The organism is Campylobacter peloridis LMG 23910, from assembly GCF_000816785.1.
GTDB lineage: Bacteria > Campylobacterota > Campylobacteria > Campylobacterales > Campylobacteraceae > Campylobacter_D > Campylobacter_D peloridis.
In genome coordinates this window covers 1,497,566-1,554,350 of record NZ_CP007766.1, presented here as the reverse complement: position 1 = coordinate 1,554,350, position 56,785 = coordinate 1,497,566, and the positions used below count along the sequence as shown (strand labels likewise).

Here is a 56,785-nt window from a genome sequence, read left to right as displayed (position 1 = left end):
ACATTTTATTGAGGTTAAAAGCACTCAAGGAAATTATGAAGTAGCGTATCGACTGGATTTTAAAAAATACAATAAAATTATAAAAGCTATAGAATATTACTTTATGAAACATAGTAATGAAAAAAATTTTCAATTAGATTTACTTTGTGTGTATAAAGATGATATAAAGCTTGTAGAAAATATTAGTTATTAAGACAATGTTTATTCTATTTCAATAAAATTTAAAAAAATAAAGGAGAAAAAATGGGAAAATATATTGATTTAACTGCAGAAAATTTTGCACAAGCAAAAGAAGGTGTAGCTTTAGTTGATTTTTGGGCTCCATGGTGTGGACCTTGTAGAATGCTTGCTCCAGTTATTGATGAGCTTGCTAATGATTTTGATGGCAAGGCTAAAATTTGTAAAGTAAATACAGACGAACAAGGTGATTTAGCAGCGCAATTTGGTGTTAGATCTATACCAACTATTATCTTTTTTAAAGATGGTGAAGTAGTTGATCAATTAGTTGGTGCTCAATCTAAACAAGCTTTATCAGATAAATTAAACTCACTTTTATAATTTAAAGCCACTTAAGTGGCTTTCTACTATATTTTTTACTATTTAATAATTTTTATTATTTATAATTAAAGAAAAATTTGTATAATACTTCAAAATAAAAATCACAAGGAAAATATGATGTTAGATTTAGCTATTATAGGTGGTGGTCCTGCAGGATTGAGTGCGGGTTTGTATGCTACTAGAGGCGGATTAAAAAATGTTGTAATGTTTGAAAAAGGTATGCCAGGTGGGCAAATTACTTCAAGTTCTGAAATAGAAAATTATCCAGGCGTAGCACAAATTTTAGATGGAATTTCTTTTATGGCACCTTGGAATGAACAATGCATGCGTTTTGGCTTAAAGCATGAAATGATAGGTGTAGAGCAAGTAAGTAAAAATGCTGATGGTAGTTTTAATATAAAGCTTGAAGGCGGAAAAAACGCGCAAGCTAAGGCTGTGATTGTTTGTACAGGTTCTACTCCGCGTCGTGCAGGTTTTAAAGGCGAGGATGAATTTTTTGGAAAAGGAGTTAGCACTTGTGCAACTTGTGATGGCTTTTTTTATAAAAATAAAGAAGTAGCAGTTTTGGGTGGAGGCGATACTGCATTAGAAGAGGCTTTATATCTTGCAAATATATGCTCAAAAGTTTATCTTATCCACAGACGCGATGAATTTAGAGCAGCTCCTTCAACGGTTGAAAAAGTTAAAAATAATGAAAAAATAGAATTAATCACCAATGCTATTATAGATGAGGTTTGTGGTGATAATATGGGTGTGAATAAAATCAAAATAGGCCTTAATGATGGTTCTAAAAGAGAACTTGATGTGCCAGGAATTTTTACCTTTGTAGGTTTAGATGTAAGAAATGAGATTTTAAAGCAAGATAATGGGGAATTTTTATGTGCTATGGAAGATGGTGGTCAGGTAAGCGTTGATCTTAAAATGCAAACTAATGTAGCAGGTTTATTTGCTGCAGGAGATTTAAGAAAAGATGCTCCAAAACAAGTTGTATGTGCTGCAGCAGATGGAGCAGTTGCTGCACTTAGTGCTTTAGCTTATGTAGAAAGTCTGCACTAATATTCACATAAATTTCACACAAACTTTATAAGATTCTTCTATTAATTATTATCAAGGAGAATCTTATGAAAAAAATACTAATTTTAGGTGTAACTTTAGTGGCAATAGCTAGTGCAAATATTACACAGCAAAATATTAACCCATATCAAGAAAATATACCACAACATTATCCTTATACACAAAATTATTATGGACTTTCAAAGCCTATAATGGATAAAATTCAAAATTCCTTTCCTGGTGCTTTTATTGTAGATGTGGACTGGGAAGAATACGGATATGAAGTAAAACTAAGCAACAATATGGAGATGTTTTTTGATAGAAATGGAAATTTTTTAGGCCAAAAATGGGATGATTAAAAAAAGTGTTATTTGCTTTTAAATAAATAAACGCTACAATTTTCCAAATTCTAAAAAGGTAGATTTAAAATGATAAATATTGGAATTCATGGAAGTAATGGGCGTATGGGAACTCAAATAAGACTTTGTTTGCAAGAGGATGATCAAGCAAAGGAAAGTGCTTTGTTTGATCAAGGTTCAAATTATGAAGAATTTTTTGCAAAATGTGATGTAATTATAGACTTTTCTACTCCTAAAGGATGCGAAGATTTGCTTTTGTATGCAAGAAGCAATCCAAAACCTTTGGTAATAGGAACTACAGGTTTGAATAATAAGCAACAAGAATTAATGCAAAGTGCGAGTATTATTATGCCTATTCTTTATGCAACTAATATGTCTTTAGGTGTGGCCATATTAAAAAAACTTTCATATTTAGCAAGTGAAGCTTTAAAAGATTTTGATATAGAAATATTAGAAATGCATCATAATAAGAAAAAAGATGCACCAAGTGGCACCGCAATGACTTTAGCGCAAAATGTTGCTAAAGCTAGAAATTTGGACTTAGAAAAAGTAAGAATTAGCGGAAGAGATGGGATAATTGGTCAAAGAAGTAAAGATGAAATTGCGGTTATGAGTTTAAGAGGTGGTGATATAGTAGGTTCTCATAGAGTTGGCTTTTATAATGAAGGTGAATTTATAGAATTAAATCATACAGCCACTTCAAGAGCAACTTTTGCAAAGGGTGCTATAAAGTGTGCAAAATGGTTAGTTTCTCAAGAAAATGGCTTGTATGATATAGATGATTGTTTAGGAATTTAAATGTGTGCAGTAGTTGGAGTAATTAATTCAAAAAATGCAAGTACGATTGCTTATTATGCTTTGTTTGCTATGCAACATCGTGGGCAAGAAGCAAGTGGAATTAGTGTAAGCGATGGTTTAAATATAAAAACACATAAAGCCAAAGGTGAAGTAGGACAAATTTTTAATACTCAAATTTTAGCAGATTTAAAAGGCGAGATAGCCATTGGGCATAATCGTTATTCTACAGCAGGAAATTCTTCTTTACATGATGCACAGCCTGTTGCAGCAACTTGTTCTTTAGGTGATATTTCTTTAGTGCATAATGGAAATTTGATTAATAAAGAAGAAATTAGAAAAGAACTTATTGAAAATGGTGCAATTTTTCATTCTAATATGGACACAGAAAATGTAGTGCATTTGATAGCTAAAAGTAAAAAAGGAACTTTAAAAGATAGATTTATAGAAAGCCTAAGCCAAAGCAAGGGTGCGTATTGTTTTATGCTTGCTAGTAAAAACCAGCTTTTTGTTGTAAGAGATCCTTACGGGGTTAGACCTTTATCTTTAGGAAGATTGAAAGATGGAGGGTATATTATTGCAAGTGAAACTTGTGCTTTTGATTTAATAGAAGCTGAATTTATCCGTGATGTAAAACCAGGTGAAATGCTAATTTTTACACAAGGTAATGATGAATTTGAAAGTGTTCAAGTCTTTGATAAAACAGATCCAAGAATTTGTGCATTTGAATATATATATTTTGCTAGACCTGATAGTATTTTAGAGGGTAAAAGTGTATATGAAGTGCGTAAAAAAATGGGAGAAACCTTGGCTAAAAAATTTAAAGAAAAGGTAGATTTTGTAGTACCAGTTCCTGATAGTGGAGTAAGTGCTGCAATAGGTTTTGCACAATATTTAAAAATTCCACTTGAAATGGCAATAGTTAGAAACCACTATGTAGGTAGAACCTTTATAGAGCCAACTCAAGAAATGAGAAATTTAAAAGTAAAACTTAAACTAAATCCTATGAAAAAAGTTTTAGAAGGTAAAGATATAGTTGTAATTGATGATAGTGTTGTAAGAGGAACAACTTCTAAAAAAATAATTTCTCTTTTAAAACAAGCAGGTGCAAGAAAAATTCATTTAGCTATAGCTTGTCCTGAAATAAAATTTCCTGATATTTATGGTATAGATACACCTACTTTTGAAGAACTAATCTCAGCTAACAAAAGCGTTGAAGAGGTTAGAGAATACACAGGTGCAGATAGTTTGACTTTTTTGGATATTAATGAGCTAGTTTCAAGTATAGGCGATGAAAGAAAATACTCTTTAATAAGTTTTGATGGAGATTATTTTATAAAATAAAATTATTTGCATTTTAATTGCTTGAAAATTTTATAACTTTGATAATGAGGTGGTAAAGCCACCTCAAATGAAAAATCTTTATATGTATGACCTAAAAGGTTATTTGCTATGTTGATATTGTAAGATACATCTCTTTGTTGTTTATTGGCTTGTTTTATACTATCGAAATTGTTTTGATTGAAAATTTCGCCACTGATTTCATGTTTTTTATTATCATCGATTATTCTTAGCTCTAAAAAACATTTGGAAATTTTAAAATTTGTATCATTGGTTACTCTTCCTTTAATGATAATGCTTTCAGTTGCTAATCTTCTATAAGTTGAAAAATTACTTAGACTTGCTTTTTTAGTGTATTGATCAATTGTTTGTAATAATGATATAGTTAAAATAATAGCTAGAACTAAACTAATACCACAAAAAATAAACATATTTTTTTTATTAGATATTTTTAAAAAAAGTAAAAGCCAAATTAATGCCGTAGATATTAGCATTATAATGATTATTAAAATATGAAAAAGAGTAAAATATCCCATTAAAAACACTTTGAATTTATTTTAATCTCAAATTTTTCTTCACTTTTAAAATCGGAAATTTTTGTCCTAAGATTTATAGTTTGATCAGGTTTTATAGTTTTTTCTAAAATAATTGATTTGCTTCTTATGGGTTTTATGCTATATAAAAATTTTTGAATTTTACTATCGTCTGTTGGTTTTTTATGAACGCTAATAGAAATTTTGCAATATTGAAAATTATTTTTAGAAGTATTTTTTAGACTATATTCAATGCTTAAAGAGTTATCATAAGTGAAATATTTGTAATAATCAATATTAACAATTCTTGATCTTACTACAGTATCTATTAAAAAATATCCAAGATATGCCATAGAAATGGAACATAAAATTCCTAGAAAAATCACAATAAAGGCAAAATTTGCCTTATGTCTTATAAAAAGTGCTATAAATAAAGTAGCAACGAAAAAAAACACAACTAATACAATGACTAAAAAGTCAATCAGCTGCAAATGAGAAATATAAAAAAGTATTTGCTCTCGTATTTTTTGTGCATCCATTGCTACTCTTTGTTTTTAATTTGTTATTGATGAAGCTCTTTTGTTGTCTTTACTATCAACCCAAATATTTGGTACAGCTCCTCCTGGAGTTAAAAATATTTTTGCATCTTTATTAACTTTCAAGGCTTCATTAAATTGTTTTTGAGTTTCTATTTGTTTTAAATCAAGCAAAGGATTATTTAAGCTTTTTGCTATTTCTCTATTTGAATAAGCTTGTGCATCAGCTTCTATTTTAACTGCACTTGCTCTACCTTTGGCACTAATAATAGTCGCATTTGCTTCCCCTTCAGCTAAAGCTGCTTTTTTTAATGCTTCTTGATTAGCTCTTTCAACTTCATATTTTGTTCTTTCTGCTTCTTGTTTTGCTATTTGAACCCTTTCTATTTGTTCTTTTACTTTTGAAGGCAAGATGATTTCTCTAAGCTGAACAGCTTGCAGTTCCGCTGGTTCGTTTGGTTGACTCTCTATCGTTTTTCTAATGCCTTGATCAATTTGAACTGCTATAGTGTTACGATTAGTTGGAAGTTCTTCTGCTGTATATTGTCCTACAACATTTCTTACAACATCTCTTACAACTGGATCTATGATTTTATTTTCCCAGTTTAATCCCCAAGTTGCTATGGTTTGTGGAACTTGTAAAGGATTTAGTCTGTATTGAACAGTTACATCAATAGAAACAGGCAATCCTCTTGAATCAAGCACTGAAATGCTATTTTTATTAACTACACCTGATCCTATATGTAAATTTTCATTTACACCTTCGACAGAAGCATAGTTAATTTGCCTTACTCTTGTATCTACTATGGTAATTTTTTGCAATACTGGCATAAAAAAATGAAGTCCTGGTTCTAAAGGAGTTGGGCTATATTTACCTGTGGTGGATTTAATTCCCATTTCCCCTGAGTTAACAATAGCAAAAGGTTTAAATAATGCAAAAACCAAAATAATAGCAATTGCACTATAAATTAGTGGAGAAAATTTCCCAAAACCTTTAAAATTAAATTCCGGAGTTTTGAAATTCAAATTTTGTTTGTTATTGTTTTGATTGTTTTTTTTATTAAAATAATCATTTAAGTCAGCTGGCATTTATTTCCTTTAAATATAAGTTAGCATAGAAGCGTATTTTTCGTTACGCCCATAAACTATATCAAAATAAGCATTTTGAAGCTTTTTAGTAAGCTCACCTCTTTTTCCATTTCCTATAATTCTTGCATCTATATTATTTATAGGAGTTATTTCTGCAGCAGTTCCTGTAAAAAATGCTTCATCTGCTACATAAACTTCATCTCTTGAAATTCTTTGACGCACAACGCTTATGCCTAAATCATGAGCGATTTTTAAAACCGTATCTTGAGTAATGCTTTTTAATGAAAAATCATTTGGAGGTGTGATTAATTTATCATCTTTAACCATAAAAAAACACTCTCCCGTTCCCTCAGCGATAAATCCTTCCTCATCAAGCATTAATGCTTCTTCATATCCTGCTTCAATAGCTTCAAATTTAGCCATTTGGGAGTTTAAATAATTCGCACTTGCTTTTGCCTTGCCTAGGCTTGATTTTACACTATTTCTTGCAAAAGATGCGATTTTTACTTTTATGCCTTTTTCTAAACCCTCATCACCCAAATACGCACCCCATTCCCAAGCAGCAATAGCTACTCTAACTGGTGCTTTAGCATGATAAAGCCCCATAATGCCATCACCTAAAAAGATAATAGGACGAATGTAAGTGTTATTTTGAAAATCATTTACTCTTAAAAGTTCTATTTGTGCTTTTTCAAGCTCTTCTTGAGAAAAAGATGGATTGATTAAAGTAATTTTAGCTGATTCTAAAAGTCTTTTAGTATGCTCTTTTAATCTAAAAATAGCTAAACCATTTTGTGTTTTATAAGCTCTTGTACCTTCAAATACAGCATTTGCATAATGCAAAGAATGTGTTAAAACATGAATTTTTGCATCATCAAAATCAACAATTTTTCCATCCATCCAAATTTTTTTTGCCCTAATCATAAACAAACCTTTTTAAAATAAGGGTAATTTTATCAAAAATATGTTTAATAATTAGCGAAACTTTAAAAAATGTTTGTATCTTGGTATTTTTTTGGTAATTTTTTGATAGTATTTTATTTTTGGAGGGAATTATGCCTATAGTAAATATTAAATTAGCAAAGCCAGAATTTAGCAAAGAACAAAAGCAAAATTTAATACACGATATAACCAAGCTTTTGCATGAAAAATATAATAAACCAAAGCAAAATATAGTAGTTATTTTAGAAGATATAGAACCATTTAATATAGGTTTTAGTGGTGAAAGTGTAGAAAATTTAAGATTAAAGGCAAAAAAATGAAAGAATTGCAAATAGGCGATAAAGCTCCTGTTTTTGAGCTTTTAAATCAAGATGGAATTAATGTATCTTTAAAAGATTTTTTTGGTAAAAAAATAATTTTGTATTTTTATCCAAAAGATAATACTCCAGGTTGCACTTTAGAAGCTTGTGATTTTACTAAATTTTATGATGATTTTTTAGATAAAAATGCTGTTATAATAGGTATTAGTCCAGATAGTGTTAAATCTCATGTAAATTTTATTCAAAAGCATAATTTAAAACATATATTATTAAGCGATAGTCAAAAAGAAGTTTGCAAGCTTTATGGAGCTTGGGGAATTAAAAAAAATTATGGTAAAGAATATGAAGGCTTGATAAGATCTACTTTTGTCATAGATGAAAATGGAAAAATAGAAAAAATTTATAAAAATGTCAAAACAAAAGATCACGCACTAAAGGTTCTAAACGATTTATGTTAGTGCATATTTGCTGTAGTGTTGATTCTCACTATTTTATACAAGAATTAAAAAAAGCTTATCCAAATGAAAATATTATAGGCTTTTTTTACGATCCAAATATTCATCCATATAGCGAATATGAACTTAGATTTTTAGATGTAAAAAGAAGTTGCAAAAAAATAGGTATAAAGCTATTTAAGGGAGAATATGATTATGAAAAATGGCTAAATATAGTAAAAGGTTATGAAAATGAGCCAGAAAAAGGTGCAAGATGTCAAATTTGTTTTGATTTTAGAATGCAAAAAAGCGTAGAATTTGCTAAAAAAATTGGTGAAAACAAATTAACTACTACTCTTTTAACTTCTCCAAAAAAAGATTTAGAGCAATTAAAAAATGCCTTACAAAAAGAATGTGATAAATTTGATATAGAATTTTTAGCACCTGATTTTAGAAAAAATGGCGGCACTCAGATGCAATTTGCTTTAGCAAAAAAAGATATGCTTTATCATCAAAATTATTGCGGTTGTATTTATGCACTTGCTAAACAAAAACAAAATAAAAATTTTATAGATGAGCTAATGTGTCCTATAAATAAGCAAATTCTACCATCAAGTATAGAAGAAAAAATTAAATTTTATAAGCAAATAAAAAATTTAGAAAAAAAGGGCATTAAATTTGAAATTCAAAGAGAGAAATTTTTAAATTATCGTTTATTAAGTGCTTTAGTAAAACACAATAAAAAAGCGATAAAAGCTTATATTTTGTTTTATTCTCATTTTAAAAATTCTTATACAAAATTTAGTATAAATGAAGAGAGTTTGAAATTTTATAAAAGCTTTAAAGATGAGATAAATATATGGAGTTTTGATTATTTTAATGTTTTGCTTAAAAATAAATTTAAAAATTTTGATGATTTTTTTAAAAATCCTTTAAAAATAAATCAAGAGCTTAAAATAAGGCAAAAAAAATTTGGTTTTTATGATCTTTCACCTGTGATTATTGTAGAAAATATTACTCAAGGAAGTTATGAATTTATGGCAAAAAGCGAAATTTATTTTGATACTAAAGAAAAAATTATTAAGTTGTTAAATTAACCATTTTATTAGTAATTTTTTTGTAAAATCTGAATTTTGAATATATTTTAAGGTTTAATTTATGATAGATGTTATGCAAATTCAAAAAATTTTACCACATAGGTATCCATTTTTGCTTGTAGATAAAATCGTAGAATTAAAAAATAAAGAAATTGTTAGAGGTTATAAAAATATTAGCATAAGCGATCATGTTTTTATGGGACATTTTCCTGATCATCCTATATATCCTGGTGTTTTGATACTAGAAGGTATGGCTCAAACAGGCGGGGTTTTGGCTTTTGAAAGTATGGATGAAAAAGTAGATCCATCATCTAAGGTGGTGTATTTTACAGGTATTGATAATGCTAAATTTAGAAACCCAGTGCGTCCAGGGGATAGACTTGATTATGAAATGAGTGTGGTTAAAAATCGCGGTAATATGTGGATTTTTGAAGGTAAAGCTTTTGTTGATGGACAATTAGTCGCACAAGCAGAACTTAAAGCAATGATAGTAGATAAATAATGAAAAATATTCATCCAAGTGCAGTTATAGAAGATGGAGCTATTATCGCAGATGGTGTTGTGATAGAAGCTTATGCTTATGTTGGAAAAAATGCCAAAATAGATACAAATTGTGTTATCAAGCAGGGTGCAAGAATTTTACCAAATGTTAGCATAGGTGAAAATTCTAAAGTTTTTTCTTATGCCATAGTTGGGGATATCCCGCAAGATATTTCTTATAAAGATGAGATAAATTCAGGCGTGATAATAGGCAAAAATGCAGTTATTAGAGAATTTGTTACTATAAATTCAGGAACAGCTAAAGGCGATGGATACACTAGAATAGGTGATAATGCTTTTATTATGGCATATTCTCATATAGCACATGATTGTATTTTAGGAAATAATATTATATTAGCCAATAATGCTACTTTAGCAGGGCATGTAGAGCTTGGGGATTACACCGTTGTAGGTGGTTTAACTCCAATTCATCAATTTGTTAAAGTGGGTGAGGGTTGTATGATAGCAGGAGCTAGTGCACTTTCTCAAGATATAGTGCCTTTTTGTTTGGCTGAAGGAAATCGTGCTAGTATAAGAAGTTTAAATTTAGTAGGTATTAGAAGGCGTTTTGATAAAGAAGAAGTAGAAAATTTAAGCAAGGCTTTTAAATTTTTGTTTAGGCAAGGAAATTTAAAAGATAATGCTATAAAATTACTCCAAGAAACAAAAAGTGAAAATGTTAAAAAAATGTGTTCTTTTATCTTAGAAACAAAAAGAGGAATTCCTATTTATAAAGGAAAAAACAATGGTTAAAAGGTGTAGTTTTTGCAATGAGCTTGAAACAAGCGAAAGAAGAATTTTGGTAAATGATTATAACAATGCATTTATTTGTGAGTATTGTGCTGAAAGTGCTTGCAGTATATTCTTTGGAGAAGAAAAAGAATTAAAAAATAAAGAACTTGATACAGAAAATTTTAAAGATATTACTCCTAAGGAATTAAAAGCATATTTAGATAAATATGTTATAGGACAAGATAGAGCAAAAAAGATATTTAGTGTAGGTGTTTATAATCATTACAAAAGGCTTTTTAGAGCGGATTTAGAAGATGATGATACAGAATTAGCAAAATCAAACATTTTACTTGTAGGGCCAACTGGTAGTGGAAAAACCTTATTAGCACAAACTTTAGCAAGATTTTTAGATGTGCCAATAGCCATTTGTGATGCAACTTCTTTAACTGAAGCTGGTTATGTGGGAGAAGATGTTGAAAATATTCTTACTCGTCTTTTACAAGCTGCAGATGGAGATGTTCAAAGAGCGCAAAAAGGGATAGTTTTTATTGACGAGATTGATAAAATTGCTAGAATGAGTGAAAATAGATCAATTACAAGAGATGTAAGTGGTGAAGGCGTGCAACAAGCCTTGCTTAAAATCATAGAAGGATCTTTAGTAAATATCCCACCAAAAGGGGGTAGAAAGCATCCTAATCAAGATTTTATTCAAATAGATACAACTAATATTTTATTTGTTTGTGGTGGAGCTTTTGATGGTATTAGTGATATTATCAAAAGAAAACTGGGTGATAATGTTATGGGTTTTTTTACTGATGAAAAGCAAAATGAAAAAGAAGCATTACTTCAAAAATTAGAACCTGATGATTTAGTTCATTTTGGTTTGATACCTGAGCTTATAGGAAGATTGCATGTGATTGCATCGCTTGAAGAACTCGATGAAGAAAGCATGGTGCGAATTTTAACTGAGCCAAAAAATGCTATCATAAAGCAATATCAAAAACTTTTTGCCATTGATGATGTTGAGTTAAAATTTGAAGATGAAGCATTAAGGGAAATTGCTAAGCTTTCATTAGAACGCAAAACAGGAGCTAGGGGTTTAAGAAGTATTATTGAAGAGATGATGGTAGATTTAATGTTTGATTTACCAGAGTATAAGGGTTATAGCATAGTAATTACTAAAGAAGTAATTAAAGAAGGTGCAAAACCTTTGTTTATTAAAAATAAAAAAAATAAAGGCTGAAAATGATTTTAGATCAAATAATTGGATTTTTTTCAAGTGATATGGGTATAGATTTAGGAACTGCAAATACTTTAGTTTTAGTAAAAGATAAAGGTATAGTAATAGATGAGCCTTCAGTAGTTGCAGTGGAGCGTGAAAGATATGGAAGGGTTAAAATTTTAGCAGTTGGTAAAGAAGCTAAAGAAATGGTAGGAAAAACCCCTGGTAATATAGAAGCAATCCGTCCTATGAAAGATGGAGTTATAGCTGATTTTGATATGACTGAAAAAATGATTCGTTATTTTATAGAAAAAACCCATAGAAGAAAAACTTTTTTAAGACCTAGAATTATCATTTCTGTGCCTTATGGTTTAACTCAAGTTGAAAGAAAGGCCGTTAGAGAGAGTGCATTAAGTGCTGGAGCTAGAGAGGTATTTTTGATAGAAGAGCCTATGGCAGCAGCTATTGGTGCAAATTTGCCAATTAGAGAGCCTCAAGGAAGTTTAGTAGTTGATATAGGTGGAGGAACAACTGAAATTGGTGTTACTTCTTTGGGTGGACTTGTGATTTCAAAATCCATCCGCACAGCAGGCGATAAACTTGATACTAGTATAGTAAATTATGTAAAAGAAAAATATAATCTTGTTATAGGTGAGAGAACAGGCGAGGAAATTAAAATCGCTATAGGTTCAGCAGTGCAGCTTCCAAAAGAACTTTCTATGGTGGTTAAAGGGCGTGATCAAGTTACAGGATTATTAAACAGGATTGAACTTACAAGTGAAGATGTAAGAGAGGCTATGCGTGAACATTTAAAAGAAATTGCAGATGCATTAAAGATTGTTCTTGAAATGATGCCACCTGATCTTGCTGCAGATATAGTAGAAAATGGTGTTGTTTTAACAGGAGGCGGAGCTTTAATACGCGGGCTTGATAAGTATTTATCAGAGATTGTAAAACTTCCTGTTTATGTGGCAGATGAACCACTTTTAGCAGTGGCAAAGGGAACAGGAAAAGCCTTAGAAGAAATTGCACTATTACATCAGCTAACCAATGAAGAGTAAGATTTTTAGCATACTTGTTTTATCTTTTTTAGTCTTTGTTTCGTTTTATTATGGAGATGTAATAAAACGAAATATCTTAAATTTAAATACCATAATTATTAGTAAATTTTATTATGGTATTGATTTTTTTAAAAATAAACTTAATGAACATTTTAATCAAGTCCAAGAAATTCATAATTTACGAGAGAGAAATTTAGAGCTTGAAAAAAATACCATTTTAATGAAAAATTTTGCTAATGAGTTAAATAACATACTAAGTGATAGAAATTCTAGCTTTTATTATCCTAGTGTGAGTTTGGTTAAAGCAATTTCGTATGTTCAAATTAGTGATTATCATAAAGTGTGGCTTGATATATTAGATTATAAAGGAAAAGTTAAAGGTTTAATTTATAATGGCTATACAGCTGGAATTGTAGTGGAAAAAAATGGTAAAGCTTTAGGACTTTTGCAAGGTGATGAAGAGTGTATTTTTTCTGTATATATAGGTAAAGAACAAGCTCCAGGTATTGCTCATGGAAGAAATGATTATGTTTTGGTAAAATATATTCCAAAATGGCTTGAACTTAAAATGGGTGATAAAGTATATACAAGTGGTTTAGATGAGATATTTTTTTCAGGAATTCCTGTGGGAGAAATTTTCAAAATAGAAGAAGAAGGTGCTTATCAAAACGCTTATGTTAAACCTTATGTAAAAATGAAAGTTCCTAGTTATCTTTATATGGTAGAAAATTAAATATTTTCATTTTTCAACTTTTAAAAAACTAAACTTTGTTATAATTTGGCTTAAAATTTTAGCTTAGGAAAATTCATGCCAAAAAGAACAGATATAAAAAATATTTTATTAATAGGCAGTGGGCCTATAATTATAGGTCAAGCTTGTGAATTTGATTATTCTGGAACTCAAGCAGCAAAAACTTTAAAAGAATTAGGTTATAGAGTGGTTTTAATCAATTCAAACCCCGCTACGATAATGACAGATCCTGAATTTGCTGATGCAACTTATATAGAGCCAATTACCAAAGAAAGCATTTTAAGCATAATAAAAAAAGAAAAAATTGACGCGATTTTGCCTACTATGGGCGGACAAGTAGCGCTTAATGTGGCTATGGAAGTTTATAAAAGCAATGAGCTTAAAGATGTTAAATTCTTAGGGGCTAATCCAAAGGCTATTGAAAAAGGCGAGGATAGACAAGTTTTTAAAGAATGTATGAAAAAAATCGGTATGGATTTACCAAAGTCAATGTATGCGTATAATTACGAAGAAGCCTTAAAAGCAGTAGATGAAATAGGTTTTCCTTTGATGATTAGAGCTTCTTTTACCTTAGGGGGTGCTGGAAGTGGCGTGGTATATAATATGGATGAGTTTAGAGAACTTGCAAATTCAGCACTAGCCTTAAGTCCAATCCATGAAATTTTAATCGAAGAAAGTTTGCTTGGTTGGAAAGAATATGAAATGGAAGTTATCCGCGATAAAAACGATAATTGCATTATAGTTTGTTCTATAGAAAATGTTGATCCTATGGGCGTGCATACAGGTGATAGCATAACCATAGCACCCGCTTTAACTCTAACTGATAAAGAATACCAAGCTATGCGTAATGCTTCTTTTGCGATTTTGCGTGAAATAGGTGTGGATACTGGCGGTTCTAATGTGCAATTTGCGATTAATCCTGTTAATGGTAGAATGATAGTGATTGAAATGAATCCTAGGGTTTCAAGATCTTCAGCACTTGCTAGTAAAGCAACAGGCTATCCTATCGCTAAAGTTGCCACACTTTTGGCAGTGGGTTTTAGTTTAGATGAGATTAAAAATGATATCACAGGTACCCCTGCTTCTTTTGAGCCAGCTATTGATTATATAGTAACTAAAATTCCGCGTTTTACCTTTGAAAAATTTCCAAGCGCAAGCACTGAGCTTGGTACTGCTATGAAAAGCGTGGGTGAAGTTATGGCAATAGGACGCACTTTTAAAGAAAGTATGCAAAAGGCTTTATGCTCGCTTGAAAGAAATTTAAGTGGTTTTGATGTGATAAATTGTGATAAAAACACGCTTATAACAAAAATACGCCATGCTAATGAAAAACGCTTACTTTATATAGCACAAGCTTTTAGAGAAGGCTTTAGCACTCAAGAACTTTATGAGCTTTGTAAGATTGATACTTGGTTTTTAAATCAAATCAAAGAAATAGTTGATTTTGAAGAAAAAATTGATATGGATATTTTAAGCGATAAAAATTTACTTAGAAAAGCAAAAACTATGGGCTTTTCTGATAAAAAAATTGCCAGCTTGATTAATCAAAAAGACAATCTTGAACTCAGCCAAAATGATATTTATTATGCAAGGATTAAGCATAAAATTATCGCTCAATATAGCGAAGTTGATACTTGTGCGGGAGAATTTGAAGCATTAACGCCGTATTTATACTCAAGCATTAATGCTAGTGAATTAACCCAAATTAAAGAAAGCAAAGACAAAAAAGAAAAAAAAGTGATGATTATAGGCGGGGGGCCAAACCGCATAGGACAAGGTATAGAATTTGACTATGCTTGCGTGCATGCTTCTTTTGCGCTTAAAGATATGGGCGTAAAGACTATAATGTATAATTGCAATCCAGAAACCGTTTCTACTGATTATGATACAAGCGATGTGCTTTATTTTGAACCTATTGATTTTGAGCATTTAAGAGCAGTGATTGATAAAGAAAAACCTGATGGGGTGATAGTGCATTTTGGAGGCCAAACTCCGCTTAAATTTGCTAAACGCCTTAGTGTTTTTGGTGCAAAGATTATAGGCACAAATGCAAGGGTGATAGATTTAGCCGAGGATAGAAAGAAATTTGCTAAATTTGTTGAAGATCTAGGCATTAATCAGCCAAAAAATAGCACAGCAACGAGTGTTGAAGAAGCAGTTTTAAAGGCAAATGAGATTAATTATCCCGTGCTTGTTAGGCCAAGTTATGTTTTAGGTGGGCGTGCAATGCGTGTGGTGCATGATGAGAATGAACTTAGGCTTTATATGCAAGAAGCAGTAGATGTAAGCGATAAATCCCCAGTGCTTATAGATCAGTTTTTAGACAATGCAACCGAGCTTGATGTTGATGCAATTAGCGATGGTAAAGATGTGTATATTGGGGGTATAATGGAGCATATTGAAGAAGCAGGAATTCACTCAGGTGATAGTGCTTGTTCTTTGCCTACTATAAATATCAGTGAAAATATGCTTGAATTAATAGAGCAAAAAACTAAGGATATTGCTTTAAATTTAGGTGTTATAGGGCTTTTAAATATACAATTTGCTATACATGATAATAAACTTTATATGATAGAAGTAAATCCAAGAGCAAGTAGAACCGTACCTTTTGTGAGTAAAGCAACGGGTATTCCTTTGGCTAAGGTTGCAACGCGTGTGATGTGGCAAGGGAATTTACGCGAGAGCTTGAGTTTTTATGATAGCTTTAAAATGGTAGAAGAAAAAAACGGGATTTTAAGGGCTAAAAAGCCAAAGCATATTAGCGTAAAATCAGTGGTTTTTCCTTTTGCTAAGCTTAGTGGAAGCGATCTTGAGCTTGGGCCTGAGATGCGTTCAACGGGTGAAGTTATGGGAGTGAGTAAGGATTTTGCAAATTCATACGCAAAAAGCCAGCTTGCTTCGTCTAATTTTTTACCAGAAAGTGGCAATGTCTTTTTATCGTTAAGAGAACAAGATAAAAAATACGCAGTAGATTTAGCAAGTGAATATATCAAACTTGGCTTTAAAATCATAGCAACAAGTGGAACTTATAAGATTTTGCAAGAAGCAGGTTTAGAGTGTGAGTTTGTACATAAAATTTCAGAAGGGCGTCCAAATGTAGAGGATAAGCTTAAAAATTCACAAATTCAACTTGCTATAAATACTAGTGATGAGCATAGTTTTAAAGGCGATACGAAAAAAATAAGAGCTAATATCTTGCGTTTTAAAACACCTTATTTTACTAATTTAAGAGCAGCTTATGCAGGCGCTAAAGCCATTAAGGCTATACAAGATCAATCTTATCTTGAAGTAAAAAGCTTGCAAGAGTATTTAAAGGCATGATTTATCTAGCGCAAACTGATACAACAGCAGGGTTTTTAAGCAAGGACTTAAAAGCCCTAAATTCATTAAAACAAAGAGATATAAACAAAGCTTGTCTTATCACAACGGCTAAATTTAGTGAGCTTAAAAAACTTACAAGAGTGCCAAATAAATTCAAAAACACTATAAGAAAAGCCAAAAAAACCACTTTTTTATACCCAAATGCCAAAGCAATTCGCGTTGTAAAAGATTGTACTCATGAAAAATTTTTGAAAGAATTTGATTGGCTTTATTCTACTTCTGCAAACTTACATGAAAAAAAATTTGATGAAAAATGGGCTATACAAAGAGCTGATATAGTGGTTGATAAGGTTTTTTTTGAAAGCAGTGCCTCAAAAATTTTTAAATTAAGAGGCACTAGAAAAATTAAATTACGCTAGTTATTTCCAAGAGGCCAAAATACTTTTGGTTCTTCGCCAATTCTTGCTTGACCATGATACATTCCAAGCTTATCTTTTGTCCAAGCATAACCAACATTACCTTTTTTATCTATTGAGATAATTCCACCAGTTCCACCAAGCTCAGCAACTTGTTTGATTGTTTCTTGTGCAGCTTTAGTAATAGGAAGTTTTTTATACTCATATAAAGAAGCTACTTCATGAGCTGCTGCAACTCTTATATAAATATCACCAGTGCCTGTGCAAGATACTGCAACTGAGTCATTATTTGCATAATTTCCTGCTCCTATGATAGGAGAATCCCCTATACGACCAGTCATTTTATTAGTCGTGCCACCTGTGCTTGTTCCTGCTGCTAAATTCCCATTTTTGTCTAAAGCTATAGCACCAACAGTTCCTAAATAAGGTTCTGTGCTTACTCCAAGATGTGCTTTTGCTTTATCACTATCTAATAAAACTTCTTTGCTTTTTTTAGCTTCTTGAAGTTGTTTGTATCTGTGTTCTGTAAAGAAGTATTTTTGGCCTACTATTTCTAAGCCATGTTTTTTTGCTAGTTTATCAGCACCTTCACCTGCTATTAAAGTATGAGGTGTTTTTTCCATAACAATCCTTGCTGCTTCTATAGGATTTTTAATTGTTCTTGCCATAGCAACAGCACCTGCTTTTAAATTCTTTCCATCCATTAAAGATGCATCAAGTTCGTTGTATCCATCAGAGGTAAAAACAGCACCTTTGCCAGCATTAAATTCAGGACTATCTTCCATAACTTTAATAGCTGCAATTACTGCATCAACTGAGCTACCACCATTTTCGAGTATTTTTTGACCCGCTTTTAAAGATTCTTTCATAACCTTTTCTCTTTTGGCAAATTCCTCTTTTGTAAGTCCTAAGCCACTTGTTCCTCCATGGATTACAATCACAGGGGTGAAATCTTTTGCCAAAGTGCTTGTGCTTGATAAAAGCGCTAAACTTGCTAAAACAAGTAAAGCCTTTTTGCTACCTGCTAAAAATTTCATTTTAATTCTCCTTTTTGATTTGTTTATGAAGTATTATTCTATAAAAATAAAATTTAAATAATAATTAATTTTATTTTTGAAAATATTTTATAATTTTAGTTATAATTCCCAATTTTAAAAAGGCAAATGATGATAGAAAAAACAAGAATAAGTTCTAATTTTGGTTGGTTTATGGTTATTTTGGGTGGTTTGGTTGAGTGTTTTTGGGTGAGTGGTTTAAAATACTCTACTGAAATTTGGCATTATGCTTTAACAGCCATTGGGGTTTGTATATCTTTTACATGTTTTTTAAAAGCTTGCGAAAGACTTGAAGTAAGCATTGCTTATAGTGTTTTTGTAGGTATTGGCACGATTGGAGTGGTGCTTAATGAGATGTTTATTTTCAATGAGCCAAGTTCTATTACCAAGCTTACTTTAATAGCTATTTTACTTTTAAGTATCATAGGCCTTAAAATCATTAGCAAGGAAGCTAAGTAATGGAATGGTTTTTTTTATTCTTAGCGACTGCTTTTGAAATTTTTGGTGTGATTATCATGAAGCAACTTGTAAGCACTAAAAATAAGCTTTATCTTTTAGCTTTGATAGTGTGTTTTGGTTTTTCTTTTGGATTTTTAAGTCTTAGTATGCAAAGCATTGCTATGAGTGTGGCTTATTCTATATGGACAGGAGCTGGAACTGCAGGTGGGGTTATCGTAGGGGTGCTTTTTTATAAAGAAAGCAAAAGCTTTTTAAAGCTTTTTTTGATTGCTCTTATCATTGCTTGTACCGTGGGTTTAAAAATACTTTCATAGGTTTAAAATGAAAATATACATTAGCGGTATAGACACAGATGTTGGTAAAACTTATCTAAGTGCTAGAATTTGCAAGGAATTAGGATTTGATTATTTTAAGCTTATCCAAGCAGGCACGCCAAAAGATAGCGAGATGGTAGCTGAGTTTAGTCCAAAAACTAAGATTTTTAAAGAAGGCGTGTTTTTAAAAACCCCTGCTTCACCACACAAAGGCAGGATTTTAGAGAATTTAAACTATAAAGCTTTTGATATACAAATTCCACAAAGTGAAAAACTCATTATCGAGCTAGCTGGTGGGCTTTTTTCGCCCCTTGATGATGAAAAAACAATGATTGATTATATGAGTGCGTTTAAACATCCTACGATTTTAGTAGCAAAAGACTATCTAGGAAGTATCAATCACACGCTTTTAAGCATAGAAGCACTAAAACAAAGAGATATTAAAATCCTTGCTTTAATCTTAGAAACCCAAGATACTTTTAGCAAGGATTTTATAAGCAATTACGCTAAAATTCCCATCATAGAATTTGATGATAAAGTGTGCGAAAAACTTTCAAAAATCCTTGAAAATCTCTCTTAAAGACTGCACTACATAAGCAATCTCATCTTCATTTATAACATATGGCGGCATGAAATAAATTGTATTTCCAAGTGGTCTTAAAAGCAAGCCTTTTTCTAAGGCTCTTTGAAAGACTTCAAGTCCTGCTCTTTGGTATTTGCTTTTTTGTATATCAAATGCACTTACCATGCCTAAATTTCTAAAATTTCCTAAAAAATCAAATTCTTTTAAACTCTCCCATTGAGTTTTCATAAAAGCACTTTTGATTTTATTTTTTGCGATGATATTTTCTTTTTCAAAAATATCCAAAGTCGCATTAGCTGCTACACAAGCTAGGGCATTACCCGTGTAAGAATGAGAGTGTAAAAAGGCTTTTTGGCTCTCATAGCTATCATAAAATTTCTCATAAATTTCATCTTTAGTAAGCACCACTGAAAGTGGTAAATACCCACCCGTGATAGCTTTAGAAAGACATATATAATCAATGCTTTGTGAGCAATAATCTAGCGCAAACATTTCCCCTGTGCGTCCAAAACCTGTGGCTATTTCATCAAATATCACTTGCACGCCATAATTTTTAGCAAGTTTAACCGCTTCATTTAAATACCCAAGCTCATACATATGCATATTGCCCGCACATTGAAGTAAAGGCTCAAGTATAAAAGCACAAATTTCATGATGATGATTTTTTAAAATGCTTTCTAAAATTTCAAGTTCTTTTGTATAGTCCTTGCTTGTTGGCACAGGTGTTGTGATACTTTTTAAAAGTAAAGGCTCATAGGTTTTTTTATAAAGTGCTACATCGCCAACGCTTAATGCACCTAAGGTTTCTCCGTGGTAAGAATTGCTAAGTGATAGAAATTTATCCTTTTTAGAGCCATTGTTTAAGTGGTATTGAAAACTCATTTTTAAAGCCACTTCTATGGCTGAACTACCATTATCTGCAAAAAAGCATTTATCAAAAGGTAAAAGCTTACAAAGTCTTTGCGAAAGCTTTATGATAGGCTCATGTGAAAAACCAGCAAGTATAACATGCTCTAAATTTTGAAGTTGATCTTTGATTTTTTCATTGATATACTCATTACAATGGCCAAAGATATTTACCCACCAAGAGCTAATGCAGTCTATGTAGGATCTTTCATCAAAATCATACAAATACACTCCCTTAGCCTTTTTTATGGGTATTAAAGGTAAAAACTCATGATCGCTCATTTGTGTGCAAGGGTGCCAAATGTGTTTTAAGTCTAGTTCTTTTAAATTCATTTTTACTTCTTTGATTTTTATTACTAATGATACTACAATTTTTACTCAAATTTATGCTTTAAAATGAAAAAGGATTATTTAGAAAATATTTATATAATTAGCTTTTTTATTTTAAAATTTCAAAAGGAAAAATAATGAAAAAAATATTAGTTGTTCTAACAATTTTATTTTTAAATTTTGCATACTCACAAGAGGATTTGGTTGAAAAAGGGATTAAAGCCTATGAAAGTGGTGATTATATAAATGCTATGAAGTATTACAAACAAGCTTGTGATTTAAATATTGGAATCGGTTGTTTTGGTATTGGAGCTTTGTATGAAAGAGGGGAAGGTGTTAAAAAAAATAATTTTAAAGCAGTTGAGTTTTATAAAAAATCTTGTGATTTAAATATTGGAATCGGTTGTTTTGGTATTGGAGCTATGTATGAAAATGGAAAAGGTGTAAGAAAAGATAATTTCAAAGCAGTAGAATTATATCAAAAAGCATGTGACTTAGAAAATGGTTTAGGTTGTTCTAATCTTGGTTTCATGTATGAAAATGGACAAGGTGTAAAAAAGGATAATTTGAAAGCAGTTGAGTTTCATCAAAAAGCTTGCGATTTGAATAATGGAAGTAGTTGCAATAATCTCGGGATTATGTATGTAAATGGATCTGGTGTTAGAAAGGATCTTTCTAAAGCTTTAGAATATTTTGGCAAGGCTTGTGATTTAAAAAGCGATGAGGGTTGTGAAAACTATGCAAGGCTTAAACAATAATGCAAATTGCACAAATTTTAGATGAGTTAAAGCAACAAAATAATTTTAGAATTCTACGCTCATTAAAACATGAGGGAAAATATGTTATTTATAATGAGCAAAAATTGCTGAATTTAGCAAGCAATGATTATTTAAATTTAAGTAATGAAAAATCATTGAAGCAAGATTTTTTAACACATTTAAAAGAATTTGAATTTTCTAGTTCAAGCTCAAGAAGCTTGAGTGGAAATTATGCGATTTTTGATGAATTTGAAAGCTTTTTAGAAGCTAAATTAGGCAGAAAAATCTTGCATTTTAACAACGGCTATGCCTTAAATGTTAGCTGTTTGCAAGCTTTAGCAAGCATTAAAAATACTTTGTTTTTAGCAGATAAGCAAGTGCATGCAAGTATTATTGATGGTTTAAGGCTTGGCGGGGCTAAATTTATAAGATTTAAGCACAATAATATAAAGCATTTGCAAAGCTTAGTGCAAAAGCATTATAAAGAATTTGAAAATATCATCATCGTAAGTGAAGCACTATTTAGTATGGATGGAGATTTTGCACCTATAAAAGAATTCATAAATTTAAAAAAAGAATTTAAAAATATCAAAATTTATATTGATGAAGCTCATAGCATAGGGTGTTTCGGAGATGATGGTTTGGGTTATGTGAAATTTTTAGGCTTAGAAAAGGAAGTGGATTTTTTAGTTTTTACCTTTGGTAAGGCTATAGCTTCCATGGGAGCTTGCATGATAAGCGATGAAAAAGATTTTTTTATCAACAAAGCAAGAGCTTTTATATACTCAACTGCTATTGCGCCTATCAATGTAGCTTGGACTTTGCATGTTTTTAAGCATTTGTATGAATTTAGCACTCAAAGAAAAAGGCTTTTAGAGTTAAGCACTTGGTTTAAAAATGCTTTAGCAAGTAAAGGTGTGGTTTTAGGTGATGCTTATGTGATATCTTTTATTTTAGGACAAAATGCACTAGCTAGTGAAATTTCTAAAAAGCTTTTAGAAAATGGTATTTTTGCACCTGCTATTAAAGAGCCAACTGTGGCTAAAAATACAGCTAGAATTCGCTTTTCTTTGCATGCTGGTTTAGTGAAAAAAGACTTAGAAAAGGTTTTGGAGGTACTTTGAAAACTCATTTTTTACATGAAAATGCAAATTCATCTGAGTTGATTTTATTTTTTTCAGGGTTTTGTTCGCATTTTAGCCATTTTACGCACTTAAAAAGCGATGTAAATGTTTTAATGGTGTATGATTATACGAGTTTTGATTGGGAAATTAATCTTCATAAATTTGAAAAAATCACTCTTGTTGGCTTTTCTATGGGAGTTTGCATAGCGAGTAAAATTTTAAAAGATATAAAATTTGATAAAAAAATAGCCATAAATGGCACAAATTTACCTATAAATGATGAATTTGGGATTAAAAAAGCCATTTTTAAACTTACGATGAAAAGATTTGCTTTAGAGGATTTTAAAGCAAATTTGCTTGAAAAAAGAATGAGTTTAAGTGATGAATTTTACTTTGAAAAAAATGAGTATTTAAAAGAAGAACTTTTAAGCTTATATGAGTTTTGCACTAAGGATTTAAATGAAAATTTCACTTGGGATAAAGCTATAATTAGCAAAGAGGATAAAATCTTTCCATCAAAGCATGCTTTAAATTTTTTCAAAGAAAAGGCAATGTTTGTTGATGAGCCACATTTTACATTTTTTAAATACCACACTTGGGAAGCACTTTGCAAACTTTCATAAGAGCAAAAAACACATATAGTGCTAACTCGCCCGTGCAAAAAGCCATGGCTAAAGAGCTTTGTAAAATGCTTAGTGAGAATGATTTGAGCGATTTTGAAGCAGTGTTTGAATTTGGCTGTGGGGTAGGGGTTTTTAGCAAGGCTTTGCAAGAGTGTATTAAATTTAAGCATTATTTTTTAAATGATATTTATGCTTTTGAAAATCCTTGTAAGTTTGATGAATTTGGTATTTTTGATATGAATGAGCTTAAAAATCATCATTTTTATACGAAAAAATTTGATCTTATAGCTTCCAATGCTTGTATGCAGTGGCTAAAGATAGATGAGCTTTTAGAAAATCTTGCAAATATGCTAAATAAAAATGGGATTTTGCTTTTTTCTACTTTTGGAGAAAAAAATTTCACTCAAATAAAACAAAGCGCTAATTTATCACTTGAGTATTTAACTTTAGAGCAAATTAAGCAAAAGCTTTCTAAAAATTTTAAGATTATCAAGGCAAAAGAAGAGTTAAAAGAGTTAAAATTTGATCATACTTTAGAGCTTTTTAGGCATTTGAAATTAAGCGGGGTAAATGCTTTGGGTGATAAATTTTTTATAAGCAAGGCATTTTTAAAAAACTATGAAAAAGAATTTCAAAATACCTTAACTTATCATCCTTTATTTTTTATGTGTCAAATTTGATTTATTTAATTTTTTCATTTTATTTCCTTTTTCATTAAAAAATTTTTCAATTCTTGTTGATTTTTTAAAACTATATTTTCTTTTATGATTTCGAAATTATTTTTTAAAAAGAAATTTTTAGCACTAAGACTAGCAAAAGTATAAATTTCATTATAAGGGTAGTTTTTAAGAGCAAATTCTAATAAAGCTTTGCCATAACCTTGATGAGCATAGTTTGCATGAGTAAAGTAAAGATCGAGAGTTTTTTCTTCTAAATTTATACTTATAAAAGATATGATTTGGCCTTTTTCTTCATAGGCAAAGCCTAGTTGATTTTGAAATTTTTCCTCCCAAGCTTTTTGGTCTATATTAATCCAAGCATGAATTTGTTCTTTTGTGTAATCATTTTTACAAAGAGTGGATACGCTTTGCTTAAAAAGCTTGATATAAGAAGCTAAGTCTTTTATATCAAGCTTTCTTATCAAGCACTTTCCTTAAAGCCAAAGAAGCTAAAGCAAGTCCAAAAGAAGCTGTCACACCCATAAATGAGCCAAGATCTTTACAATGAGCTTGCTCATCTGAAAATACCACATCAAAATCCCCTTTAAAGCCTGATTTTCTAAGCTCATAACGGAATTTTTTAGCTAGGGCATCACCATGAGTTTTAAATATACTTGTTGTTTTAATACGCGTTGGATCAAGCTTTCTAGCACCACCGGTTGATGAGATAAAAATTTGCTTTTTTAAATCAAGTAAATTAGCCAAAGCAACTTTAGCAGGTATATCATCAATCGCATCAATGATTAAATCAAATTCGCTCAAATCAAAACTTTTTAAAAACTCATCATCAATTTTACTAACTATGCCTTTAGCATTGTAAATGCGTTCAAAAACCTTAGCTTTTTCTTCGCCTATATTTTCACTATGGAGTTGGCGGTTTTGATTAGTAATTTCAAATTTATCCGCATCGATTAAGGTTAGATTGCTAAAGCCACTTCTAAAAAGCGTATCAACACAAATCCCACCAACTCCGCCTAAACCACAAACTAAAACTTTGGTATTTTGAAATTTAATAAAATTTTCTTCATTAACAAGCCATTTTATACGCGTGTATCTATCCATTTTTCATCCATTTTTTGAGATTTTTTATTTGCTTATAAGCTGTTAGATCAAGCATTATAGGGGTTATCGTGGCATAACCTTGTTTTAAAAGTGCTATGTCTGAGTTTTTTTCATTTTCATGATCAAGATTAGCAGCAGCTAGCCAGTAGTATTCTACACCTCTTGGATTTGTATTTGAATGTGCTTCATAGCTGTAAATTCTTTTACCTGCTTTGCAAATTTTTAAGCCCTGAAAGGCTGTTTTGTTAGAAGGAAAATTGATATTTAAAAATTCTTTTTCACCCAAAGGAAAACCATTTTCAAAGATATTTTTGACTATTTTTTTAGTAAGTTTTAAAGCAAGTTTGTAATCAAGCTCTTTTTGGTTATCTTTATAAAATTGTGATAAAGCTATGGCAGGAATTTTATGAAGCACTGCTTCCATAGCACCTGCACAAGTGCCTGAGTAAGTTATATCCTCGCCTACATTAGCGCCTTTATTAATCCCACTTATGACAAGATCAGGTAAACGCTTTTTATATAAAGCATGCAAAGCAAGATATACACAATCTGCAGGCGTGCCATCATCAAGTTTATAAAATCTTCTTCCAACCTTGTGAAATCTTAAAGGTTTAGTTAGGGTTATAGAGTGTGAGCATGCTGATTTTTCAGTTGCTGGAGCTACTATGGTGATTTTGGCTTTAAATTCTTTTCTTAGCATTTTTATGAGTTTTTTTAAGCCCTCGCTCTCATAACCATCATCATTAGTGATTAAAATTTCTTTCATAATTCTTCCTTTGTATGAATTTTAACACAAGTAATAAAATATTTTTTCTTTAATAAATTGTTTTTTCATTTTTTAAATATTAAAATTATAATTTTAATTCATATCCAAGGAAAAATAATGCCAAAACTTTTGCTTTTTAGTGCTTCAGGTTATAAAGATAGTGCTTATTTAAGCCATACTAGAGAATTTATGGATGATTTTTTGAAAGAAAATTCCATGATAGATGAAGAAATTCTTTTTATACCTTATGCAGGAGTTAGAAGGACTTATGATGAATATGAAGCTAGGGTGAAAGAAGGATTAAAAAAAGATAATATTAAGTCTTTGCACCATTTTCATGATAAAAAAGAAGCGATTTTAAATTCCAAAGTTTTTTTAGTGGGTGGTGGCAATAGTTTTATGCTTTTACATAAATTATATGAAAATGATTTGCTTGAAATCTTAAAGGAGCGTGTTAAAAATGGAGCTTGTTATATAGGATGGAGTGCAGGTTCAAATATAGCCGGTCTTAGTATAAAAACAACCAATGATATGCCTATAATTATGCCAAAAAGTTTTGATAGCTTGGGTGTTTTTCCTTATCAGATTAATCCTCATTTTATCAGTGGTAAAATTGCCGGACATAATGGCGAAAGTAGAGAAGAGCGTTTGGAGGAGTTTTTACTAACTAACCCAAAAGACATTGTTTATGCTATACCAGAGGGTTCAGCATTAAAAGTGCAAGATGATAACTTGAAAATAATTGGTTATCATGATGTATTAAAACTAACTTATCCTTTTAATGTTAAATATTTAAAAACTAATCAAGAATGTAAAATTTAAAGGAGAAAAATGCAAACTTTTTATCTTTTAACTGCTATTTTAGGAGTAATAGCTGTTGTTTATTTGCTTATTAAAAAGGTAGAAACAAAAACTGCTTTAATTAGTGTTGGTTTCATTTTATGTTTAGTTTCATTTAAACCTATTGAAGCTTTGAGTGCTTTTACGCATGCTATGGTGCAGCCTGCTTTGATAAAAGCAATTTGTGCTAGTATGGGTTTTGCTTTTGTTATGAAGGTTACTAAGTGTGATAAACATTTGGTTAAATTATTAACTGCTCCTTTGAAGAATGTAGGATTTTTCTTAATTCCTCTTGCTTTTATGGTAACTTTTTTCATCGCTATAGCTATACCTTCAGCTGCTGGTTGTTCAGCCGCGGTTGGTGCTACTTTGATACCACTTTTAATGGCTTCTGGAATCAAACCTGCCATGGCAGCAGCAACGGTGCTTTGTGGAACTATAGGGGGAATTTTAAGTCCAGGTGTTTCTCATACGGCTTTGATTTCAGAAATTTCAGGAAAAAATATACAAGAAATTGTCTTAACTCAAACTCCAAATGCATTAACTGCAGGGGTGATAGTAATGATTTCTTTGATGATAATGGCAGTGGTTTTTAAAGATTATCAAAAAGGACAAGTTTTTGAAGTAGCAAGTCAAGGCAAAAGTGAAGATGATATTGAAAAAGTGAATATTTTTTATGCTTTAATGCCTTTGGTTCCTTTGCTTGTACTAATTATAGGAGCAAGTCCTTTAAATGATTATGAGTTTTTAACATGGACAAAACAAGTTGGGGTTGCAGAAGCTATGCTTTTAGGAGCGATTATAGCTTTAGTGGTAACTATGAGTAGGCCTGATAGCATTTTTAAAGAATTTTTTAATGGTATGGGAAAATCTTATGCAGAGATTATAGGTATTATCATAGCTGCTAGTGTTTTTGTTGCAGGTTTAAAAGCTTGTGGAGTGATTGATATCATCATAGAGTGGCTTAAAAATGAACAGCATTATGTGCGTTTTGGTGGAACTTTTATACCATTTTTAATGGCTATGGTTACAGGTAGTGGAGATGCTGCTGCTATGGCATTTAATAAAGCCGTAACTATTCATGCACAAGATCTTGGTTTTGATCAAGTTAAACTTGGCACAGCAGTAGCAATGTCAGCAGTACTTGGAAGATATCTTTCGCCTATTTTAGGAGCTTGTATTATTGTTTCGGCTATTGCTGGAGTTAGTCCTTTAGAAATTGTTAAAAGAACTGCCTTAGGTTGTGTTGTTTCAGTAGTTGTAATTGCTTTTGTGCTATTATAAATTTAAGCCTTTTAAGGCTTAAATTTATTTTGTAGCTAAAATAATGAGTTCTTGTAAAACTTTGCTCGCTGCTTTTAAAGATTTAACAGGTAAATATTCATAAATAGAATGAAAATTATGTGCTCCTGTGAATATATTCGGGCAAGGCAAGCCTTTTTCTGAAAGCACTGCTCCGTCGTATCCGCCACGCATAGGGATGATTTTAGCTTCTATATTTAGATTTTTATATGCTTGTAAAGCAAGTTTTATAGGTAAGCAATCGGTTGTTTTTAAGGAATTAAATACATTTTTATAACGATGGCTTAATTTTATATTTATCCTTTCTTCTCCATATAATTTTTTAAAGCTATCGCACAAATTTTGCAAAAATTGCATTCTTTGAGTGTATTTTTCATCATCAAATTCTCTAACATCTATTTTTAATATAGTTTTAGCGCTATTTCCTTTTAATTCTTTGACCCAAAAATAACCTTCTTTATTTTCTGTATATTCTGGAGCTTCACCATTTGGTAACATTGATATAAATTTGTGAGCTAAGATTAAAGAATTTATCAATTTTCCTTTAGCACTCATAGGATGAGCTGATTTGCCTATAAATTCTACTTCACAATCTCCTGCATTCCAATTTTCATAAATAAACTCACCTATCTCACAACAATCTAAACAATATCCAAAATCAGCATTTATTTCTTTTATATCAAAAGCTTTAGCTCCTCTTAAGCCTTGCTCTTCATCAGGCAAAAAGCAAGCATAAATATCACCATGTTTAATATCAGGATTTTTTACAAAAAATTCTAGCATATCCATAATAGCCGCAATAGCAGCCTTATCATCAGCTCCAAGCAAACTTGTGCCATCAGTATGGATAATATCATCTCCTATGTAGTTTTTAAGTTCTTTAAATTCACTTTCTTTTAAATATATTTGTAAATTTTCATTTAAGCATATATCACCGCCTTTATAATGAGTAATTTTTGCATTTGTATCATTAGTTTGCTCCATACTTGTATCTAAATGTGCAAAAAAGGCTATGCTAGGTGCATTTTGTGTATTTGCTGGTAAAAGTGCAGTTGTGATTGAATTATCTCTTCTTGTGATATTAGTTAAACCAAGTTCTTTTAGTTCTTTTTCGAGTAAAATAGCAAGTTCGGTTTGATTTTTACTTGATGGCATTATGCCTGCAGCTCCATTTTCTCTACTTGTGGTAGTGTTTATTTTAGTGTAATTAATAAATCTTTGAATGATATCCATTTTTGCTCCTTGAAATATTTATTATATTTTACAATATATTTTTAATATGATATAAAGATAAAATTTTGAAAATAATTTTACTAGAAATTGAAAATTGAATTTTATGTTTTTAATTATGTTATCATTAGAAAAAAATAGGAGAATTTAATGAATAAAAAATACTTTTTCATGCTGTTTTTTGTTTTGAGTGTTATTTTTGCAGGATGTTCTTCAAAAGAATCTATCAATCCTTTGGGAAGATCTTTTGGAAAATTTAATGATAGCGATCCTTTAAAAATAGGCAATACGCCAACCCCACCTGCAAAGCAAGAAATTCCCGCTTTAATTTCAGGCGATAATTTAGTCCCGCAAGTTCCATTACAACCACCTATTACTAAAATAAATACTTTTAAAGGTGATAATGCTAAAAAAGGTCCATTACCGAGATTAAAAGGTGAAAATCAATTTAACGATGCTGCTGTATTTGAAAATAGAGGTTTTCCTAGCGATTTTGTAACCATAATGGGTCCAAATGGTGCTGCATTAACCGTTTGGGCTTTAGCTCCTGGTAATTGGATATGGGGATATACTTTAGCTAATAGCAAGCCTTTTGGTGATGCAAGAGTGTGGCAGCTTATAGAACTTCCTGATGATACGGTTATGATTAAAAATGCAAAGACAAATACTTGCTTAAATGCTTATGGCAATGGTATAGTGCATTATCCTTGCGATCAAAGCAATTACGCACAGCTTTGGAGGCTTTTCCCTATGGATAATGGAGCATTTCAAATTCAAAATTTTGCTACACAAAAATGCATACAAACTCCAATTACCAATGTTATGACAGATTTTAAATTCAGCTTTTTTAATATATTTTTAGCACCATGCTTAAAATCTGGAGAGAAAAATTTAGACAGACAATGGTATATTAGCCCACCTACTTTTACTGCTAAAACACCTTATATAAAGGGGATTAAATGAGAAAATTGTTTTTATTGATTTTTAGTGTGAGTTTAGTTTTTGCAAATTTGGAAGATTATAATGTAGGCACATGGAATTTACAAGGTTCATCAGCTGCTACAGAGAGTAAATGGAATGTTAGCATTAGACAATTAGTAACAGGAGATAATCCTTTTGATGTATTAGCCGTGCAAGAGGCTGGAGCTTTACCAAGCACAGCTATGATGACGCCAAGACAAGTTCAACCTGTTGGAGTTGGAATTCCTATACATGAATATACATGGAATTTGGGTTCTTTGTCACGTCCTAATTCTGTTTTTATATATTATTCTAGAGTTGATGTTGGTGCAAATAGAGTAAATATGGCTATAGTTAGTAGAAGACAAGCTGATGAGGTTATAGTTTTGCCACCACCAACCGTTGTTTCACGTCCTATAATAGGCATACGCATAGGAAATGATGTATTTTTTAGCATACATGCTTTATCAAGTGGTGGAAATGATGGTGGTGCTATAGTAAATGCTGTGGATATGCATTTTAGAAATATGCCAAATATTAATTGGATGATAATGGGAGATTTTAATAGAAACCCTGCTAGCTTACTAAATTTAATCGATGCAGGAGTTAGATCGCGAATTAATATAGTCGCTCCGCCTTCATTTACCCAAAGAAGCGGAAATACTATTGATTATGCTATAACTGGAAGCTCAGATACTTCAAGATTATACAATCCTCCCGCAATATTAGCTGTTTTAGCTTTAGCTGGACTTAGAACTTTTTTAGCATCTGATCATTTTCCGGTAAATTTTAGAAGATTTTAGGAGGGAGTTTTGAAAAAATTTATTATATCTTTGTTAGTGAGTATGAATTTTTTATATGCGATTAATCCATCGCAAGGTGATTTGCCCGATTTTACCGCTATGTTTTCTATAAGATCTTTAGAAACAGGAATTTCTTTGAGTCCTTTTAGAACAACTTCGCAAAAATTAGAAGATCAAAACTGGATTTTAAAAGAAATTATGTTAAGTGATGAATTAAAAGCTAAAGATTTATATGCTGATAAATTACCTTTTGGTTATGTTCAGTTTGTAAACCCAAGTGATAGCGATCTTTGTTTGGCTATTTTAGAGAGTGGATTTTTTGGTGGCAAGTCTTGTAGTGGGGATTTAAAAGATGGAAAATTAGAAACGGTTTTTTCTATAATGCCAACTACAACTCCTGCTGTGCAAATAAGATCTTTGGTGCAAGGTGGGGAAGAATGTATGGTGACATTTTTTAATCCAAATGTGCCTATAGAAAATCGTTTTGGCATACAACCTTGCACTTTAGATCCAGCTTTGTTTTTAGATCTTAATGAATTGATGTTTTTTAGCCCTCCTATAATACAAGCAACTCCGCTTTATTGATAATCTAGCCTGCCTTTTTGGCAGGTTTAATTTATTTGTTTTTATTAATTAATCTTTAAATCATATAATTTTGCTCTCAATTAAATTTTTAGGAGAAGTAATGAAGAAAATTCTTAGTTTATTTGGTGCTTGTGCGCTTTTTGTTAGTTTAGCTAATGCAGATATTAACCTTTATGGTCCAGGTGGCCCTCATACTGCTTTAAAAGATGCTGCAGCTAAATTTAGTGAAAAAACAGGTATAAAAGTTAATGTAAATTTTGGCCCACAAGCTACTTGGTTTGAAAAGGCTAAAAAAGATGCTGATATTTTATTTGGTGCTTCAGATCAATCAGCTTTAGCTATTGCAAGTGATTTTGATGGTAGTTTTGATGTAAATAAAATCAAGCCTTTGTATTTAAGAGAGGCTATCATTTTAACTCAAAAAGGCAATCCTTTGAAAATCAAAGGTTTAAAAGATTTGGCTAATAAAAAAGTTAGAATTGTCGTGCCTGAAGGTGCTGGAAAAAGCAATACTTCTGGAACGGGAGTTTGGGAAGATATGATAGGAAGAACTCAAGATATTCAAACTATTGCTAAATTTAGATCAAATATCGTTGCTTTTACGCCAAATAGCGGTAGTGCTAGAAAACTTTTTGCTGAAAATAAAGCTGATGCTTGGATTACTTGGATTGATTGGTCAAAAAGCAATCCTGACATAGGTACAGCAGTAGCAATAGAAAAAGATTTAGTAGTTTATAGAACTTTAAATGTGGTTGCTAAAGAAAATTCAAGCAAAGAAGTGCAAGATTTTATAAATTATTTAAGTAGCGATGAAGTAAAAGAAATTTTTGCAAAATACGGCTGGAGAAAATAGCCCTACAAACACGCTTAAATTTAAGCGTGTTTTTTCTATCCTAACATTTAATTTTTAAGCCAAAAATAGATAAAATCCCAAAAAATAATTTTGGAAAAAGTGATGAAAACCTTTTTAGTTTGTGCCTTAGAGCCATCAGCAAATTTACATTTAAAAGAAGTCTTAAAAGCTTATAAAAATGAGTATAAAGAATTTGATTTAGTAGGAATTTATGATGAGAATTTGTGTGAAGAATTTAGTCTAAATTCTAAGCCACTTTATAGCTCACATGAATTTAGTGCTATGGGCTTTATAGAGATTTTACCACTTATTTTCAAAGCAAAAAAAGCTATAAAAGAGCTTGTAAATTTAACTTTTTCTCAAAAAATAGATGCGATTTTGTGTATAGATTCTCCAGCTTTTAACATACCTTTTGCAAAAGCTTTAAAAAAAGCAAATTCTAAAATAAAAAGAATTTATTATATCTTGCCTCAAGTTTGGGCGTGGAAAAAAGGACGCATTCCTATCATAGAAAGTCATTTTGATATTTTAGCTTCTATTTTGCCTTTTGATAGTGAGTTTTTTAGCAAAAGCACTTATGTAGGCCATCCGCTTTTAGATGAGATAAAAGAATTTAAAAATCAAGATGATATAAATAATATACTTTCAAAAAAAGATGATGAAAAAACAATAGCTTTTTTACCAGGCTCAAGAAGAAGTGAAATAAAGCGTTTAATGCCTATTTTTAAAGATTTAAGCGCTAAATTTAATGGCGAAAAAATACTTTGTGTGCCTGAGTTTAATCTAAAAAAATTAGAAATTTATGGCGATATAAGTGGTTTTAAAATCCAAAGCAATACTCCTAAAGTGCTTAAAAATTCTGATTTTGCTTTTATTTGTAGTGGCACAGCTACACTTGAAGCAGCTTTAGTTGGCACTCCTTTTGTGCTTGCTTATAAGGCAAAAGCTATAGATATTTTTATAGCTAAAATTTTTGTAAAATTAAAACACATAGGACTTGCAAATATTTTTTTAGATTTTGCGGGCAAAGATGAGCTTAATCCTGAATTTTTGCAAGATGAAGTAAATGTAAAAAATTTATATCAAGCTTATGTTGATTATGATTATAAAGGTTTTTTTGATAAGATTTCTTTTTTAAAAACTTATTTGAAATTTGCAAGCGCTAAAAATCTTGCCAAAATACTTTATGAAATTTAAAGGAAAAACAATGCAAAAAGAACCTATGAGTAAATACGGCTATGAGAAGTTAGAAAAAGAATTAGAGCATTTAAAAAAGGTCGAACGCCCTAAGGTGGTAGAAGAAATAGATATAGCAAGAAGCCATGGGGATTTAAAAGAAAACGCAGAATACCACGCAGCTAGAGAAAAACAAGCTTTTATAGAAGGAAAGATAGCTGAACTTGGAGATTTAATCTCAAGAGCACAAATAATAGATCCATCAAGCTATGAGCACGATAGCGTGAAATTTGGCTCAACTGTTGTGGTGGAGGATTTAGAAAGCGAAAAACAAAGCACTTATACCTTAGTAGGGGTAAATGAAGGGAATTTAGAAAAAGGGTATATATCTATAAATTCCCCCATAGCAAGAGCTATGCTTGGTAAAAAAGAAGGAGATGATTTTAAAGTGCGTTTGCCAAAAGGCGAAAGCGAATTTGAAATCATCTCTATAGAATATAAAGCTTTGGAATTTTAATGCAAAAATGCAATTTTTTTGATTTTGTTCTTAAATTTTTTCCGTATATTTTTTTAATTTTTATTTTAGATGTAAGTATTTCGTTATGGTGGAGTTATTTAACTTTTCAAAGAGAACTTTTGGAGTGGATTGTTTTTAAAGCAATAAAAAATATTTTTATAGTATTTGTTTTAAATATTTTTATTTTACATCTTTTTTTTATTTTTTTAAATTATAGAGCAAAATTTATAGTTTATTTTTTAACAATATTCTCTGTTGTAGCTTTTATATTGCAATCGTATTTGTTGATAAATTATTCGACTAAATTCAATCCTTTGTTTGTGGATGTGTTATCGCAAATATCTCCAATAGAAACTTTAGAATTTATAGAAACTTACATTGATAAAAAATATTTATTTTTTTTATTTTTTATTTTTGCTTGTATATTTGTATATTTATATGTTTGTAAAAAGTATCAAATTCAATTTTTTATTAAAAATATAAGAATAATAAAAATAATTAAAATTGCGTATTTTTTAATTATTTTTGCTTTGATACTAGATTGTGCAAATAGGTATTTTATAAAAAAACATGGAATTGCAGCTATTGATAAAATTAATCTTACTTTTTTTATTGATATCCCAGAACAATTTTTAAGATATTATGAAAAAAATGGAATTTGGGCAGATTATAATTTTTATTTGAAAAATTATGAAAAAATAGCAAATTCTTATATGGGGGGGGGTATATCTATAAAAAATAAAATTCCATATGTGATTTTTATTATAGGTGAGAGTACCCAAAGAGATTATATGAGTTTGTATGGTTATTATCTTAAAACAACGCCAAATTTAGAAATTTTGGAAGAAAAAGGTAACTTGGTTAAATTTAGTGATGTTATAGCGCCTTTTGCTAGCACACAGGCTTCTTTAAGAAGAGTTATGAATTTTTCAAATATAGAAAATGAAGAAAATTGGTATGATAGATTAAATATAGTAGATTTATATAATTTAGCAGGTTATAAAAGTATATTTATATCTAATCATGAGCCATTATCTGGACATACAAGCATTACAACTGCAGTTGCTCATAGGGCAAATAAGACGATTTTTTTAGATAAATTTGCTACAGATGATAAAATTTTTACAAAGAAGCTAGATGGGGAAATGTTGCCTCTTATAAAAGATAATAATAAAAAACATGATTTTTTTGTTTTGCAATTAATGGGAACGCATTTTAAATATGATAGAAGATATGAAAAAAAATTTGCTAAGTTTGAAGCAGGTGATATTAATAGAAATCTTGATCTAAAAGATAAAGAAATTGTTGCTAGTTATGCTAATTCTGTTTTATATAATGATTATTTTATTAATGAAGTATTTGATTTGTTTAAGGATGGAGAGGCGATTATAATATATATTAGCGATCATGGTGAAAGCGTATTTGAGCATAGAGATAGAGCTGAACATTTTATTACTTCGCGGTTTACAGCAGAAATTCCATTCTTTTTTATTGTAAGTGATAAGTTTAAAAAAAACAATCCACATTTGTTAAAAAAAATTATTAGTGCAAAAGATAAACCATATATGATTGATGATTTAATACATACAATGGTTACTATTGGCGGTATTGAAGTTAAAGATTATGATAAAACTAGAGATGTTTTAAGTGATAATTTCAATGAAAAAAGAGCAAGAATTTTTAATGGCGAAATTGATTATGATAAATTTTTAAAATACGAGAAAGCCAAATTTTGATTTATATAAAAGAAAATGCTATTTTTATAGCAGATGCTCATGAAAATGAAAATAGACGCGGTTTTTGGGAATTTTTACAAGCTTTAAAAAATAAAAAAATTCAAACCCCACAACTTTTTTTGATGGGTGATATATTTGATTTATTGATTTATGAGATAAAAGCCACCCATCAATTTGCAATGCCATATATACAACTTTTAGAGCAATTAGCTGATGATATAGAAATTATTTATTTAGAAGGAAATCACGATTTTAATTTGGCTAAATTTTTTAACAAGGTAAAAGTTTATAGCATAAAAGAACAACCCCTGCTTTGTCAGTTTCAAAATTTAGCACAAACTAAAGCAAAAATAGCACACGGGGATATTTTTTTAAAACCATTTTTGCAGTTTGCATTAAAGAGTTTAAGAAATCATTATTTGCTTTGTTTTTTAAATTTTTTAAATACTCTTTGCAAAGGTAAAATCACTCAAAAAATCCTTCTTAATCAAAATAAAAAACAACTTATTAGAAAAATCCCTAATTTTACTTCATTAGCTAAAGAGCGTTTAAGATATTATAATACAAGCTTTGTGATAGAAGGACATTATCATCAAGATGTGTTTTTAGATTTTGAGGATATAAAATATCTAAATTTAGCTACTTTTGCATATAAGGAAAGTTTTTTTATAGTAAAATACAAGCCAGAAATCAGATTTCACAAAATAGAACTTAAGGAGGCATAATGTTTGATGAGAATGTCGTTAAAACAGGTTCAAATGAAATGGAACTTGTTGATTTTCGCATCTTTAAGCAAGGCCAAGATAAAGTCTATGAGGGAATTTATGGTGTAAATGTTTCTAAAGTTAGAGAAATTATCAAAATTCCTTTTTTGACTGAAATTCCAGGGGTGCCTGATTATGTAGAAGGTATTTTTGATCTTCGTGGCGTGGTAATTCCTGTAATAAATCTTGCTAAATGGATGCAAATTCAAGAACCAGAAATGACAAATATAAAACCTAGGGTTATTATTACAGAATTTAGTAATGTTTTGATTGGTTTTATTGTTCATGAGGCAAAAAGAATTCGTAGAATTAATTGGAAAAATATAGAACCAGCTACTTTTGCAACAAGTGCAGGTAGTTTAGACAAAGGTAAAATCACAGGTGTAACTAAGATTGAAGGAGATGAGGTTTTACTTATTTTAGACTTAGAAAGTATAGTTCAAGAATTAGGAATCTATGCTCCACAAACTGACATTGATGATGATAAAATTCAAAAAATAGAAGGTATGGCTTTAGCATTAGATGATAGCTCTACTGCAAGAAAACTTGTAAAAGATCTATTAAATAAAATAGGCTTAAAAGTGATAGAAGCTAAAGATGGTGTTGAAGGTTTACATAAACTAGAAGAACTTTATAGTACTTATGGTAGTGATTTAAGCAAGCACTTAAAAATTATTGTAAGTGATGTTGAAATGCCACAAATGGATGGTTTCCATTTTGCAGCAAAAGTAAGAGATGATGAGAGATTTAAAAATATTCCTATCGTATTTAACTCTTCTTTATCTAATGAATTTATGAGTGATAAAGGTGTTAAAGAAGCAGGAGGAGATGGATATTTAGTTAAATTTAATGCAAGTGATTTCTTTGCTGAAATTTCTCGCATCATAGCAAAACATGAAAAAGGTGAGGAGTAAAAATGGAAGATATTCAAGAAATACTTGAGGATTTTTTAGTTGAAGCCTTTGAACTTGTCGAGCAAATTGATCATGATTTAGTTGAATTGGAAGCAAATCCTGAAGATTTGGAATTATTAAATAGAATTTTCCGCGTTGCACATACTGTTAAAGGTTCATCAAGCTTTTTAAATTTTGATGTTTTAACAAAACTTACTCATCATATGGAAGATGTTTTAAATAAAGCAAGACATAATGAGCTTAAAATTACTCCTGAAGTTATGGATGTAGTTTTAGAATCAATTGACATGATGAAAACTTTATTAAATTCTATTAGAGATAATGGTAATGACACTGCGATAGGACTTGATATAGCTCCAATTTGTGCAAGATTAACAGCAATTTCAGAAGGCGAAAGCTTAGATTCAGTTGCGACAGCCCCTAAAGCACAAGAGCCTAAAGAAGAGGTTAAAAAAGAAGAACCTAAGGTAGAAGAACCAGAGGTTGATGTTAATAAATTAAGTGATGATGAAGTTGAAGCAGAGATAGAAAGACTTTTAAAGGTAAGAAAAGCAGAAGATCAAGCAAGACGCGCTGAAAAGAAAAAGCAACCAGAACCAACTCAATCTGCTAAAGCAGCTCCTGCTGCTCAAAATACTGCAGAGAAAAAAGTTCCTGCTGCAGGTGGTGGAAGCAGTGGTGCTAATATGGATCAGACTATTAGGGTTGAGGTTAAAAGACTTGATCATTTAATGAACTTAATAGGCGAGCTAGTTTTAGGTAAAAATAGATTATTAAAAATTTATGATGATGTGGAAGAAAGATATGATGGAGAGAAATTCCTAGAAGAATTAAATCAAGTTGTATCTCAGCTTAGCATTGTAACCACAGATATTCAACTTGCGGTAATGAAAACAAGAATGCAACCTATTGCTAAAGTTTTCAACAAATTCCCAAGAGTTGTGCGTGACTTGGGTCGTGAACTTGGTAAGCAAATGGAACTTGAAATTTCTGGTGAAGAAACAGAACTTGATAAATCTATAGTTGAAGAAATAGGCGATCCTATTATGCATATGATTAGAAATTCTTGTGATCATGGTATAGAAGATCCTGCTACGCGTGTGGCAAATGGCAAACCAGAAAAAGGAACGGTTAATCTTAAAGCATACAATGAAGGAAATCATATTGTTGTTGAGATTGCAGATGATGGTAAAGGTCTGGATGCAGATGCATTAAAATCTAAAGCTATAGAAAAGAATTTGATCACTGAAAGAGAAGCTGATCAAATGACAGATAAAGAAGCTTTTGCATTAATCTTTAAACCAGGTTTTTCAACTGCAGCAAAAATTACCAATGTTTCAGGACGCGGCGTTGGAATGGATGTTGTTAAAACTAATATTGAAAAATTAAATGGTGTTATAGAAATTGATAGTGAGCTTGGAAAAGGCACTGTTATGAAGCTTAAAATTCCACTTACTTTGGCTATTATCCAGTCATTGCTTGTTGGAACACAAGAAGAATTTTATGCTATTCCACTTGCATCAGTTCTTGAAACGGTTAGAGTGCCAATTGATGATATTTATACTATCGAAGGTAAAAATGTATTAAGATTAAGAGATGAGGTTTTATCTTTAGTAAGACTATCAGATGTATTTGGTGTAAAACAAGTGCTTGAAAACACTGATCAAACTTATGTGGTTGTTATTGGTGTAGCAGAAAGTAAACTTGGTATTATAGTAGATACTTTGGTAGGTCAAGAAGAAATTGTTATTAAATCAATGGGTGAGTATTTACAAAACATCCAAGGTATAGCAGGTGCTACTATTAGAGGTGATGGTAGGGTTACTTTGATTATTGATGTAGCTGCAATGATGGATATTGCAAAAGAAATTAAAGTAGATATTAAAGCTCAAATAGAATCACAGGCTAAAAAAGTAACAAAAGAAAAACCAAGTGATTATACCGTGCTTATAGTGGATGATTCTAAAATGGATAGAAACATTATGCAAAAATCTCTTGAACCGCTAGGTGTGAGTGTAATTGAAGCTACCAATGGGGTCGAAGCTTTAAATACTATCAAATCAGGGGAGCATGATATTGATGCAGTGTTGATAGATATTGAAATGCCAAGAATGGATGGTTATACTTTAGCAGGTGAGATTAGAAAGTATTCTAAATATAAAAATCTCCCACTTGTTGCAGTAACTTCAAGAACTAGTAAATCAGACCGCTTAAGAGGTGTGGAAGTAGGAATGACTGAGTATATTACTAAGCCTTACTCTCCAGAGTACTTAGAAAATGTAGTTAGAAAAAATTTAAAACTAGGATAAGAAGATGAATGATAAATTAAACCAGGTTTTGCAAAAACAACAAGCACAAATTGCAGAACCTGATGTAGATAAAGAAGAGGATATTATTCAGCTTGTTGGATTTGTGGTTGGAGATGAGGAATATGCTATTCCAATTCTTAATATCCAAGAGATAATTAAACCTATAGAATACACTAGGGTTCCTAGTGTGCCTGATTATGTTTTAGGTGTATTTAATATGAGGGGTAATGTTATGCCTTTGATTGATCTTGCTAAAAGATTTAATCAAGGTAGTTCAAAAATGTCTCCTCAAACTAGATATATAGTCTTAAAGGGCATAGCAAATGGTAATCAAACTCCTGCGGGTAATGCTGGATTTGTGATTGATAGACTTACTGAGGCTATTAAAATTCACAGAAGCAGGATAGATCCACCACCTGAAACTTTACTTAAAGAAAAGGGTATGATTTTTGGTATAGGAAAAAGAGAAGAAAATATTTTAACTATATTAAAAGCTGAAGCTCTTTTAAAGCGTGAATTTTAATGATCAAACTTTGTGCTTTTGATTTTGATTCTACGCTAATGGATGGTGAAACCATCGATATTTTAGCACAAGAATATGATGTAGGTGATGCTGTTAAAAGCATCACCAATAAAGCAATGAATGGTGAACTTGATTTTTTTGAAAGTTTGAGTGCTAGAGTGGCTTTACTTAAAGGTATGCCTGTTGAACAAGTAAAAAAATGCTGTGAAAATTTACCCTTGATGAAAGGCGCTAAAGAGCTTTGTGATTATTTAAAAGCTAAGGATATTAAAATCATTGTTTTTAGTGGCGGTTTTCATGAAGGTATTGATTTAATGCAAAATAGACTTCATTTTGATTTTGGCTTTGCCAATTTTTTACATAGTAAAGATGGTTTTTTAACCGGAAAAGTTGGCGGAGAAATTATGTTTAATAACTCAAAAGGTATTATTTTACAAAGGCTTAAAAAATTCCTAAATTTAAAAACAGATGAAATTATGTGCGTTGGCGATGGGGCTAATGATATTTCAATGTTTAAAGAGTGTGGCTTAAAAATAGCCTTTTGTGCCAAAGAAATTTTAAAATCTCATGCAGATATTTGTATTGATGAAAAAGATTTAACACAGATAATAAAGGTTATACAATGAAAAAATTTTCCCTATGGTGTGATTTTATTGAAAATGATTTTTTAGATCATGGTTTTTTGGAGTTGATTAATGCAAAAACGATTAACGGAGCTACTTCAAATCCTGCTATATTTAAAAATGCGATTTTAAATTCACCTATTTATAAAGAAAAAATTAAAAAATCAAATCTTAAAGATAAAAAAGCTTTATATGAGTATTTGGCAGTAGAAGATATAGCTAAAGCTGCAGATAAACTTGCTTTAAATTATTATGAAAACAATGATGGTTTTATTAGTATTGAAATTGATCCAAGATTAAAAGATAGCACAAGTTTGTCTTTAGCTGAGGCAAAAAGATTATACACACAGATTGCAAAAGAAAATGTTATGATGAAAATTCCTGCTACAGAGGCTTCTTATGAAGTTATGCATGAATTAATGAAAAATGGCATAAGTGTTAATGCTACTTTGATTTTTGATTTTGAACAAAGTAAAAAGTGTTTTGAAGCACTTAATTTAGGTTTGAAAAAATTTAGAAAAAACAATATTGCAGGTAAAAAAGAGCCACAAGCTGTTATTAGCATTTTTGTAAGTCGTTTTGATAGGTTGTTAAATGATAAAGTGCTTGATAAAAATCGCATAGGAATTTTAACTGCTACTAAAGCGTATAATTATATTGTTAAACAAGATGAAGCAAATATCAGAGCTTTGTTTGCAAGTACTGGTGTTAAGGGTAATGATTTAGAAAAAGATTATTATATAAAAGAATTACTATATGATAAAGCTATAAATACCGCACCATTAGATGCTATCATGGCTTTTAAGGCTAAGCAAATTGTATTTAAAGAGCCTTTAAAAGATGAGTGTATAGAAAAAAAATTAAATGCAAATATTTCAAATCATGCTTTAATTAAAGCTTGTAAAGAACTGCTTGATGATGGTTTAGAACAATTTTGCATTGCTTATGAAGATATTTTAAAATCTTTATAAACTTATTTGGCTATAATTAGCGTTTTATTTTTTAAGAAAGGAAAAAGATGTTAGAAGGTATCGTTAGAGAGAGTATCGGTAGAAAAGCTGCTAAGGCTTTAAAAAGAGATGGTTATCTAATCGCAAACATCTATGGTAAAGGATTAGAAAACATCAATGCAGCTTTTAAGGTAAATGAGTTTATTAAAGAAGTGCGTAAAAAAACCACTTTAGCTTTTGATGTAAAAGTTGCAGATAAAGTTTTAAATGTAGTTGTTGTAGATTATCAAAAAGATCCAGTAACTGCTGAGTTAAAACATGTGGATTTAAAAGTAGCACAAAAAGGTGTTATTTCTAAGTATATGGTTCCTGTTAAAATCGTAGGAACGGCTATGGGTCTTAAAAACAAAGGTGTTTTAATCCAATCAAAAAGAAGATTAAAAGTAAAATGTGCGGCTGAAAATTTACCAAATTATTTTGAGTTAGATGTAACTAAACTTGATGTTGGTGATGCACTTTTAGTGCGTGATGTAGTTGTGCCTGAGGGTGTAACTATGGTTGATGCTGATAGAGTAGCTGTAGTTGGCGTAGAAAAAGCAAGATAAAATGACCTTAGTCGTAGGACTTGGTAATATAGGAGAAGAATATGAGCAAACCCGTCATAATGTAGGGTTTATGCTCATTGATTTACTCATAAAAGATTTGGAACTTACTAAAATTTCCAATGCTAAATTTAAAGGAGAGCTTTTTAAAAGCTCTTTTGCTCTTTTTTTAAAACCTTCCACTTATATGAATTTATCCGGAGAAAGCGTAAAAGCAGTTGCTAAGTATTATAAATGCGATAGAATTATCATTATCCATGATGATATAGATTTAAATTTAGGTGCTTTGAAATTTAAATTTGGAGGAAGTAGCGGGGGGCATAATGGACTAAAAAGTATAGATAGTCATTGTTCTAATGCTTATGAGAGAGTGCGTATAGGTGTGGGTAAAGAAAGTGATGTTATAACACATGTTTTGGGCAAATTTAAAGAAGATGAAAAAGAAATTTTAAGTAAGGTTTTAGAACACGCAAAAAAAGCTTTACTTGAACTTTTAGATTCTAATATCGAGCATATTGCTTCAAAATATTCTTTAAAAGCTAAATGATGAGTATATTTTTTCGTTATATTTCATCTTTATATTTAAAATCTTTTTTTATTTTATTTTTTTCTTTAACATTTTTTTTTGTTGCAATTGATTTTTTGCTTAATTTTAACAAACTTCCAAAAAGTGCAAATTTAGAATTATTATATATTTTTTTCTTAACTTGTTCAGCAGTTTCTTATATCTTACCCTTAGCTATTGTTCTTGCTTTAGTTTTGTGTATTTTTAATATGATAAGATCAAATGAATTTGTAAGTTTATATGCTTTAGGTTTGAGTAAAAATCAAGTTATTTTTTATCCATTTATTTGGGCTTTGTTTTTTTGTGGTGTTTATGTGGGATTAAATTTTACTTCTTTTGCTTATGCAGAGGAATATAAAAGCAATATAATCAAAAAAGGCGTTGTTGATAGAGAAGGTGGAGAAATTTTAATCAAATATAACGATAAATTTATTTATATAGAAAAAACTACCGCACAATCTTTATATAATGTAAAAATTTTTGATATGGATAAGCTAAATATTCAAAAAGTTACAGATGCAAAAATTGCTAATTTTAATGGAAAATCTTGGGATTTAAACGAGGCTAAAACAACTAGTATACCACAAAATTTAATTGTTGCTAAAGAAGGCTTAAAAGTACAAGATTTTCAAAATATTAAGGGATTAGAAGATTTTTCTCCAAAAATACTAGAGAGAATTTCTTTAGTTGAAAATAATCCATCATATTCTATTTTAGATGCTTTAGAAAGTATGGCAATTTTTGCAAAGCAAAACATTTCTACTAATACACTTAGAAGTAGTTTGTATTCTTTAATACTCACACCTTTTTTTGCTCCATTTTTGATGTTGATAATTTATTATTATTTTCCTATTACAGCAAGATTTTTTAATCTTGCATTGCTGGCTTTTGTTTTTTTTGTATGCATACTTTTAGTTTGGGGTTTGTTATTTTTATTAACAAGATTGAGTGAAAATGAAATTTTAACTCCAGAGCTTGGTATAATGTTGCCAGTGATTTGTTTAATGTGTATAGGAAGTTTTTATTATTTTAAACACAAATAACTGCAAGTGAGGTTTTTATGGATTATGAAAAATTAGCAAAAGAGTATCAAACCCCTTTTTATATTTATGATTTTGAAAAAATCAAAGAACGCTTTTTAATGTTAAAAGATGCTTTTAAAGCAAGAAAATCTCAAATTTTTTATGCACTTAAGGCTAATTCTAACTTAAGCGTTTTAAAATTTCTAGCTTCTTTAGATAGTGGCTTTGACTGTGTTAGTGCAGGTGAAATTTATAGAGCTTTAAAAGCAGGAGCTAAAAATTATAAGATTATTTTTAGCGGAGTGGGAAAAAGTGCAAGTGAGTTAAAATATGCTTTAGAGCAAAATATACTTTATATTAATTTAGAAAGTTATGAAGAAATGTTGCTTTTAGAGCAAATCGCTAAGGAAAATCAGCAAATTGCACGCATTAGCATAAGAGTAAATCCTAATGTAGATGCAAAAACTCATCCTTATATTTCTACAGGTTTACATGAGAATAAATTTGGCGTGGATATGCAAAATGCTAAAAAAATGTATCTTTATGCTAAAAATTCACAATTTTTAGAACCAGTTGGAGTGCATTTTCACATTGGTTCTCAAATTCTTGATATTGGCAGTATTCATGAAGCTTCAAGTATTGTAGCAAAATTAGTTAAAGAGCTTTTGGCTTTAAAAATTAATATTAAATTTTTTGATATAGGTGGGGGCTTAGGGGTTTGTTATAAAGATGAGCAAGAGCCAAATTTATATGATTATGCTCAAGGAATTTTAGCTAGCTTACAAGGGCTTGATGTTTGTGTGGGTATGGAACCAGGAAGATTTTTAGTGGCAAATGCAGGCGAGTTTGTAACCAAGGTTTTGTATGAAAAATTTAATGAGAAAAAACGCTTTGTAGTGGTTGATGGAGCAATGAATGATTTATTGCGTCCAAGTTTATATGGTGCTTATCATGAAATTGAACTTTTAAATGATAATGATGAAAAAAGTCTTTGTGATGTAGTAGGTGGAATTTGTGAAAGCGGAGATTTTTTAGCTAAAGATAGAATGTTAGCTAAAACAAAAACAGGGGATTTGATTATAGTTAAAAGTGCGGGAGCGTATGGTTTTAGTATGAGTAGCAATTATAACTCTCGTAATAGAGTATGCGAACTTGCTTATGATAAGGGCAAGGTAAGAATGATTAGAAAAAGAGAGATTTATGAGGATCAAATTGCTTTAGAGCTTGAGTATTTAAAGGATTAAAATGCTTTTTTTAGATGTGCAAGGAACTTTGATTTCAGATTATGATAAAAGTCCTATAAATGGTGCTTTAGAACTCATTAAAACTTTAAATAAAGAAAAAATTCCTTATATGATCATTACTAATAACACAAAAAAATTGGATTTTTTAGATTATCTTCAAAATTTAGGTTTTGAAATTGATAAAAAAGTTTATATTGATCCTTTTTGTGTGTTAAAAGATTATTTAAAACCTTGTAAAATAGCAGCTTTTGGTGCAAAAGAATTTTTAGATTGTGTGCAAATGTTAGGTTATGAGCTTGATTATGAAAATCCAAAAGCATTTTTAATAGCAAGTTATGATGATTTTAAATTTCAAGATTTTGCTAAAATGATTGCTTATGCTAAAGAAGGAGTGCAAGCTATTGCTATGCATGAAGGCAGTATTTATAAAAAAAATTCAATGCTTTATCCAGGAGTTGGAAGCATTATGGCTATGCTTAAAAATGCGTGTGAATTTGAATATAGTGTTATTGGAAAACCTAGCAAAGCTTTTTATGAAAGTGCCTTAAATTTATTAAAAAAACAAGATGAAAATGCAAGCTTTGAAAAAATTTTAATCATTAGTGATGATTTTAAAGGCGATTTATTAGGAGCTTATGAGCTTGGTATGCAAACAGCTTTAGTTTTAAGTGGTAAAATTTCTAGCACAAAAAATTTAGATACAACAAAACTTAATTTTGTTTATGATAGTATAAAAGACTATTATATAATGAGGTTTTTATGAAAGATTTGGAAAATTTACGCAATAAAATAGATGCAATAGATGATCAAATTCTAAATTTGCTTAATGAAAGAATGCTTTATGTAAAAGATATTGGCACTATTAAGCAAAATTTAGGAGGAAGTATTTATAGACCTGAGCGTGAAAGAGCGATTATTAATAGACTTAAATCATACAATCAAGGCATACTTGATCAAAATGCAATTGAAGCAATTTATCAAGAGATTTTTGCTGTATCAAGAAATTTAGAAATGCCTCAAAGTATTGCTTATTTAGGACCTGAAGGAAGTTACACTCACCAAGTAGCAAGAAGTCGTTTTGGAGCAATGAGTCGCTATATACCCTTAGCGACTATTGAAGATGTTTTTAAAGAACTTAACAACAAAGAAACAAAATATGCAGTTGTGCCTGTAGAGAATAATACAGCAGGTGCAGTAGGTATAACACTTGATTGTCTTGGAAAATATGAAGATGTAAAGATTTTTGCTGAAATTTACATGGATATACATCATTCTTTTGTGAGTATGAATGAGAATTTAAAAGATATTAAAAGAATTTATTCTCATCCACAAGGCTATAATCAGTGTAGGAATTTTTTAGAAAGTCATGGCTTAGAAAAGGTAGAATTTATAGCAAGTAAATCTACTGCTAATGCAGCTTATTTAGCTTCGCAAGATATTAATGGTGCTGCAATATGTTCAAAAATTGCTGCAAAACTTTATAATGTGCCTATTTTATTTGAAAAAATCGAAGATAATCTAGCAAATCGCACAAGATTTTTAATATTAAGTGATATAAAAATTCCAAAAATGCCACATTGTAAAACTTCTATTTTAGCATTAACTGCACATAAACCTGGTGGACTTAGTGATTTATTATATGAGTTTAAAAAAGAAGGTATTAATCTTACAAAATTAGAATCACGGCCTATAAAAACACGAGAATTTATCCATAGTTTTTATATAGATTTTCAAGGGCATATTGACGATGAAAATGTCCAAAGAGTATTGCAAAAAGCAGAAAATGTTAAATGGCTTGGTTCGTATTTATCAGGAGAAAATAATGAGGTTTAATCCTTTTTTAGATGCTATAAAAACTTATGAAAGCGGTAAAGATATAGATTTAATTGCTAAAGAATATGGCTTAAAAGAAGTTATTAAGCTTGCTAGCAATGAAAATCCTTATGGTACAAGTAAAAAAGCTAAAGAAGCCATTATAAATAATGCACATTTAGCTCATTTATATCCTGATGATACTATGAGTGAATTAAAACAAGCACTTGCACAAAAATATGATGTTTTAAATGAAAATATCATCATAGGAAGTGGAAGTGATCAGATTATAGAATATATAGTGCATGCAAAACTTGATCATTCTAAAGCATATTTGCAATGTGGAGTTAGTTTTGCAATGTATGAAATTTATGCAAAACAACTTGGAGTAAAAATTTATAAAACCCAAAGTAAAACACATGATTTAGAGCAATTGTATGATCTTTATCAAAAACACAAGAGCGAAATAAAAGTAATTTTTTTATGTTTACCAAATAATCCTTTGGGTGAGTGTTTAGATGCAAGTGCAGTTTTTGAGTTTTTAGAAAAAATTGATGAGGATTGTTTAGTGGCTATTGATGGAGCCTATAACGAATTTGCTTCATTTAAAGATAGTAAAAAACATATTAATCCAAAAAAATTAATCAATAAATTTTCAAATTGCGTGTATCTTGGAACTTTTTCTAAGCTTTATGGTTTAGGAGGTATGAGAGTGGGCTATGGTATAGCGTCAAAAGAGATTATTAATGCATTTTATAAAATAAGAGCTCCATTTAATGTGACAAATTTAAGTTTAAAAGCCGCTGTTGCAGCATTGGATGATGAGGAATTTATTCAAAAAACTTTGGAAAATAATTTTACACAAATGAAACTTTATGAAGATTTTGCTAAAAAATATGAAATAAATTTCATACAAAGTTATACAAATTTTATAACTTATTTTTTTAATGAAAAAAATAGCACAGATTTATCTGAAAAAATGCTTAAAAAGGGTATAATAATAAGAAATTTACAAAGTTATGGTTTAAATGCTGTGCGTATAAGCATAGGAACAGCATATGAAAATTCTAAATTCTTTAAGGAATTTTCTGAAATTTTTTAATTACAGGAATTAGATGGATTATAAAACTATACTGCACCAAGTAGGTCAACTTTATCAAAATTTAAGCTTAAGACAACGCATTATAATTGCTGCTTCTATCGTTGTTGTGGTTGGGTTTTTAGTGTTTTTAACTCTTTTTAGAAGTGGTTCTAGTGTTGCAAATGATGCTGGATATTCTGTATTGTTTGAAAATGCAAATACAACAGATTCAGCAATGATTGTTACTCAACTTGAAAAAAGTGGAGTGCCTTATATTTTACGCAATGAAGGAACAATTTTAGTTCCCAATGAACAAGTTTATAAACAGCGTTTGGCTATAGCTTCGGCTGGATTACTTCCAAAAGATAATAAAGTCGGATTTGAGCTTTTTGATAAACAAGAATTTGGAGCTACAGAAGCTGAGCAAAAGGTAAAATATCAAAGAGCTTTAGAAGGAGAGCTTGCTAGAACCATAGAAAGCTTAGAGCCTATTCATAGTGCAACTGTGCATATTGCTTTTGCCAAAGATACACTTTTTACTCAGCAACAAGTTCCTCCTACTGCTTCAGTAGCATTAACGGTTAAAGATGGATTAAAGCTTAATAAAAAACAAATTATGGGTATAAAAAACTTAATCGCTTCTTCTGTGACTAAGCTTACTCCTGAAAATGTCAAAATTATGGATCAAAAAGGTATTCCATTAGATGATGAGGAAGGTTTTGCAGATGATTTAATTGCAGCACAAATTAAATACAAAAGAGATCAAGAGTATGAATTAGAGCAAAAAATTGTCGCTGCTATTGCACCTTTTGCGGGTGGTTATGATAGAGTAGTTGCAAAAGTTAGTATTGATTATGATTTTTCCAAAGAACAATCTCAAAGTGAAATTTATGATCCTAATACGGTTGTGCGAAGTGAGCAAACTTTAGAAGAACATAGGGAAGGTTATAAAGATAAAGAAATTCAAGGCGTTCCAGGAGCGGTTTCAAATATCGGTCCAGTAGAAGGTTTAGATGATAAAGGCGCGCGTGAGGTTTATACTAAAAATCAAACTACTACTAATAATGAAATTTCTAAAAAAATTACCAATACCACAAAACAATTTGCTACTATTAAAAGAATTTCAGCTGCTGTTGTAGTAGATGGAAAATATAAAGTAATTACAGATGATCAGGGTAATATTACTAATGAGTATATTCCTTTAAATGATAAAGAGATTCAAGCTGTTGAAAATCTTACTAAAGGTGCTATAGGATTTAATCTTGCAAGAGGAGATGCGGTTGAAGTAAATAATTTAGAATTCCATAAAACCGCTAAGGTTGAAAATAAAGTTCAAACATTTTATTCTAAATTTGTAGAACCATTTATTCCTCCTGTTAAGTATGTTTTTGCAGCTATTTTGCTTTTTATATTTTACAAAAAAGTTATTGTTCCATTTTCTCAAAAAATGCTTGCAGATATTAAACTTGAAGAAGAAATGGAAGGCAAAGATGGCCAAGTTATTGACGATGCTGAAGATGCAATTGAAAAATTCAACGCAGCGCGTAGAAAAGTTGAAGAACAACTTGGCTTTGGAGATAATTTTGATGAAGATGCTTTACAATATGATGTCTTACTTGAAAAATTAAGAGGCGTAGCTAATGAAAAAGCTGAAGAGGTAGCATTGCTTTTACAAAAACTTGTTGAAAATGAAGCAGAATTTGGTGAGAAGGATATTTAATGATAAAGCTTAGCGAAGAACAAAAAATGGTTTATGATGACCTTTCTATGCCAGAAAAGGTTGCGATATTTTTAATTCAACTTGGAGAAGATGTAACTACGGTTTTATTTTCTCATATGGATATTAATGTAATTACTGAAATTTCTCGTTATATTGCTTTAGCTAAAAATGTTGATAAACCAGTAGCAACTGCTGTATTGGAAGAATTTTATACTTTGCTTCAGTCTAATCAATATCTAAAAAGTGGTGGTTTAGAATATGCCAAAGAAATCTTATTTAGAACATTTGGTCCAGATATTGCAAATAAAATTTTGGAAAAACTTACAAAAAGTATGGAAAATAACCAAAATTTTGCTTATCTTTCTCAAATTAAACCACAACAGCTTGCTGATTTTATTATTAAAGAGCACCCTCAAACTATTGCACTGATTTTAGCACATATGGAAACTACTCAAGCAGCAGAGACTTTAGAATTTTTTAGTGATGAGTTAAGAGCTGAGGTTGTAATAAGAATGGCAAATCTTGGAGATATTTCTCCTTCTATTATAAAAAGAGTTTCAGCTGTGCTTGAGAGTAAGCTTGAATCACTTACTTCTTATAAAGTTGAAGTGGGTGGTCCAAGAGCGGTTGCTGAAGTTCTTAATCGCTTGGGACAAAAAGCATCTAAAACCACTCTTTCATATATTGAACAAAGTGATGAAAAACTCGCAACTACTATTAAAGATTTAATGTTTACTTTTGATGATATTTCTCAACTTAGCACTAATGCAATTAGGGAAGTTTTAAAAGCTGCTGATAAGCGTGATTTAATGATAGGCTTAAAAGGTGCAAGTGAAGACTTGAAGCAAAAATTTATGGCAAACATGTCAACGCGTGCAGCTGAAGCATTTGTTGAAGAAATGGGCTTTTTGGGTGCTGTGCGTGTAAAAGATGTTGAAGAAGCACAAAGAAAAGTGGTAGAAGTGGTGCAAAAGCTAGCCGAACAAGGTCTTATCCAAGTGGGTGAGGCTGATGAGATGATAGAGTAGAACATGGCTAAATTAAACAATGTAATTTCAACAAATAATATTACCAATCATGTGGTAGAAAATTATCATTTTAAAGTTATGAGTGAAATGACTTTAAATGAAGAAAATAAAAATGAAAATTTTCAACAAAGTCCACAAACAACTACTGAAAATGCAACAACAGCAGTTTCTCAAGTATCAAATGATGTAGAAGAAATACCACCAGTTCAAAACCAAGCACCTCAAATTCAACCAGATTTTGTGGAAGATTTACTAAAAAAAACAGATGAAATGTCTGGGAATATTATTAAACTTCAAATGCAAATAGAAAGTCAAGAAGCTGAATTTAATAATCGTTTAAATTCAGAATTAGAACATGCAAAGGAAAAATTTACAAAAGAAGGTTATGAGCAAGCACAAAAAAATTTCGAAAGCGAACTTGAAGATTTAAAGAGTAAATACCTAAAAAGTATAGAAAAATTAGAAGCAACTATACAAACTTTGGATAATTTTTTACTTAAAAATGAAAAAGAGCTAGCAGATACAGCAGTGATTATAGCAAAAGAAGTTATAGCAAAAGAATTAGAAGAAAATTCTGCCTCAATAGCGTTAAATTTAGCAAAAGAACTTATGAATGAACTTAAAAATGCAACTAAAATAGAATTAAAATTAAATCCTGATGATTTTGAATATGTAAAAATGCATTTACAAGATCAAAATAATATTAAATTTAGTCTTGATGATGCGATTAATAAAGGTAGTATTTTAGTGCTTAGTGATGCTGGCAATATAGAATCAAATCTTAATAATCGTTTGCAAAAAATTAAAAACATGGCAAATGAATGATAGAATTAAGTAGCTTAGATATTAAAAACATGCAAATTAAAGAACTAGAAAATTTGGCTAGTTATTTGCGTGAAATCATCATAGATACTGTGAGTAAAAACGGCGGTCATTTATCATCTAACTTAGGAGTAGTAGAACTTAGTATAGCTATGCATTATGTTTTTGATCATAAAAAAGATCCTTTTATTTTTGATGTATCCCATCAATCTTATGCACATAAACTTTTAAGTGGCAAGGCTTCAAAATTTCACACATTAAGGCAACTAAATGGACTTAGTGGTTATACAAAACCTGATGAGGGAGATTATTTTGTAGCAGGACATTCTAGCACTTCTATATCTTTAGCAGTTGGGGCTTGCAAGGCTATAAATTTAAAAAATGAAGAGCGTTTGCCTGTGGTTTTAATTGGTGATGGTGCATTAAGTGCTGGCATGGCTTATGAAGCTTTAAATGAACTTGGAGATAGGGAATATCCTTGCGTGATTATTTTAAATGATAATGAAATGAGCATTTCAAAACCAATAGGTGCAATCTCTAAATATTTATCTCAAGCTATGGCAACGCAGTTTTATCAAAAATTTAAAAAACGCATAGAAAATCTTTTAGAATACTTTCCTCAAGGGGCATCTTACATGGCTAAAAGATTTGAAGAAAGTTTAAGATTAATCACTCCAGGACTTTTGTTTGAAGAGCTGGGACTTGAGTATATTGGGCCTATTGATGGACACAATTTAAGCGAAGTGATTAATGCACTAAATCAAGCAAAAGCTATGAAAAAACCTTGCGTTGTTCATGCTCAAACCATAAAAGGTAAAGGCTATGCTCTAGCAGAAGGAAAGAATGCTAAATGGCATGGAGTAGGTGCTTTTGATATAAATAGCGGAGAGAGTTTAGGTAAAAATGCTAAAAAAAGTGCTACTGAAATTTTTTCTTTAAATTTATTAGAACTTGCAAATAAATATGAAAATATAGTCGGAGTAACCGCAGCTATGCCAAGTGGCACTGGAATGGATAAATTAATAGAAAAATATCCTAATCGTTTTTGGGATGTTGCAATAGCAGAACAGCATGCTGTAACTTCTATGGCAGCTATGGCAAAAGAAGGATTTAAGCCTTTTATAGCAATTTATAGCACTTTTTTACAGCGCGCATATGATCAAGTGATACACGATTGTGCTATTATGAATTTAAATGTAGTTTTTGCTATGGATAGAGCTGGAATTGTAGGCGAAGATGGTGAAACGCATCAAGGAGTATTTGATATAAGTTATTTAGCTCCTATACCAAATTTAACCTTGCTTGCTCCAAGAGATGAAAATATGATGAAAAACATAATGGAATATTGTTATTATCATAAAGGACCAATAGCTTTTCGTTATCCAAGAGGAAATTTTTTATTAGATGATGAATTTGAAACTTGTAAAATTAAATTTGCTAAGGCTGAAATTTTATTAAATTCGCAAAGTGATAGAGTGTTTTTAGGATTTGGTCAAGGAGTGGGTAGGGCAAAATTAGTATTAGATCGATTGGGTGGAGATTATGCGTATTTGGTAGATTTAATCTTTGCAAAACCATTAGATGAGGATTTGCTAAAAGAATTAGCAAAAACAACAAAAATTTGGTTTGTTTTTTCAGATAGTGCTAAAATAGGTGGTGTAGCAAGTTTGATAATGAATTTTTTGCAAAAAGAGAGCTTAACTCATATAAAAATAATAAGTTTTGAATATGATGATGCTTTTATTTCTCATGGAAAAACAGCTGAAGTAGAACATTTTTTGGAAAAAGATATACAATCTTTATGTGATAAAGTAAAACTTTATTAAAAGATAAAAAATATCTTTTAATATAATTATATTTTTATAAAAAAAGCGTTATACTTTTGGAAAAATTTATAGGAGAAATTGATGGAATTAATGCAAATGTTAAAAAATTGTGATTTAAAAGCAACTCCTCAAAGACTTTGTATCTTAAAAATTTTAAAGCGTCATGAACATCCTAATATTGATTCTTTGTATGAAAGTATTAAAGAAGAATATCCTTCTATTTCTTTGGCAACTGTTTATAAAAATTTAAATACCTTAAAAGAACAAGGTTTGGTGGTAGAGATTAACACTCCTAATCAAAAAACATGTTATGATATTTATGAATATCCACATATTCATGTAATTTGTAGTAAATGTAATCATATAGAAGATGTTTGTTATGAGGAAAGTGGTTTAAGCAAATATCAAGAAGAGCTTGAAAGAAAAATTGGCAATATTATTGACTATTTAGGTGTATTTGCTCATGTAAATGGCTGTAAAGCATGTAAAAAATAAAATGATTTATGAAATTCAACGAAGGTTTTTAATTTCAAGTGATGATTTTCTAGAAATTTTAAAAAAAGAAAATATTGCTTATTCTAAAGATAAAATACGCGTTTATTATACGCGTATTAGTCCTTTTTGTGATATAAAATATAAAAAAATAAATAAAAATTATTATCAAAGCTCATATTATAAATTACAAGAATTATTAGATAAAAAAATAAATAAAATAACAAAAAAAGAATTTAAAAAACATTCTAAAAAACTTATCAACAAAGCTATAGATAAGATAAAAATTAGCTTTGAAATAAATGGGTTAAAATTTTATATTTATCAATTTAGACATTTTTTAAAAGATTTGGTCATTTTAAAACTCGTATTTTATTCCTTTGAGCATGCTAAAAATTTCTCTTTACCTTATTTTATCAAGGAATATAAAGAAATAACAAATGATGAAAAATTTTATTCAAAAAATTTAATTTTATATGGCGATTTTTCCAAAGTATTTAATGCTATTAGATGTATTAATTTTTTGGAAAAACAAAATGATATAGAATTAGTTTTTCCAAGTCAAATTCAAAGTTTTCAAGCTGGTAAAATTTTGTTATATACTATTTTAAAGTCATTAAAAAAAACCAAAGATCAATTTGTAAAAAACCCAAATTTATATAATTTAGAACAATTTTGTATTAATTTAGATAAATTAAATATGTTTTTTACTTTATTTGATAATTTTTTTGAAATAAATATTCAAACAAAATTTCAAAAGTATTTTTTAGATTTAAAATCCCAAATTTTATTAGATCAAGTAGATATTTTAAGTTTAGAAAAATACACTACCTTGCTAGTTTGTGATGAAAATAGTAAGATATTTTTTGATTTAGAGATTATTTTAAGAGATGATAGTATATTTTTTCAAGGTTTAAAAGAGCAAATTTTAAAACGCTTGGTGGCTTTTAAATTGCGTAAGGAATTAGTTTTTTTAAAGAAAAAAATTATAAAATCACAAACTAATCTTGAAGAAGAATTTGATAAAATACAATTTTTGTTATTTTATTTTGCAACAATGTTTGAAGAAGAAGATATTAAAAAATTAAATTTTTATTTCAAGCATAAAAAATTGAAAAAAATTCTTTTAGAACCGAAGAAAATGATTCAAAAAATAAATAAAAGTTCGAAAATCTTAAAAATATACAATTAGGATAAGCATGCAAAAGCAAGAAAAAATAGTTAAAATGTTTGATGATATAGCACCAACTTATGATAAAGCCAATAGAATTTTAAGTTTTGGAAGTGATGTGAGTTGGAGAAAAAAAGCTTGTATGAGTGTTTTTAAATTTTGCAACAATGAACTTGATATTGTTGATGTAGCTTGTGGAACGGGCGATATGATTATAGAATGGCAAAATCAAGCCTTAAAAGTAAATAAAAATATTACTAGTATAAAAGGGGTTGATCCAAGTGCAGGCATGCTTGAAGTAGCTAAGAAAAAAATCCCTAAAGCAAGTTTTATACAGGCAAAAGCACAAGAGCTTCCACTTGAAAGTGAAAGTGCAGACATCATAAGTATAAGTTATGGTATACGCAATGTAGTAGATAGAAAAGAAGCTATAAAAGAATTTGCAAGAGTATTAAAAAAACATGGAATTTTACTTGTGCTTGAATTTACAAAAAGAGAGCAGGGTGGTTTTATAGCTGCTTGTAGAGATTTTTACTTAAAAAATGTTTTACCAAAAGTGGGTGGATTTATCAGTAAAAATTATAGTGCTTATGAGTATTTACCAAATTCGATAGATGATTTTTTAAGCAAAGAAGAATTTATTAAAGAATTGAGTGAACATTTTGAAATGCTAGAGTATAAAAGCTTTAGTTTTGGTGTTTGCTCTATGTTTATTGCAAGAAAAAAATGAAAGTTTCAGAACTTAATTTAAAAGCTAAAAGTTTATTAGAATTTCATCTTGATGATATAGAGCTTAGTGGAGAAATTTCTAAAATTACCATTCATAGTTCAGGGCATTGGTATTTTGACTTAAAAGATGAAAAATCAAGCATAGCTTGTGTGATGTTTAAAGGGTTTAATCAATTTGTTCAAGCTAAACCAAAAGTTGGTGATATGCTTGATCTTAGAGGTTATGTGAGTTTATATGAGGCAAGTGGTAGGTATCAATTTATTGCCAAAAGTATGCAAAAAACAAGTCTTGGGGATTTAGAAGCTAAATTTTTAGCTCTAAAAGAAAAGCTTGAAAAAGAAGGCTTATTTGATGTAAATGCTAAAAAAAGTATTGTTAAATTTCCTAAAAAAATAGGTATAATCACTTCTTTTACATCAGCTGCCTTGCAAGATATGTTAAAGTTAATTTCACAAAAAGAATACAATCTTTGCAAAATAACTATTTTTAATGCTCTTACTCAAGGACAAAGTGCTCCAAATTCTTTAATAAATGCTTTAGAAAAAGCCGATGGATATGGCTTAGATGCGATTATTTTGGCAAGAGGTGGTGGAAGTAGAGAAGATTTGTTTTGTTTTAATGATGAAGAACTTGCAAGATGTATTTTTTCTTTAAAAACGCCTATTGTTTCTGCTATTGGACATGAGATTGATTATGTTATTAGTGATTTTGTAGCAGATTTAAGAGCACCAACTCCAAGTGCGGCTATCAATATGATTTTTCCTGATAAATTAAGTTTAGAACAAG

Annotated in this window: 63 protein-coding genes (2 of these 63 cut by a window edge); 53 read left to right on the top strand and 10 right to left on the bottom strand. The window is 30.2% G+C overall.

Going from position 1 to position 56,785, the window contains the following annotated elements; translation table 11 throughout:
* The 6 genes from CPEL_RS07620 to purF all read left to right on the top strand — a co-directional run.
* A protein-coding gene (locus CPEL_RS07620; RefSeq protein WP_044599329.1) for a YraN family protein crosses the window boundary here: on the top strand, positions 1-193 show its 3' portion. Its footprint begins 146 nt before the window's first position; only the last 193 of its 339 coding nucleotides appear in the window; its start codon lies off the left edge, out of view; its stop codon occupies positions 191-193.
* A gap of 50 nt (positions 194-243) precedes the next feature.
* The gene (gene trxA / locus CPEL_RS07615) at positions 244-558 is read left to right on the top strand and encodes a thioredoxin (RefSeq protein WP_044599328.1); all 315 of its coding nucleotides are present in this window, start codon (positions 244-246) and stop codon (positions 556-558) included.
* A 117-nt stretch (positions 559-675) separates the two neighbouring features.
* Entirely contained in the window at positions 676-1,614 is a 939-nt protein-coding gene (trxB, locus tag CPEL_RS07610; protein ID WP_044599327.1) for a thioredoxin-disulfide reductase, read from the top strand.
* Positions 1,615-1,679: 65 nt separating this feature from the next.
* On the top strand, positions 1,680-1,970 hold the full coding sequence (locus CPEL_RS09700) for a DUF2874 domain-containing protein (RefSeq protein ID WP_044599326.1): 291 nt from the start codon (positions 1,680-1,682) through the stop codon (positions 1,968-1,970).
* A 69-nt stretch (positions 1,971-2,039) separates the two neighbouring features.
* Positions 2,040-2,768, top strand: a complete 729-nt coding sequence (gene dapB / locus CPEL_RS07600; protein WP_044599325.1) for a 4-hydroxy-tetrahydrodipicolinate reductase — start codon at positions 2,040-2,042, stop codon at positions 2,766-2,768.
* Positions 2,769-4,109 (top strand): amidophosphoribosyltransferase, encoded by a 1,341-nt coding sequence (gene purF, locus CPEL_RS07595; RefSeq protein WP_044599324.1) that lies wholly within the window; start codon positions 2,769-2,771, stop codon positions 4,107-4,109.
* A 2-nt stretch (positions 4,110-4,111) separates the two neighbouring features.
* Here the strand turns inward: purF and CPEL_RS07590 are convergent, their stop codons facing one another.
* From CPEL_RS07590 to ilvE, 4 genes are read right to left on the bottom strand one after another with little or no spacing between them, the layout of a single operon-like run.
* Complete coding sequence (locus CPEL_RS07590) at positions 4,112-4,642, bottom strand: DUF2393 domain-containing membrane protein (protein ID WP_044599323.1); 531 nt, start codon at positions 4,640-4,642, stop codon at positions 4,112-4,114.
* Positions 4,642-5,178 carry a DUF2393 domain-containing membrane protein gene (locus CPEL_RS07585; protein WP_044599322.1) on the bottom strand — a complete coding sequence of 179 codons (537 nt, stop codon included), beginning with the start codon at positions 5,176-5,178 and terminating at the stop codon, positions 4,642-4,644. The genes CPEL_RS07590 and CPEL_RS07585 overlap by 1 nt, the downstream gene beginning before the upstream one ends.
* Before the next feature lie 15 nt (positions 5,179-5,193).
* Positions 5,194-6,264 carry a prohibitin family protein gene (locus tag CPEL_RS07580; RefSeq protein ID WP_044599321.1) on the bottom strand — a complete coding sequence of 357 codons (1,071 nt, stop codon included), beginning with the start codon at positions 6,262-6,264 and terminating at the stop codon, positions 5,194-5,196.
* Between the two features lie 9 nt (positions 6,265-6,273).
* The gene (ilvE, locus tag CPEL_RS07575; protein WP_044599320.1) at positions 6,274-7,188 is read right to left on the bottom strand and encodes a branched-chain-amino-acid transaminase; all 915 of its coding nucleotides are present in this window, start codon (positions 7,186-7,188) and stop codon (positions 6,274-6,276) included.
* A 131-nt stretch (positions 7,189-7,319) separates the two neighbouring features.
* Between ilvE and CPEL_RS07570 the strand changes: the two genes are divergently transcribed.
* The 10 genes from CPEL_RS07570 (at position 7,320) to CPEL_RS07525 (ending at position 17,103) form a co-directional block, all read left to right on the top strand.
* Positions 7,320-7,526, top strand: a complete 207-nt coding sequence (locus CPEL_RS07570) for a tautomerase family protein (protein WP_044599319.1) — start codon at positions 7,320-7,322, stop codon at positions 7,524-7,526.
* The gene (bcp, locus tag CPEL_RS07565) at positions 7,523-7,984 is read left to right on the top strand and encodes a thioredoxin-dependent thiol peroxidase (RefSeq protein ID WP_044599318.1); all 462 of its coding nucleotides are present in this window, start codon (positions 7,523-7,525) and stop codon (positions 7,982-7,984) included. Before CPEL_RS07570 ends, bcp begins: the two co-directional genes overlap by 4 nt.
* A complete protein-coding gene (locus CPEL_RS07560) occupies positions 7,978-9,057 on the top strand; it encodes an epoxyqueuosine reductase QueH (RefSeq protein ID WP_044599317.1) in 1,080 nt (359 codons plus the stop codon). Before bcp ends, CPEL_RS07560 begins: the two co-directional genes overlap by 7 nt.
* 61 nt (positions 9,058-9,118) lie before the next feature.
* Positions 9,119-9,559, top strand: a complete 441-nt coding sequence (gene fabZ, locus CPEL_RS07555; protein ID WP_044599316.1) for a 3-hydroxyacyl-ACP dehydratase FabZ — start codon at positions 9,119-9,121, stop codon at positions 9,557-9,559.
* Positions 9,559-10,350, top strand: coding sequence for an acyl-ACP--UDP-N-acetylglucosamine O-acyltransferase (gene lpxA, locus CPEL_RS07550; protein WP_044599315.1), 792 nt, complete (start codon positions 9,559-9,561; stop codon positions 10,348-10,350). Before fabZ ends, lpxA begins: the two co-directional genes overlap by 1 nt.
* The gene (clpX, locus tag CPEL_RS07545; RefSeq protein ID WP_044599314.1) at positions 10,343-11,572 is read left to right on the top strand and encodes an ATP-dependent Clp protease ATP-binding subunit ClpX; all 1,230 of its coding nucleotides are present in this window, start codon (positions 10,343-10,345) and stop codon (positions 11,570-11,572) included. The genes lpxA and clpX overlap by 8 nt, the downstream gene beginning before the upstream one ends.
* A gap of 2 nt (positions 11,573-11,574) precedes the next feature.
* Positions 11,575-12,612: a rod shape-determining protein gene (locus CPEL_RS07540; protein WP_044599313.1), complete on the top strand. Its 1,038-nt coding sequence runs from the start codon at positions 11,575-11,577 to the stop codon at positions 12,610-12,612.
* Positions 12,602-13,345, top strand: a complete 744-nt coding sequence (gene mreC, locus CPEL_RS07535; RefSeq protein ID WP_044599312.1) for a rod shape-determining protein MreC — start codon at positions 12,602-12,604, stop codon at positions 13,343-13,345. The genes CPEL_RS07540 and mreC overlap by 11 nt, the downstream gene beginning before the upstream one ends.
* A 75-nt stretch (positions 13,346-13,420) precedes the next feature.
* On the top strand, positions 13,421-16,684 hold the full coding sequence (gene carB, locus CPEL_RS07530) for a carbamoyl-phosphate synthase large subunit (protein WP_044599311.1): 3,264 nt from the start codon (positions 13,421-13,423) through the stop codon (positions 16,682-16,684).
* Entirely contained in the window at positions 16,681-17,103 is a 423-nt protein-coding gene (locus CPEL_RS07525; RefSeq protein WP_044599310.1) for a Sua5 YciO YrdC YwlC family protein, read from the top strand. Before carB ends, CPEL_RS07525 begins: the two co-directional genes overlap by 4 nt.
* On the opposite strand, the gene CPEL_RS07520 is transcribed toward CPEL_RS07525, so the two are convergent.
* Positions 17,100-18,137 (bottom strand): isoaspartyl peptidase/L-asparaginase family protein, encoded by a 1,038-nt coding sequence (locus CPEL_RS07520; protein ID WP_044599309.1) that lies wholly within the window; start codon positions 18,135-18,137, stop codon positions 17,100-17,102. The two genes, CPEL_RS07525 and CPEL_RS07520, sit on opposite strands and share 4 nt — an antisense overlap.
* 129 nt (positions 18,138-18,266) lie before the next feature.
* Between CPEL_RS07520 and CPEL_RS07515 the strand changes: the two genes are divergently transcribed.
* The 3 genes from CPEL_RS07515 to bioD are packed head-to-tail and all read left to right on the top strand — an operon-like array spanning position 18,267 to position 19,508.
* Entirely contained in the window at positions 18,267-18,614 is a 348-nt protein-coding gene (locus CPEL_RS07515; RefSeq protein WP_044599308.1) for a DMT family transporter, read from the top strand.
* On the top strand, positions 18,614-18,928 hold the full coding sequence (locus tag CPEL_RS07510; protein WP_044599307.1) for a DMT family transporter: 315 nt from the start codon (positions 18,614-18,616) through the stop codon (positions 18,926-18,928). The genes CPEL_RS07515 and CPEL_RS07510 overlap by 1 nt, the downstream gene beginning before the upstream one ends.
* 7 nt (positions 18,929-18,935) lie before the next feature.
* Positions 18,936-19,508 carry a dethiobiotin synthase gene (bioD, locus tag CPEL_RS07505; RefSeq protein WP_044599306.1) on the top strand — a complete coding sequence of 191 codons (573 nt, stop codon included), beginning with the start codon at positions 18,936-18,938 and terminating at the stop codon, positions 19,506-19,508.
* Here the strand turns inward: bioD and CPEL_RS07500 are convergent.
* Positions 19,482-20,750 carry an adenosylmethionine--8-amino-7-oxononanoate transaminase gene (locus tag CPEL_RS07500; RefSeq protein WP_044599305.1) on the bottom strand — a complete coding sequence of 423 codons (1,269 nt, stop codon included), beginning with the start codon at positions 20,748-20,750 and terminating at the stop codon, positions 19,482-19,484. The genes bioD and CPEL_RS07500 overlap by 27 nt on opposite strands.
* Before the next feature lie 134 nt (positions 20,751-20,884).
* Here CPEL_RS07500 and CPEL_RS07495 point away from each other — a divergent pair, with 134 nt between their 5' ends.
* From CPEL_RS07495 to bioC, 4 genes are read left to right on the top strand one after another with little or no spacing between them, the layout of a single operon-like run.
* On the top strand, positions 20,885-21,505 hold the full coding sequence (locus tag CPEL_RS07495; RefSeq protein WP_044599304.1) for a TPR repeat protein, Sel1 subfamily: 621 nt from the start codon (positions 20,885-20,887) through the stop codon (positions 21,503-21,505).
* Complete coding sequence (locus tag CPEL_RS07490; RefSeq protein ID WP_044599303.1) at positions 21,505-22,629, top strand: aminotransferase class I/II-fold pyridoxal phosphate-dependent enzyme; 1,125 nt, start codon at positions 21,505-21,507, stop codon at positions 22,627-22,629. Before CPEL_RS07495 ends, CPEL_RS07490 begins: the two co-directional genes overlap by 1 nt.
* Positions 22,626-23,252, top strand: coding sequence for a pimeloyl-ACP methyl esterase BioG family protein (locus tag CPEL_RS07485; protein WP_044599302.1), 627 nt, complete (start codon positions 22,626-22,628; stop codon positions 23,250-23,252). Before CPEL_RS07490 ends, CPEL_RS07485 begins: the two co-directional genes overlap by 4 nt.
* Positions 23,237-23,932 (top strand): malonyl-ACP O-methyltransferase BioC, encoded by a 696-nt coding sequence (bioC, locus tag CPEL_RS07480; protein WP_049984604.1) that lies wholly within the window; start codon positions 23,237-23,239, stop codon positions 23,930-23,932. Before CPEL_RS07485 ends, bioC begins: the two co-directional genes overlap by 16 nt.
* 14 nt (positions 23,933-23,946) lie before the next feature.
* Here bioC and CPEL_RS07475 read toward each other — a convergent pair whose 3' ends face one another.
* From CPEL_RS07475 to surE, 3 genes are read right to left on the bottom strand one after another with little or no spacing between them, the layout of a single operon-like run.
* Positions 23,947-24,396, bottom strand: coding sequence for a GNAT family N-acetyltransferase (locus CPEL_RS07475; RefSeq protein ID WP_044599300.1), 450 nt, complete (start codon positions 24,394-24,396; stop codon positions 23,947-23,949).
* On the bottom strand, positions 24,380-25,033 hold the full coding sequence (locus CPEL_RS07470) for a dinucleotide-utilizing enzyme, molybdopterin/thiamine biosynthesis family 1 (protein ID WP_044599299.1): 654 nt from the start codon (positions 25,031-25,033) through the stop codon (positions 24,380-24,382). The genes CPEL_RS07475 and CPEL_RS07470 overlap by 17 nt, the downstream gene beginning before the upstream one ends.
* Positions 25,026-25,799, bottom strand: coding sequence for a 5'/3'-nucleotidase SurE (surE, locus tag CPEL_RS07465; RefSeq protein ID WP_044599298.1), 774 nt, complete (start codon positions 25,797-25,799; stop codon positions 25,026-25,028). The genes CPEL_RS07470 and surE overlap by 8 nt, the downstream gene beginning before the upstream one ends.
* A 117-nt stretch (positions 25,800-25,916) precedes the next feature.
* Between surE and pepE the strand changes: the two genes are divergently transcribed.
* Together pepE and dcuC are read left to right on the top strand one after the other, a co-directional pair.
* Positions 25,917-26,621: a dipeptidase PepE gene (gene pepE, locus CPEL_RS07460; RefSeq protein WP_044599297.1), complete on the top strand. Its 705-nt coding sequence runs from the start codon at positions 25,917-25,919 to the stop codon at positions 26,619-26,621.
* Between the two features lie 9 nt (positions 26,622-26,630).
* A complete protein-coding gene (gene dcuC, locus CPEL_RS07455; RefSeq protein ID WP_044599296.1) occupies positions 26,631-27,923 on the top strand; it encodes a C4-dicarboxylate transporter DcuC in 1,293 nt (430 codons plus the stop codon).
* Positions 27,924-27,947: 24 nt separating this feature from the next.
* Here the strand turns inward: dcuC and pepT are convergent, their stop codons facing one another.
* Positions 27,948-29,174 carry a peptidase T gene (pepT, locus tag CPEL_RS07450; RefSeq protein WP_044599295.1) on the bottom strand — a complete coding sequence of 409 codons (1,227 nt, stop codon included), beginning with the start codon at positions 29,172-29,174 and terminating at the stop codon, positions 27,948-27,950.
* 147 nt (positions 29,175-29,321) lie between these two features.
* Here pepT and CPEL_RS07445 point away from each other — a divergent pair, with 147 nt between their 5' ends.
* The 28 genes from CPEL_RS07445 to xseA all read left to right on the top strand — a co-directional run.
* The gene (locus tag CPEL_RS07445; RefSeq protein ID WP_044599294.1) at positions 29,322-30,134 is read left to right on the top strand and encodes a cytolethal distending toxin subunit A/C; all 813 of its coding nucleotides are present in this window, start codon (positions 29,322-29,324) and stop codon (positions 30,132-30,134) included.
* The gene (locus CPEL_RS07440) at positions 30,131-30,934 is read left to right on the top strand and encodes a cytolethal distending toxin subunit B family protein (RefSeq protein WP_044599293.1); all 804 of its coding nucleotides are present in this window, start codon (positions 30,131-30,133) and stop codon (positions 30,932-30,934) included. Before CPEL_RS07445 ends, CPEL_RS07440 begins: the two co-directional genes overlap by 4 nt.
* A 9-nt stretch (positions 30,935-30,943) precedes the next feature.
* Complete coding sequence (locus tag CPEL_RS07435) at positions 30,944-31,519, top strand: cytolethal distending toxin, subunit CdtC (RefSeq protein ID WP_044599292.1); 576 nt, start codon at positions 30,944-30,946, stop codon at positions 31,517-31,519.
* Positions 31,520-31,619: 100 nt separating this feature from the next.
* Positions 31,620-32,372: an AcfC family glycoprotein adhesin PEB3 gene (gene peb3, locus CPEL_RS07430; RefSeq protein ID WP_044599291.1), complete on the top strand. Its 753-nt coding sequence runs from the start codon at positions 31,620-31,622 to the stop codon at positions 32,370-32,372.
* A gap of 102 nt (positions 32,373-32,474) precedes the next feature.
* A complete protein-coding gene (gene lpxB, locus CPEL_RS07425; protein WP_044599290.1) occupies positions 32,475-33,569 on the top strand; it encodes a lipid-A-disaccharide synthase in 1,095 nt (364 codons plus the stop codon).
* A 10-nt stretch (positions 33,570-33,579) separates the two neighbouring features.
* Positions 33,580-34,065, top strand: a complete 486-nt coding sequence (greA, locus tag CPEL_RS07420; RefSeq protein ID WP_044599289.1) for a transcription elongation factor GreA — start codon at positions 33,580-33,582, stop codon at positions 34,063-34,065.
* Entirely contained in the window at positions 34,065-35,801 is a 1,737-nt protein-coding gene (locus CPEL_RS07415; RefSeq protein WP_044599288.1) for a phosphoethanolamine transferase, read from the top strand. The genes greA and CPEL_RS07415 overlap by 1 nt, the downstream gene beginning before the upstream one ends.
* Positions 35,798-36,526: a UDP-2,3-diacylglucosamine diphosphatase gene (locus CPEL_RS07410; protein WP_044599287.1), complete on the top strand. Its 729-nt coding sequence runs from the start codon at positions 35,798-35,800 to the stop codon at positions 36,524-36,526. The genes CPEL_RS07415 and CPEL_RS07410 overlap by 4 nt, the downstream gene beginning before the upstream one ends.
* Complete coding sequence (locus CPEL_RS07405) at positions 36,526-37,479, top strand: chemotaxis protein (protein ID WP_044599286.1); 954 nt, start codon at positions 36,526-36,528, stop codon at positions 37,477-37,479. The genes CPEL_RS07410 and CPEL_RS07405 overlap by 1 nt, the downstream gene beginning before the upstream one ends.
* Positions 37,480-37,481: 2 nt before the next feature.
* The gene (locus tag CPEL_RS07400; protein WP_044599285.1) at positions 37,482-39,788 is read left to right on the top strand and encodes a hybrid sensor histidine kinase/response regulator; all 2,307 of its coding nucleotides are present in this window, start codon (positions 37,482-37,484) and stop codon (positions 39,786-39,788) included.
* A 4-nt stretch (positions 39,789-39,792) separates the two neighbouring features.
* Positions 39,793-40,311 (top strand): chemotaxis protein CheW, encoded by a 519-nt coding sequence (locus CPEL_RS07395; protein WP_044599284.1) that lies wholly within the window; start codon positions 39,793-39,795, stop codon positions 40,309-40,311.
* Positions 40,311-40,937: a phosphoserine phosphatase SerB gene (serB, locus tag CPEL_RS07390; RefSeq protein WP_044599283.1), complete on the top strand. Its 627-nt coding sequence runs from the start codon at positions 40,311-40,313 to the stop codon at positions 40,935-40,937. Before CPEL_RS07395 ends, serB begins: the two co-directional genes overlap by 1 nt.
* Positions 40,934-41,905: a transaldolase gene (locus CPEL_RS07385; RefSeq protein ID WP_044599282.1), complete on the top strand. Its 972-nt coding sequence runs from the start codon at positions 40,934-40,936 to the stop codon at positions 41,903-41,905. The genes serB and CPEL_RS07385 overlap by 4 nt, the downstream gene beginning before the upstream one ends.
* Before the next feature lie 47 nt (positions 41,906-41,952).
* Positions 41,953-42,489 (top strand): 50S ribosomal protein L25/general stress protein Ctc, encoded by a 537-nt coding sequence (locus CPEL_RS07380; RefSeq protein WP_044599281.1) that lies wholly within the window; start codon positions 41,953-41,955, stop codon positions 42,487-42,489.
* Between the two features lies 1 nt (position 42,490).
* Complete coding sequence (gene pth / locus CPEL_RS07375; protein ID WP_044599280.1) at positions 42,491-43,033, top strand: aminoacyl-tRNA hydrolase; 543 nt, start codon at positions 42,491-42,493, stop codon at positions 43,031-43,033.
* Positions 43,033-44,094, top strand: a complete 1,062-nt coding sequence (locus CPEL_RS07370) for an LptF/LptG family permease (RefSeq protein WP_044599279.1) — start codon at positions 43,033-43,035, stop codon at positions 44,092-44,094. Before pth ends, CPEL_RS07370 begins: the two co-directional genes overlap by 1 nt.
* Positions 44,095-44,111: 17 nt before the next feature.
* Positions 44,112-45,317, top strand: coding sequence for a diaminopimelate decarboxylase (gene lysA, locus CPEL_RS07365; protein ID WP_044599278.1), 1,206 nt, complete (start codon positions 44,112-44,114; stop codon positions 45,315-45,317).
* Between the two features lies 1 nt (position 45,318).
* Positions 45,319-46,080, top strand: coding sequence for an HAD-IIA family hydrolase (locus CPEL_RS07360; RefSeq protein ID WP_044599277.1), 762 nt, complete (start codon positions 45,319-45,321; stop codon positions 46,078-46,080).
* Positions 46,077-47,150 carry a chorismate mutase / prephenate dehydratase gene (locus CPEL_RS07355; protein WP_044599276.1) on the top strand — a complete coding sequence of 358 codons (1,074 nt, stop codon included), beginning with the start codon at positions 46,077-46,079 and terminating at the stop codon, positions 47,148-47,150. Before CPEL_RS07360 ends, CPEL_RS07355 begins: the two co-directional genes overlap by 4 nt.
* A complete protein-coding gene (gene hisC, locus CPEL_RS07350; RefSeq protein WP_044599275.1) occupies positions 47,140-48,231 on the top strand; it encodes a histidinol-phosphate transaminase in 1,092 nt (363 codons plus the stop codon). Before CPEL_RS07355 ends, hisC begins: the two co-directional genes overlap by 11 nt.
* A 13-nt stretch (positions 48,232-48,244) precedes the next feature.
* A complete protein-coding gene (gene fliF, locus CPEL_RS07345; protein WP_044599274.1) occupies positions 48,245-49,930 on the top strand; it encodes a flagellar basal-body MS-ring/collar protein FliF in 1,686 nt (561 codons plus the stop codon).
* On the top strand, positions 49,930-50,958 hold the full coding sequence (fliG, locus tag CPEL_RS07340) for a flagellar motor switch protein FliG (RefSeq protein WP_044599273.1): 1,029 nt from the start codon (positions 49,930-49,932) through the stop codon (positions 50,956-50,958). The genes fliF and fliG overlap by 1 nt, the downstream gene beginning before the upstream one ends.
* A 3-nt stretch (positions 50,959-50,961) precedes the next feature.
* Positions 50,962-51,783 (top strand): flagellar assembly protein FliH, encoded by an 822-nt coding sequence (gene fliH, locus CPEL_RS07335; RefSeq protein ID WP_044599272.1) that lies wholly within the window; start codon positions 50,962-50,964, stop codon positions 51,781-51,783.
* Positions 51,780-53,606: a 1-deoxy-D-xylulose-5-phosphate synthase gene (gene dxs, locus CPEL_RS07330; protein WP_044599271.1), complete on the top strand. Its 1,827-nt coding sequence runs from the start codon at positions 51,780-51,782 to the stop codon at positions 53,604-53,606. The genes fliH and dxs overlap by 4 nt, the downstream gene beginning before the upstream one ends.
* A gap of 81 nt (positions 53,607-53,687) precedes the next feature.
* On the top strand, positions 53,688-54,101 hold the full coding sequence (gene perR, locus CPEL_RS07325; RefSeq protein ID WP_044599270.1) for a peroxide-responsive transcriptional repressor PerR: 414 nt from the start codon (positions 53,688-53,690) through the stop codon (positions 54,099-54,101).
* Position 54,102: 1 nt separating this feature from the next.
* Positions 54,103-55,290 (top strand): CYTH domain-containing protein, encoded by a 1,188-nt coding sequence (locus tag CPEL_RS07320; protein ID WP_148308789.1) that lies wholly within the window; start codon positions 54,103-54,105, stop codon positions 55,288-55,290.
* Between the two features lie 7 nt (positions 55,291-55,297).
* Entirely contained in the window at positions 55,298-55,999 is a 702-nt protein-coding gene (gene ubiE, locus CPEL_RS07315; protein ID WP_044599268.1) for a bifunctional demethylmenaquinone methyltransferase/2-methoxy-6-polyprenyl-1,4-benzoquinol methylase UbiE, read from the top strand.
* On the top strand, positions 55,996-56,785 hold the 5' portion of the coding sequence (xseA, locus tag CPEL_RS07310; RefSeq protein WP_044599267.1) for an exodeoxyribonuclease VII large subunit. It continues 374 nt past the right edge of the window; 790 of the gene's 1,164 nt are visible here — the first part of the coding sequence; it begins with the start codon at positions 55,996-55,998; its stop codon lies off the right edge, out of view. Before ubiE ends, xseA begins: the two co-directional genes overlap by 4 nt.

Bases quoted from the DNA above. Each gene is read 5' to 3' on its own strand.
- bioD (WP_044599306.1), top strand. From the start codon at position 18,936: ATGAAAATATACATTAGCGGTATAGACACAGATGTTGGTAAAACTTAT.
- pepE (WP_044599297.1), top strand. From the start codon at position 25,917: ATGCCAAAACTTTTGCTTTTTAGTGCTTCAGGTTATAAAGATAGTGCT.
- CPEL_RS07355 (WP_044599276.1), top strand. From the start codon at position 46,077: ATGAAAGATTTGGAAAATTTACGCAATAAAATAGATGCAATAGATGAT.
- CPEL_RS07385 (WP_044599282.1), top strand. From the start codon at position 40,934: ATGAAAAAATTTTCCCTATGGTGTGATTTTATTGAAAATGATTTTTTA.
- CPEL_RS07590 (WP_044599323.1), bottom strand. From the start codon at position 4,642: ATGGGATATTTTACTCTTTTTCATATTTTAATAATCATTATAATGCTA.
- CPEL_RS07470 (WP_044599299.1), bottom strand. From the start codon at position 25,033: ATGGATAGATACACGCGTATAAAATGGCTTGTTAATGAAGAAAATTTT.
- CPEL_RS07490 (WP_044599303.1), top strand. From the start codon at position 21,505: ATGCAAATTGCACAAATTTTAGATGAGTTAAAGCAACAAAATAATTTT.
- lpxA (WP_044599315.1), top strand. From the start codon at position 9,559: ATGAAAAATATTCATCCAAGTGCAGTTATAGAAGATGGAGCTATTATC.
- CPEL_RS07500 (WP_044599305.1), bottom strand. From the start codon at position 20,750: ATGAATTTAAAAGAACTAGACTTAAAACACATTTGGCACCCTTGCACA.
- mreC (WP_044599312.1), top strand. From the start codon at position 12,602: ATGAAGAGTAAGATTTTTAGCATACTTGTTTTATCTTTTTTAGTCTTT.
- peb3 (WP_044599291.1), top strand. From the start codon at position 31,620: ATGAAGAAAATTCTTAGTTTATTTGGTGCTTGTGCGCTTTTTGTTAGT.
- perR (WP_044599270.1), top strand. From the start codon at position 53,688: ATGGAATTAATGCAAATGTTAAAAAATTGTGATTTAAAAGCAACTCCT.
- lpxB (WP_044599290.1), top strand. From the start codon at position 32,475: ATGAAAACCTTTTTAGTTTGTGCCTTAGAGCCATCAGCAAATTTACAT.
- greA (WP_044599289.1), top strand. From the start codon at position 33,580: ATGCAAAAAGAACCTATGAGTAAATACGGCTATGAGAAGTTAGAAAAA.
- CPEL_RS07445 (WP_044599294.1), top strand. From the start codon at position 29,322: ATGAATAAAAAATACTTTTTCATGCTGTTTTTTGTTTTGAGTGTTATT.
- hisC (WP_044599275.1), top strand. From the start codon at position 47,140: ATGAGGTTTAATCCTTTTTTAGATGCTATAAAAACTTATGAAAGCGGT.
- CPEL_RS07585 (WP_044599322.1), bottom strand. From the start codon at position 5,178: ATGGATGCACAAAAAATACGAGAGCAAATACTTTTTTATATTTCTCAT.
- fliH (WP_044599272.1), top strand. From the start codon at position 50,962: ATGGCTAAATTAAACAATGTAATTTCAACAAATAATATTACCAATCAT.
- carB (WP_044599311.1), top strand. From the start codon at position 13,421: ATGCCAAAAAGAACAGATATAAAAAATATTTTATTAATAGGCAGTGGG.
- CPEL_RS07405 (WP_044599286.1), top strand. From the start codon at position 36,526: ATGTTTGATGAGAATGTCGTTAAAACAGGTTCAAATGAAATGGAACTT.
- fabZ (WP_044599316.1), top strand. From the start codon at position 9,119: ATGATAGATGTTATGCAAATTCAAAAAATTTTACCACATAGGTATCCA.
- dxs (WP_044599271.1), top strand. From the start codon at position 51,780: ATGATAGAATTAAGTAGCTTAGATATTAAAAACATGCAAATTAAAGAA.
- fliG (WP_044599273.1), top strand. From the start codon at position 49,930: ATGATAAAGCTTAGCGAAGAACAAAAAATGGTTTATGATGACCTTTCT.
- purF (WP_044599324.1), top strand. From the start codon at position 2,769: ATGTGTGCAGTAGTTGGAGTAATTAATTCAAAAAATGCAAGTACGATT.
- CPEL_RS07380 (WP_044599281.1), top strand. From the start codon at position 41,953: ATGTTAGAAGGTATCGTTAGAGAGAGTATCGGTAGAAAAGCTGCTAAG.
- surE (WP_044599298.1), bottom strand. From the start codon at position 25,799: ATGAAAGAAATTTTAATCACTAATGATGATGGTTATGAGAGCGAGGGC.
- CPEL_RS07570 (WP_044599319.1), top strand. From the start codon at position 7,320: ATGCCTATAGTAAATATTAAATTAGCAAAGCCAGAATTTAGCAAAGAA.
- ilvE (WP_044599320.1), bottom strand. From the start codon at position 7,188: ATGATTAGGGCAAAAAAAATTTGGATGGATGGAAAAATTGTTGATTTT.
- CPEL_RS07580 (WP_044599321.1), bottom strand. From the start codon at position 6,264: ATGCCAGCTGACTTAAATGATTATTTTAATAAAAAAAACAATCAAAAC.
- bcp (WP_044599318.1), top strand. From the start codon at position 7,523: ATGAAAGAATTGCAAATAGGCGATAAAGCTCCTGTTTTTGAGCTTTTA.
- pepT (WP_044599295.1), bottom strand. From the start codon at position 29,174: ATGGATATCATTCAAAGATTTATTAATTACACTAAAATAAACACTACC.
- dapB (WP_044599325.1), top strand. From the start codon at position 2,040: ATGATAAATATTGGAATTCATGGAAGTAATGGGCGTATGGGAACTCAA.
- CPEL_RS09700 (WP_044599326.1), top strand. From the start codon at position 1,680: ATGAAAAAAATACTAATTTTAGGTGTAACTTTAGTGGCAATAGCTAGT.
- CPEL_RS07560 (WP_044599317.1), top strand. From the start codon at position 7,978: ATGTTAGTGCATATTTGCTGTAGTGTTGATTCTCACTATTTTATACAA.
- dcuC (WP_044599296.1), top strand. From the start codon at position 26,631: ATGCAAACTTTTTATCTTTTAACTGCTATTTTAGGAGTAATAGCTGTT.
- CPEL_RS07395 (WP_044599284.1), top strand. From the start codon at position 39,793: ATGAATGATAAATTAAACCAGGTTTTGCAAAAACAACAAGCACAAATT.
- trxA (WP_044599328.1), top strand. From the start codon at position 244: ATGGGAAAATATATTGATTTAACTGCAGAAAATTTTGCACAAGCAAAA.
- CPEL_RS07400 (WP_044599285.1), top strand. From the start codon at position 37,482: ATGGAAGATATTCAAGAAATACTTGAGGATTTTTTAGTTGAAGCCTTT.
- ubiE (WP_044599268.1), top strand. From the start codon at position 55,298: ATGCAAAAGCAAGAAAAAATAGTTAAAATGTTTGATGATATAGCACCA.
- lysA (WP_044599278.1), top strand. From the start codon at position 44,112: ATGGATTATGAAAAATTAGCAAAAGAGTATCAAACCCCTTTTTATATT.
- clpX (WP_044599314.1), top strand. From the start codon at position 10,343: ATGGTTAAAAGGTGTAGTTTTTGCAATGAGCTTGAAACAAGCGAAAGA.
- CPEL_RS07440 (WP_044599293.1), top strand. From the start codon at position 30,131: ATGAGAAAATTGTTTTTATTGATTTTTAGTGTGAGTTTAGTTTTTGCA.
- CPEL_RS07415 (WP_044599288.1), top strand. From the start codon at position 34,065: ATGCAAAAATGCAATTTTTTTGATTTTGTTCTTAAATTTTTTCCGTAT.
- CPEL_RS07510 (WP_044599307.1), top strand. From the start codon at position 18,614: ATGGAATGGTTTTTTTTATTCTTAGCGACTGCTTTTGAAATTTTTGGT.
- pth (WP_044599280.1), top strand. From the start codon at position 42,491: ATGACCTTAGTCGTAGGACTTGGTAATATAGGAGAAGAATATGAGCAA.
- CPEL_RS07320 (WP_148308789.1), top strand. From the start codon at position 54,103: ATGATTTATGAAATTCAACGAAGGTTTTTAATTTCAAGTGATGATTTT.
- CPEL_RS07515 (WP_044599308.1), top strand. From the start codon at position 18,267: ATGATAGAAAAAACAAGAATAAGTTCTAATTTTGGTTGGTTTATGGTT.
- CPEL_RS07495 (WP_044599304.1), top strand. From the start codon at position 20,885: ATGAAAAAAATATTAGTTGTTCTAACAATTTTATTTTTAAATTTTGCA.
- serB (WP_044599283.1), top strand. From the start codon at position 40,311: ATGATCAAACTTTGTGCTTTTGATTTTGATTCTACGCTAATGGATGGT.
- CPEL_RS07360 (WP_044599277.1), top strand. From the start codon at position 45,319: ATGCTTTTTTTAGATGTGCAAGGAACTTTGATTTCAGATTATGATAAA.
- CPEL_RS07525 (WP_044599310.1), top strand. From the start codon at position 16,681: ATGATTTATCTAGCGCAAACTGATACAACAGCAGGGTTTTTAAGCAAG.
- CPEL_RS07520 (WP_044599309.1), bottom strand. From the start codon at position 18,137: ATGAAATTTTTAGCAGGTAGCAAAAAGGCTTTACTTGTTTTAGCAAGT.
- fliF (WP_044599274.1), top strand. From the start codon at position 48,245: ATGGATTATAAAACTATACTGCACCAAGTAGGTCAACTTTATCAAAAT.
- CPEL_RS07370 (WP_044599279.1), top strand. From the start codon at position 43,033: ATGAGTATATTTTTTCGTTATATTTCATCTTTATATTTAAAATCTTTT.
- trxB (WP_044599327.1), top strand. From the start codon at position 676: ATGTTAGATTTAGCTATTATAGGTGGTGGTCCTGCAGGATTGAGTGCG.
- CPEL_RS07540 (WP_044599313.1), top strand. From the start codon at position 11,575: ATGATTTTAGATCAAATAATTGGATTTTTTTCAAGTGATATGGGTATA.